Genomic DNA, 54,507 nt, shown 5'->3' with positions numbered 1-54,507 from the left:
CGAAAGGCGCGACGGTGCAGTTCCACAACGACAAGTTCCCGAACCCGGCGGGGCTGGTCGAGTTCCTTCAGGCGCAGCGCGGTCAGGCCCGGATCAACGGCAACAAGGTGGTGATCCAGCGAGAGTGGACCTCGGACAACGACAAGATCAAGGGCACCTTTGCCATCGCCAAGGAACTGGCCGAGAAAGTGGTCGAGGCGAAGAAAGCCGCGAAGGCTTAATCCTCGCGGATCTCGTATTCGCGCGGAATGCCCTTGGTGGCATGGCCCCAGTCGCTGGCGCGCGTGCGCGCCTGATGTGCGTCGAACGCGGCGCGATCAGTGAAGGCCTCTTCGACCATCCAAACAAGCGGATCGTCGGTCTGGGTGACCTGAAAACTCTGGCAACCGGGTTCGAGATGCGTCAGGCGGATATGTTCGGGCAGATGCGCGCGCACGATTTCGGCCTGCTTTGCGTCGGAACAGATCAGACGACCGGAAAGATACAGCGTCATCGGCGCCTCCATAGCAAAAGGCCCGCATCTTGCGACGCGGGCCTGATGGCTTATTCCCACTCGATCGTGCCCGGGGGCTTCGACGTGATATCATAGGTGACCCGGTTGATTCCCTTGACCTCGTTGATGATCCGCGTGGCGGTTTCGCCAAGGAACTCGTGGGTGAAGGGGTAGTAGTCGGCGGTCATGCCATCGACCGAGGTCACGGCGCGCAGTGCGCAGGCGTAGTCATAGGTGCGTCCGTCGCCCATCACGCCCACGGTGCGCACCGGCAGGATCGCGACAAAGGCCTGCCAGATCTCGTCGTAAAGGCCATGCTTGCGGATCTGGTCGATATAGACCGCGTCGGCCTGGCGCAGGATCTCGAGCTTTTCGCGTGTGATCTCGCCGGGGCAGCGGATCGCGAGGCCCGGGCCGGGGAAAGGATGGCGGCCGATGAACTTCTCGGGCAGGCCAAGCTCGCGGCCAAGGGCGCGGACCTCATCCTTGAAAAGTTCGCGCAGCGGCTCGACCAGTTTCAGGCCCATCTTCTCGGGCAGGCCGCCCACATTGTGGTGCGACTTGATGGTGACCGAGGGGCCACCAGAGAAGCTGACCGATTCAATGACGTCGGGGTAGAGCGTGCCTTGGGCCAGGAACTCGGCGCCCTCGATCTCGTCGGCGTATTTCTGGAACACGTCGATGAACAGGCGACCGATGGTCTTGCGCTTGACCTCGGGGTCGGTGACACCCTCGAGCTCGCCCAGGAACAATTCGGACTCGTCGGCGGCGATCAGCGGGATGTTGTAGTTGTCGCGGAACATCGAGACAACCTCGCCCGCCTCGCCCTGACGCATCAGGCCATGGTCAACGAAGACGCAGGTGAGCTGGTCACCGATGGCTTCGTGGATCAGCACCGCCGCGACCGAGCTGTCAACGCCGCCCGAAAGGCCACAGATCACGCGCTTGTCGCCGACCTGCTCGCGGATCTTGGCAATGGCGTCATCCTTGTAGGAGGCCATCGTCCAGTCGCCGGTGAAGCCCGCGAGGCGGATGAAGTTCTCGTAGAGTTTCGCGCCGCGCGGGGTGTGGTGCACCTCGGGGTGGAACTGCACGGCGAAGAAATTGCGCTTGAGGTCCGCAGTGATCGCGAAGGGCGCGCCGGGCGAGGTGCCAAAGACCTCGAAGCCCGGAGCGATGCGCGAGACGTGATCGCCGTGGCTCATCCAGACCTGCTCGCGGCCCTCGGAGAACCAGCCATCCAGAATGGCGAGGTTCGTGCCCGTGGGGGTCACGAAGGCGCGGCCGAACTCGGCGGTGCCATGACCGCTTTCCACGAGGCCGCCCAGTTCCTGCATCATCACCTGCTGGCCGTAGCAGATCCCGAGGATCGGCACGCCAAGTGTGAAGGCGGATTTCGGCGGACGGGGAGAGCCCTCACGGGTGACGCTGTCCGGTCCACCCGAGAAGATGATCGCTTTGGGGGCGAAATCGGCCAGGAACGCGTCGGTCACGTTCTGGTACGGGTGGATTTCGCAATAGACGTTCAACTCGCGCAGGCGGCGCGCAATCAGCTGCGTGACCTGGGAGCCGAAGTCGATGATGAGGAGGCGTTGGTGCTGGGTCATGTGCGGGGAATAGGCGGGGAAAGTTCGGAAAGCAAGAGGCCGGGGGCGCTGCCCCCGGACCCCCGAGGTATTTGGGCCAAGAAGAAAGGAAAGGGGGGCGCGTGGCCCCCCGTTTCGCTCGTTCTTATCGCTCTGGCAGCAGCCCTCGTGGGCTGAAGCGCAGCACGAGGATCAGCACGAGGCCCATGACGATCAGGCGCATATGGGCCGCCGAATCGACGAGGTGCCGTTTGACTGCGCCATCGGAGAGCTGATCGGTGATCATACCCATGAGGTTGGGGCCCCAGACCTCGGCCTTGATCCAGAGATACCAGATCAGCACGCCGCCCAGAACCGAGCCCCAGTTGTTGCCCGAGCCGCCGACAATCACCATCACCCAGATCAGGAAGGTGTAGCGCAGCGGATTGTAGCTGGAGGGTGTCATCTGGCCGTCGAGCGAGATCATCATGGCGCCAGCAAGACCGATCACAGCGGAGCCGATGACGAAGATCTGCAAGTGGCGGCGGGTGACGTTCTTGCCCATGGCGGCGGCCGAGATCTCATTGTCGCGGATGGCGCGCATCATGCGGCCCCAGGGCGAGTTCAGCGCGAGTTGGGCAGCGATCAACAGGAGCGCGAGCACGATCACGAAGAGCCCGGTATAGAGCAGTTTCACGAGGACGGTCGAGCCTGTCACCGGATCGACGCCGAGTGCCGCCATGCGTTCCACGAAAGCAGGGCTTTCCTGAAGGGCGATCTCGTATGGGACGGGCCAGGGGCGAGGGATGCCGTTCACGTTCAGAACACCGCGGGCCAGCCATTCCTCGTTCCGCAGGACCGAGACGATGATCTCCCCGATGCCGAGCGTGGCGATGGCGAGGTAATCCGAGCGCAGACCGAGCGCGGTTTTGCCGATAACCCAGGCCGCGCCCGCAGCAAGAAGCGCGCCGACAGGCCAGGCGAAGAGTGTCGGCAGGCCGAGACCGCCGAGATAGCCAAGCGCCGAGGGGTTGATCGCCTGGACCGCCTCGACCGCCGGGTCGAAGACCGCACGGTAGAGGAAGAAGCCCGCGACTAGAACGGCGATAACGCCAAGCGCGCGCGCCTTGCCCTTGAGGCGGCCATTCAGCCAGATGGTCAGAACGAGGCTCGCGACCGCGATCAGGAGCGCGATCAGAATCTGCCAGCCACCGGCCGAGAAGGCTCCGGGCGTGGGGGGCATGGAGATCAGCACGGGGGCAAGGCCGCCAAGTGCGATGAAGCCGACGACGCCGGTGTTGAACAGGCCCGCGTAGCCCCATTGCATGTTCACGCCAAGCGCGAGGATCGCCGAGATCAGGCCCATGTTGAGAATGCCAAGCGCGCCATTCCAGCCCGAGGTCATCCCCTCAAGCACGATCAGCCCGGCCATGATCAGGAAGAACAGCGGCGCACGCAGCGCGCCACCCTTTGCGGCGGTGGGTTGGTGTTGGCTCATACCGCTTTCCCCTTGAAAAGACCCGTGGGTTTGAACAGCAGGACGATGATCAGGATCGCGAAGCTGACGGCGAATTTATACTCGGTCGAGAGGAGCTGCATCAGGCCCTCGGCCTCGAAGCCGGGGATCGCGTAGGTGGCGACCTTCTTCCAGGCATAGGTCACGGCGACCTCGGAATAGGCGATGATGAAGCCGCCCGCGATGGCGCCAAGCGGGTTGCCAAGGCCGCCCACGATCGCCGAGGCGAAGATCGGCAACAGAAGCTGGAAGTAGTTGAACGCCTTGAAGCTTTTATCAAGGCCGTAAAGCACCCCGGCCGTGGTGGCGAGCGCGGCGGCGATGATCCAGGTCACCGCGACGACATGGTTGGGGTTGATGCCGGACAAAAGCGCCAGATCCTCGTTATCCGAGAAGGCACGCATCGACTTGCCGGTGCGGGTCTTGTTGAGGAACCAAAACAGCGCCCAGACGACCAGCCCCGCCAGGACCACCGTCAGCACCTGCGTGGTGCGGATCGCCAGCGGCTCGGCCAGGCCGGTGGCCTCGCGGAAACCCTTCGCCGAAATGACGAAACGGGCGCCATCGGTGAACTGGATCTCATCCACGCCGATCACGAAGCGGGTGACGCCGTTCATCACGAACATCACACCAACCGAGACCATGACGAGGATCACGGGCGCCGCGCGCACCTTGCGGTAATAGGCATAGACCGCGCGGTCGGTGGCCAGCACGAAAGCCGCCGTGATCGCGATGCCGAAGGGCAGGGCAATCAGGGCCGTCGGCAGCGGGCCGAAGTGCAGGCCCAGCTTTTGCAGCCCCCAGGTGACGAGGATCGTCATCGCGGTGCCGAAGGCCATCGTGTCGCCATGGGCGAAGTTCGAGAATCGCAGGATGCCGTAGATCAGCGTGACGCCAAGCGCGCCAAGCGCCAGCTGTGCGCCATAGGCGGTGGCTGGCACGAAGACATAGTTGAGGATCGCGACGATCGCGTTCAGAAAATCCATCTCAGCCCCCCAGGAAGGTGCGGCGGACTTCGGGATCGGCCATCAGCGCGGCCCCGGTGTCGGTGTATTTGTTCGCGCCCTGGACAAGCACATAGCCCTGGTCCGCGATCTCAAGCGCCTGGCGCGCGTTCTGCTCGACCATCAGGATCGAGATGCCGGTGCGGGCGACCTCGATAATCCGGTCGAAAAGCTCGTCCATCACGATGGGCGACACGCCAGCGGTGGGTTCGTCGAGCATCAGAAGCTTGGGCTGTGTCATCAGCGCGCGGCCCACGGCCACCTGCTGACGCTGGCCGCCCGAGAGCTCCCCCGCGTTCTGATGGCGCTTTTCCTTGAGGATCGGGAAGAGGTCATAGACCTGCTCCATCGTGCCGCGGAAATCGTCGGGGCGGATGAAGGCACCCATCTCCAGGTTTTCCTCGACCGACATGGTCGGGAAGACGTTGTTGACCTGCGGCACGAAACCCATGCCCTTGTGCACGCGCTCTTGCGGCGAGAGGGTGGTGATGTCTTCGCCATCCAGTTTCACATGGCCGCCGCGCAGCTTCAGCATCCCGAAGACGGCCTTCATCGCGGTCGATTTGCCAGCGCCGTTCGGGCCGACGATGACCGCGATCTGGCCTTTCTCGACTTTCAGCGTGCAGCCGTGCAGGATGTCGGCGGCGCCATAGCCGCCCGTCATGTTCTCGGCTTCGAGGAAACTCATGCCTGCGCCTCCTTCTCGGCCTTGACCTTGTTCTTGAGGCCCGTGCCCAGGTAGGCTTCGATCACGGCCTCGTTTTGCATGATGCTGGAGGCCGAGCCCTCGGCCAGAACCTTGCCCTCGGCCATCACGATGACCGGGTCGCAGAGGCGGCCGATGAAATCCATGTCATGCTCGATGACGCAGAAGGTATAGCCACGTTCTTTGTTCAGGCGCACGATCGCATCGCCGATTGTGTTCAGAAGCGTGCGGTTGACGCCTGCACCGACCTCGTCGAGGAAGACGATCTTGGCCTCGACCATCATCGTCCGGCCAAGCTCGAGCAGTTTCTTCTGGCCGCCCGAAAGATTCCCGGCCTTCTCGTTCTTGAGGTGTGAGATGGTCAGGAAATCAAGAACTTCATCGGCTTTCTTCAGAAGCGCTGCTTCCTCTTGCGCGATGCGCCCGCGTTGGAACCAGGCGTTCCACAGCGTCTCGCCCGCCTGGTCGCCCGGCACCATCATCAGGTTCTCGCGCACCGTCATCGACGGGAATTCGTGTGCGATCTGGAAGGTGCGCAGAAGCCCCTTGTGAAACAGTTCGTGCGGCGCGAGGCCAGAGATATCTTCGCCATCCATCGTCACGCGCCCCGAGGTCGGTTTGTGAACCCCGGCGATCACGTTGAAGAGGGTGGATTTGCCAGCTCCGTTCGGGCCGATCAGCCCGGTGATGGAGCCTTTGGCGATCTCGAGCGAAGCGCCATCGACGGCACGGAAGCCGCCAAAGTGCTTGTGCAGGTTTTCAACCCGGATCATGCAGTCCCCTAACTTCATGTTTTACATGAAGAATGCCATTTTAGGCCTTGTTTTCAAAGGAAACAGCCCGGATTGCTCCGGGCTGCCTCGGTTTCAACCGCGCCGCGTCAGCGGTATTTCACGGTCTCGATCTTGCCGTCCTTGACTTCGATCTCGCGGAAGGTGCCAGCGGACTCGCCTGCGCCGATCAGCTCGACCGAGGAAGCGCCCTGATAGTCGATGTCGGTGCCAGCGGCGATCAGCTCAAGCGCCTTGCCCAGCTCGCCCGGCAGAATCGGCTCGCCCGGAGCGTTGGCCACATCCATGACCTTCTCTTTGTAAACGCTCGGATCGGTCGAACCGGCAGCGGCCATCGCCAGCATGATCAGCGCGGCGGCGTCATAGGCCTCACCCGAATAGACCGAGGAGCCATCAAAGCCGGCGACCGAAGCCATTTCGATGAACTTCTCTTTGCCCGCGCCTTCCGACGACGGGATCTGGCCGAACGAACCGGCCAATTCAGCGGCAAAGTTGTTTTGCAGCGTATCGCCGATCATGCCGTCCGGAAGCACGAAGGTCTCGAACGCACCGGTGTCGAGCGAGCCGCGCAGGATGCCCGAACCGCCCTGGTCGATGTAACCCGCGATCACGAGCGCTTCGCCACCAGCCGAGGCCAGCGCGCCGACTTCGGCCGAGTAGTCGGCCTTGCCGTCGTCATGGGCTGCGACGATGGTCACGGTGCCGCCAGCGGCCTTGAAGGCTTCGGCGAAGCTGTCAGCCAGGCCCTTGCCGTAGTCGTTGTTGGTGTAGGTCACGGCGACCGACTTGATGCCGTGCTCCATGATGATCTCGGTCATCACGACGCCCTGACGCGCATCCGACGGGGAGGTGCGGAAGAACAGGCCGTTGTCCTCAAGCGTCGAAAGCGCGGGCGAGGTGGCCGACGGCGAGATCATGACCATGCCGTTCGGGATACCGACGTTTTGCAGCGAGGCGGTGGTTTCGCCCGAGCACATGCCGCCGACAACACCTTTCACGCCTTCGGTGGTGACCAGACGCTCGACGGTGGCGGTTGCCGCAGCCGCGTCAACGCAGGTCGAGTCGCCGCGCACCGGAACGACAGCAGCGCCGCCCATGAATTTGCCCGAATCCGAGACTTCCTTCATCGCCAGCTCGGCACCCTGCGCCATTGCCGGCGACATGGATTCGAGCGGACCGGTGAAGCCCAGCGAGATACCCAGCTTTACATCCTCGGCGAATGCACCACCTGCGGTCAGCGCGGCGGCGGCAGTAGCCAGAAGCAGCTTTTTCATTTGTTCACTCCCATGTTGGAACAGAGCCCCGGCAAAATTAGAGCGAGGGATCACAAAAGAAAATAGGGCTGAGTTGCTTTATGACGCAGGGAATCGACCGGCTGGGCAATTTTCTGCAGATTCATGTGACCGCAACGCAAGAATCTTCGATGCCGCGCCCCGCCGGGTTGGACTATTCGAAATCTTCGTCGTCGAAATCGATCCCGTCGAAGACAGAGTCGCCCTCGATTTCTTCAGCTGCGCCGCCCGAGGTTCCGCGCTCGCGGTAGGGCGTGGTCTGGTAGTGCGCGCGATAGCATTTCGAGAAATGCGACGGCGAGGCAAAGCCACAGGCCAGCGCCACGTTGATCACGCTCATCTCGGTCTGCATCAGCAGGTTGCGCGCCTTCTGCAGCCGGATTTCCATGTAATAGCGCTTGGGCGAGCGGTTGAGGTAGCGTCGGAACAGCCGCTCAAGCTGGCGCGTGGACATGCCGACTTCCTCGGCCAGGCGAGCTGGGCTGATCGGCTCTTCGATATTGGTTTCCATCCGCGCGATGACCTGCGCGAGCTTGGGATGGCGCACGCCGATGCGGGTCGGGATCGACAGGCGCTGGCTGTCCTGATCGGTGCGGATCGAGTTGTAGATCAACTGGTCGGCCACGGTATTGGCCAGCCCCTCGCCGTGATCACGCGCGATCAGCTTGAGCATCAGATCTATCGAGGCGGTGCCGCCCGCCGTCGTCAGCCGGTTGCCGTCGATCACGAAGACCGACTTGGTCAGCTTCACCTCTTCGAAATCCTCCGAGAAGCTGTCCTGGTTCTCCCAATGGATGGTTGCGCGTTTGCCATCCAGCAGCCCGGCTTTCGCCACCGCCCAGGCCCCGGTGCAAAGCCCGCCCACCGCCGCACCTCGGCGCGCCTCTCGGCGCAGCCAGTTCAGGATCGGCTTGGTCGTCGCTTCGGCGACATCGATTCCCCCGCAGACCATCACCGTGTCGTCGCGGGTGATCTCGGTCAGGCCCATATCGACGCGCATTCGCACGCCGTTGGAACAGGTCACGTCCTGGCCATCCTCGGAGGCCAGCTTCCAGTCATAGAGTTTCTGTCCGGACACCTGATTTGCAAGGCGCAAAGGCTCCACTGCGCTGGCGAACGCCATCATCGTGAAGCGGTCGAGAAGCAGAAAAACGTAGCGGCGCGGGCGCGCTAGAGGCGGTAGCCGAACGGTCCCCTGAGAGGGCGCAGGGCGCGTATGGGTGCGGGGGGCCGTCGAGGGGATGCGCATTTGCGACCTGTTCGTTGTCGTTTCAAATGAGAGAAGCAGGGAACGCGAAGTCTCGCAAGAGGGGATCAGATGACGGCACAAACCTGACCCCGGGCGAAAAACAGGTTTGTTCTCGCTAACGGCACGTCATATAAGCGCCAGACAGTTTTTGAATGCTCGGAGGCGAAGATGGGCAAGGGATGGACGAAATCGGACTGGCGCGCGAAACCGCGGGTGCAGATGCCGGACTATCCCGACCAGGCGGCATTGAACGCGGTCGAGGCGCAGTTGGGAAAAATGCCGCCGCTCGTGTTTGCGGGCGAGGCGCGGCGTCTGCGGGCCGATCTGGCCAAGGCCGCGCGGGGCGAGGCGTTCCTGCTGCAAGGCGGTGACTGCGCCGAGAGCTTCTCGGAATTCTCGGCCGACAATATCCGCGACACCTTCAAGGTGATGCTGCAGATGGCGATCGTGCTGACCTGGGGCGCCAAGGTGCCGGTGATCAAGGTCGGCCGCATGGCGGGTCAGTTCGCCAAGCCGCGCTCGGCCCCCACCGAGATGATCGGCGGCGTGGAATACCCGAGCTACCGCGGCGACATCATCAACGGTTTTGATGCCACGATGGAGGCCCGCCTGCCGGATCCGAACCGGATGCTTCAGGCCTACACGCAGGCGGCGGCCTCGCTGAACCTGCTGCGCGCCTTCTCGACCGGTGGCTATGCCGATATCCACCGCGTGCAGTCGTGGATCTCGAACTTCACCGATGAAGACGAGGCCGCGCGCTACCGCAAGGTGGCCCAGCAGATCTCGGACGCGATGGACTTCATGGCGGCGGCGGGCGTGACCTCGGAAACCGCGCATGAGCTTGGCACGGTCGATTTCTACACCAGCCACGAGGCGCTGCTTCTGGAATATGAAGAGGCGCTGTGCCGGATCGACTCGACCACCGGCCTGCCGGTCGCGGGTTCGGGCCACATGATCTGGATCGGTGACCGCACCCGTCAGCCCGACGGCGCGCATGTCGAATTCTGCAGCGGTGTGCAGAACCCGATCGGTCTCAAGTGTGGGCCGACCACGACGGCGGAAGACCTCAAGGTGCTGATGGCCAAGCTGAACCCGCAGAACGAAGCAGGCCGCCTGACGTTGATCGCGCGTTTCGGCGCGGGCAAGGTGGGTGACAACCTGCCGCGCCTGATCCGCACGGTTCAGGAAGAGGGCGCCAATGTGCTCTGGACCTGCGATCCGATGCACGGAAACACGATCAAGTCGGCCTCGGGCTTCAAGACGCGGCCCTTCGACTCGGTCCTGCGCGAGGTGCGCGAGTTCTTCGATATCCACAAGGCCGAGGGCACGATCCCCGGCGGCGTGCATTTCGAGATGACCGGCAAGGACGTGACCGAATGCACCGGCGGCGTGCGCGCCGTCTCGGACGAAGATCTGTCGAGCCGTTACCACACCGCCTGCGACCCGCGCCTGAACGCCTCGCAGTCGCTGGAACTGGCCTTCCTGGTCGCCGAAGAACTGCAAGACCGCCGTGCACTGGCCAAGGCCGCCTCGCTCTGATCGCTACGATCTTCTGAACAACAAGGCCCGGGGCGCAAGCCTCGGGCCTTATTCATTCGCCCGAGGTCACGATGCGGAACTTCGCGCGGCGCATTTCCGGGGTTTCGTCTTGTGCCTCGAACGGGGCAGGCGGTTCGGCAAAGCCTTGCGCGGCGCTTTCCGAGGCCGCCGCAATGCGCGTGACCGAGCTACCCGCCCAGCCAAAGCGCCGGGGAGTCAGGCCGATCTGGTGCCCATCCGTCACAAGGCCGCCAAGCGCGCGGTCGATCATGCCTGAGCCCGAAGACATCGGCAGCAGAAGCATCCGGCCCGTCAGGGCAGGGCGCCCGAGCCCGGTTTGCGCGCGCAGGTCAATTTCGGCCACGGCGGGGGTCGCGAAGACGCGTTCGGTCACCTGCGCCAGAAGGTCGCGCGTCGGCGGCGTGACCAGCGACGACAGCGGCATGCCGCGCACCTCCATGCCCATCAGGCGGGTCAGATGCTGCCCGGCGATGCGAAACCGAGCGATGCCGGGGGCGATGCGTTCCAAAACGAAGGCGAATTCCAACTGCTCCTCGATCCGGCGCGGGTCAATATCGGCGCGCGCGGGGACAACGCGGCCGCAGCGCAATCCCTCCCAATATCCGTGCAGGTCCGCAAGGACACGGTCGGCCGGTTCGGCTGGCCGAGGGGAATTCCAAGGGGTATCGTCATCGCGTGTCATCTGCTCACCAGTCGGTCGGGCCGCGCGGAGCGGCCAAAAAGCTCCATGGACTTCTGCCGACTCGGTCTTACGGTTGACCGCAGGAGCGAAATGCTTACTGAACTCTTAATACCCCGTCTCGGGGCGCTATGGGAAAATAAGTATCCAAATGGTTAAGCCTCGGATGGAAAAGCAGATCGCAACGATTTCAATGACCGGTTTCGCCGCCGGGCAGGGCGGTGCGCAGGGCTACGACTGGAGCTGGGATATCCGCTCGGTCAATGGCAAGGCGCTGGATCTGCGGTTGCGGCTGCCCGATGTCGAGGGGCTGGAGCCGCTGGTGCGCACAGCGGTCGGGCGGTTTGCCGCACGGGGCAATATCTCGGCCAATCTGCGCCTGACGCGCGTTGATGCGGCCGAGGGACTGCGGCTGAGTGCGAGTGGCCTGCGCGCCGCGCTTGCTGCGCTGCGCGAAATCGAAAGCGTGGCCGCCGCCGAGGGAATGGCCCTGGCGCAGACGACTGCCGCTGATGTGCTGACGCTGCGCGGCGTGCTGGAGCAAGGCCCCGTCCAGATGGAAGACCCGGCCGCGCTACGGACCGCGTTGATCGCCTCGCTCGAAGGTGTGCTGACCGAATTTGCTGCGATGCGCGCGGCGGAAGGTGCGCAGATCGGCGCCGTGATATCTGCGCAACTGACCCGGATCGCCGAACTGACCGAAGCCGCCGCCGAGGCCGCCGAGGCCCGCCGCCCCGATTGGGAGGCAGGCATCACCGCAGCCCTTGCCCGCGTAATCGAGGGCGCAGGCGGCGCCGACCCTGACCGTGTGGCTCAGGAACTTGCGCTGATCGCTGTCAAGGGCGACGTGACAGAAGAGATCGACCGCCTGCGCGCCCATATCGCTGCCGCGCGCGATCTGCTGGCCGATCCCAAGCCCGTGGGGCGGCGCTTTGATTTCCTGACGCAGGAATTCGTGCGTGAGGCCAATACCTTGTGCTCGAAATCCGGCTCGTCGCGGCTGACGGCGATCGGGCTTGACCTCAAGCACGTGATCGACCAGATGCGCGAGCAGATCCAGAACGTGGAGTGACCAATGACCGAAATCGCGCGCCGTGGCCTGCTGATCATCCTGTCCTCGCCCTCGGGTGCGGGCAAATCGACGCTGGCAAAGCGCCTGATGGCCTGGGATCCGACGCTGAAATTCTCGGTCTCGGCCACCACGCGGGCGCCGCGCCCCGGCGAGGTGGACGGGCGCGAATATTTCTTCAAGACCAAGCCCGAGTTCGAGACGATGGTCGCCGCAGGCGAGATGCTGGAACATGCCGAGGTCTTCGGAAATCTCTATGGCACGCCAAAAGGACCGGTCGAGACCGCGATGGCTGAGGGGCGCGATACGCTTTTTGACATCGACTGGCAGGGCGGGCAGCAGATTCGCCGCTCGACGCTGGCCAAGGATGTCGTGTCGATCTTCATCCTGCCGCCCTCGATCACCGATCTGGAATCGCGCCTGCGCGGCCGCGCGCAGGACAGCGACGAGGTGATCGCCGGCCGTATGGCAAAAAGCCGCGATGAAATCAGCCACTGGGGCGAATATGACTATGTCATCATCAACCGCGATGTGGATACTGCCGAGGCGGAACTGAAGACCATCCTGACGGCCGAGCGCGCCCGCGCCGACCGTCGCCCCGGTCTGACGGAGTTCGTGCGTGGCCTGAACAAGGAGTTTGAAGCGCGATGATCTATGAACTCGACGGAGTGGTGCCGGTTCTGGGGCAGGGCGCCTGGGTCGCACCCGATGCCAACCTGATCGGCAAGGTGGTGCTGGAAGATGAGGCCTCGGTCTGGTTCGGCTGCACGCTGCGCGGCGATAACGAGGAAATCCGCGTGGGTCGTGGATCGAACGTGCAAGAGAACGTCGTGATCCACACCGATATGGGTTATCCGCTGGTGATTGGCGCGAATTGCACGATCGGGCACAAGGCGATGCTGCATGGCTGTATCATCGGCGAGGGTAGCCTTATCGGCATGGGCGCGACGATCCTGAACGGCGCCAAGATCGGCAAGGGTTGTCTGATCGGTGCGGGTGCGCTGATCACCGAGGGCAAGGAGATCCCGGATGGCAGCCTCGTGATGGGCGCGCCGGGCAAGATCGTGCGGCAACTCGATGCCGAGGCGCAAACGCAACTTCTGAAATCAGCTGAGCATTACCGTGAGAACGCCGCGCGGTACGCTCGTGGCATGAAGGTGGTGAACTGATGCTGCTTGATCCGCAAAGCCCCGCCCTCCGCGCCCTTTGGGTCCGCATCCTGATTGCGGCGGTGCCGCTGCTTGCGGCGGCCGCCTCGTTCCGGACTGGCTATGTCTTCCTCGGAGCGTTTTTCGCGATTGTCAGCGGTTGGGTGTTCCGCCGCCTCTTCCTACCCTGATCCTCAATCCGGGCGGGGATGCACTTCGAGAATGTCGAAGTCTCCCTCTGGCCAGATCTGGCGCACCTCGGTCAGGATCACCCGTGCATTCGGCAGCGGGGCGCAGAAGGCGCGCAGTGCGCCCTTAAAGCCCAGTTCTTCAAGCCGCTTGGCCAGGTCGAGAATGTAGTGATCGCTGGTCATCAGGGGCGACAGAACCACCTCGGGTGCAGTCGTCATCAGCAGGTCTGCCGTTAACGAGGAAAACCGCGCGATCGTAACCGCGCCGCCTGCGAGATTGTTCAGCGTATTGGGAAGATCCCCGCTTGGCTCGACAATCAAAATGCGGCGCCCGCCAAGATCGTCGCGAATTTCAGTACGAATTCTACGAGTGTCCGGCCGGGGCGGATCAATCTTGGCCATCAAGCGTTCCTGAACGAATGCCTTAATTCGACAAACTTAGGCGAGCAGCCTGACACTAATTACACGCTCCGGTTTAAGGCGAATTTTAGGCTATCTCAAGAACAAAGCGTTCAAATGTTTACAAAACCGAGGTTTTGTAGATTCTGCGCGGGCGAGACAAACGGGGGCGCAAATGAGCATGGCAACGATCTTGCCGGTCCTGGAGGCGGTTCCGCTTCCAGTTCTGGTCGTGGATGCGCGCGAAAAGATTGTCGCGACCAACCGGGGCGCGCAGGCTCTGCTTGGACAGGGGCTTGAAGGGCGTCCCTTCGTTACCGTCCTGCGCCAACCCGCGCTGAACGAGGCGCTCGAACGTGCGCTGATCGCGCGGGCCTCGGATCGGGTGCGGCTGCGGCTTTCCAGCCCTGAGCGCGAGATGGTCGCGCTTGTCTCGGTCGCACCGATCGAATTGGACGAGGCGGGGAAGGTCGCCGCGCTTCTGTCCATCGAGGATATCACCGCCACCGAAGAGGCCGAGGCGATGCGGCGCGATTTCGTGGCCAACGTCAGCCACGAGTTGCGCACGCCGCTGACCGCGCTGATCGGCTTTGTCGAGACGCTGCGCGGCGCCGCCAAGGATGATCCGGTCGCGCGCGATCGGTTCCTCACGATCATGGCGCGCGAGGCGGGGCGGATGAACCGCCTTGTCGGCGATCTGCTCTCGCTCAGCCGCGTCGAGGCCGAGGAACGCCGCCGCCCGACCGCGCAGGTTGATCTGGCGAATGTCCTGCGTGGTGCGATCCAGACCCTGCAGCCGGTGGCAGAGACCGCGAAAGTGCAGATCAAACGCGAGGGTGAGCCGGGGCCGCTGCGGGTGACGGGCGATGCCGACCAGCTGACGCAGGTCTTTTCGAACCTCATCGAGAACGCGGTGAAATACGGTGGTGCGGGTGGCGAGGTGCGTGTGGTCGTCGAGAAGATCGCTCATGAACCGGTGCAGCGCGGCCCGGCTTACCGGGTCGACGTGATCGACTCGGGCGAGGGGATCGACCCGATCCATATTCCGCGCCTGACCGAGCGGTTTTACCGCGTCGACACCCACCGCTCACGCGAGCAGGGCGGCACCGGGCTTGGCCTCGCCATCGTCAAGCATATCGTCGCGCGCCATCGCGGGCGTCTGAAGATCGAAAGCGAGAAGGGCAAGGGTTCGCGTTTCAGTGTGATCCTTCCCGCGGCGTGACGCTCAGGCCCGCAGCAATCTTGCCGCGTTTGGGTCAAGCTTTAACGCGCCCTTGCCTGTCTTGGCTGCCAGCACCGGACCAATGGGCGAACCGGCTGGAGCGGGCGGGGTGACGCTGCTAGATCCCAGATTGAAGACACAGGTCAGGCTTTCGGCGCCATGCGTGCGCCGGAAGGCCAAGACCGGCTCGTGCGTCTCCTGTAACTCGGTCTTACCCGAACGCAGCGCGGGCTGAGCGCGGCGGAACGCAAGCATCGCGCGGTAGGAGTGCAGAACGGAACCCGGCGCCCCTTCCTGCGCAGCCACATCAAGTGCGGCCTGTGGGGCCTTCACGGGCAGCAAGGGCTTGGCCGTCGAGTAGCCCGCATGGGCGGAGCCATCCCAGACCATCGGCGTACGGCAACCTCTCGGCCCTTGTTCTCGGGCCAGAAACGTAGCCCGGGCGCGCGATGACATCTGTCGTGCCGAACGCGGACCGCCGCGTCACATGCCGGTTCACACCGTGGTTCGAGAAAGACCCTGACGGCGGCTCGCCGGTTGCGCCGAGATCCTCGACGATGCGGGCCTTGCCCCTTTGACCAGCGCCAACTTCGCGACCGCACACGACGGTTTCACCCTGCAAGAGCTCGTGTCCTTCTCCGAAGAGCACAACGAGGCGAATGGAAAGATGAGCCGGGATGGCCAAAGCGCCAATTCCTCCGAGCCGCAGGCCTTGCGACCTGACACGCCTGTCACTTGCGTTGCGCCTCAATCTGTTCAACTGTTCGCGCGGCCCACCGCCCAACAGGAGCAATCATGACGACCCACCCGACCACGCCGTTCGACGGCCAGAAACCCGGAACCTCGGGCCTGCGCAAGAAAACGGCGGTCTTCATGCAACCTAATTTCGTTGAGAATTTCGTTCAGGCGACTTTCGACGCCATAGGTGGCGTGCGGGGCAAGACCCTGGTTCTGGGCGGTGACGGGCGCTACTTCGGAACTGAAGCAGCGCAGGTCATCCTCAAGATGGCTGCGGCAAGCGGGGCTGCGCGCGTGATCGTCGGGCAGGGCGCATGGCTCTCGACACCGGCGGCCTCGAACCTGATCCGCAAGCGGAGCGCGGATGGCGGCATCATCCTTTCGGCCAGCCACAATCCGGGCGGGCCAAACGAGGATTTCGGCGTGAAATACAACATGGCCAATGGCGGCCCCGCGCCGGAATCGGTGACCGAGGCGATTTTCGCCCGCACCAAGGAGATCACCGAATACGCCAAGCTTGATGCGCCGGATGTGAACCTGACGGCGATCGGTGAAAGCCATCTGGGCGCCATGGTGGTCGAGGTGGTCGATCCGGTCAGTGCTTACGCCGACATGATGGAAGAGATATTCGATTTCAAAGCATTGCGTGGCCTTTTTCATGAAGGTTTCACGATGCGGATGGATTCGATGTGCGCAATCACCGGGCCTTACGCGGTCGAGATTCTCGAAAAACGCCTCGGCGCCGCCAAGGGGACGGTCGTGCATGAAACGCCGCTGCCCGATTTTGGTGGGATGCATCCAGACCCGAACCCGACCTGGGCACATGAGTTGATGGCTGAGATGATGGGCGAGAGCGCCCCGGATTTCGGCGCAGCCTCCGATGGCGATGGCGATCGCAACATGGTGCTTGGGCGCGGGGTTTACGTCTCGCCCTCGGACAGCCTCGCCGTGATTGCCGCGAACGCGCATCTGGTGCCCGGCTATGCGCAGGGGCTAAAGGGCGTGGCCCGCTCGATGCCGACCTCGGCCGCTGTCGATCGCGTGGCTACGGCGCTTGGAATCGATTGTTACGAGACGCCCACCGGCTGGAAATTCTTTGGAAATCTGATGGATGCGGGCCGTGTTTCACTTTGCGGCGAGGAGAGCTTCGGCACCGGGTCGGATCATGTCCGTGAGAAGGACGGTCTTTGGGCGGTGCTGATGTGGCTCAATATCATCGCCGCGCGCGGGCAGGGCGTGGCCGAGATCCTGGCAGAGCATTTCGAGCGCTTCGGGCGCAACTACTACTCGCGCCACGATTACGAGGCCCTGCCAGTCGATCAGGCCAATGCCATGCTGAATGATCTGCGCGACCGGCTGGCCTCGCTGAAGGGCGCGCAAAATCATAGCCTTATCGTCGAGAACGCAGATGAGTTCGCCTACACCGACCCGGTCGATGGTTCGATCTCGGCGCAGCAGGGGTTCCGCATCCTGTTCGAGGGCGGCTCGCGTGTCGTGCTGCGGCTTTCGGGCACCGGAACCGAGGGCGCGACGCTGCGGGTCTACCTTGAGCGCTACGTTCCCGGCCCGGCGGGGTTGAACGAAGACCCGCAAGAGGCGCTTGGCCCGATCATCCGCGCGACCGAGGAGATCGTCGGCATCCGAGCCCGCACCGGCCGCGCGGGGCCTGACGTCATCACCTGAGACTTAGGTCTTATATCCAACGGCAGGCGCGCGGATAGGCTTGGGCCATGTTCGGCGCTTCGCGATGTGTTCACGCCAATCGCGGGGAGGGCGGCATCCCCTTTTGGCGCGGCCGCACAATAGCCCCTTGGGGACATTCCTTTCACTTGGGCGAGCGATCAGAGTCACGGTCATCGCCGACGGTATTCAACGTTGCATTCAGCGCGGGCGTATTCCCGGCGCGGCTCGCGCGGTTCTCTGTCGGCAGCAGCGAAGAACGCACAGGCCGCGAAACGACCGACGGAGAAGACAGATGTTCGCCAAGCACCATAGCCTCGATCCGGTAGAGATCGCACAAGCGGACAAGCGTCACGTCCTGCACCCCTGGTCCGACCTCAAGACCATGCACACCGAAGACCCGCTGGTTCTGGCCGAGGCCAAAGGCATCCATATCAGCGATGCCGAGGGAAACCGTTATATCGACGGGATCGGCGGGATGTGGTGCGTCCAGGTCGGCTATGGCCGCGAGGAACTGATCGAGACGATGACCGAGCAGGCCCGCCGCCTGTGCTACTACACGCCTTTTGGCGCCATGGCGAACGTGCCCGCCGCGCAGCTTGCGCAAGCGCTGGCTGAGCGCGCGCCGGGCGATCTGAATACCGTCAGCTTCGCGACCTCGGGTTCTGGCGCCGTGGACAGCGCGATCCGCTTTGCGCATTTCTACTTCAACTGCCTTGACCAGCCGAGCAAGCGGCAAGTCATCGTACGGATGGACAGCTACCACGGCTCGACCTACCTGACGGCCTCGATGAACGGCAAACGCCGCGACTGGAGCCAGTTCGACTATGCGCGTGAGCTGGTTCACTTCCTGCCCTCGGTCAACGCCTTCCGCCGCCCCAAGGGCCAGTCGCTGGAGGATTTCGCGAACGAAAAGGTCGCCGATCTTGAGGCGATGATCCTCGAACTCGGCCCCGAGAATGTGGCCTGCTTCGTGGCCGAGCCGATCCAGGCCTCGGGTGGGGTCATCGTGCCGCCAGAGATGTATCTGCCGCGCTGCCTTGAGATCTGCCGCAAATACGACGTTCTGTATATCTCGGACGAGGTCGTCACGGCCTTCGGGCGGCTTGGCCATGTCTTCGCGTCACAGGACGTCTTCGGCATCACGCCCGATATCATCACCTGCGCCAAGGGTTTGACCTCGGGCTATATCCCGATGGGCGCCACGATTTATTCGGACCGGCTGATCAAGGCGATCAGTGGCGAGAATGCGGTCGATCACCCCTATTTCACCAACGGGTTCACCTATTCCGGCCATCCGGTCGCGGCGGCGGTGGCGCTGAAGAACCTCGAGATCCTTGAGGGCGACGGCATCCTTGAGCAGGTGCGCGATACCGGGCCCTATTTTCAGGCCGAGCTGCAAAAACTGCGCGATCTGCCCATCGTCGGTGACGTGCGCGGCATGGGGCTAATGGCTTGCGTGGAATGCGTCGTGCGCAAGATCGGCGCCGAACCGGGTGAGGCCGATATGGCGGTTGCCGCGCGTGTCGATGCACATGCGCAGGAGCGGGGGCTAATCCTGCGCCCGTTCGAAAGCCTGTGCATCCTGTCTCCGCCGCTCATCGTGACGAAGGAGGATATCGACCGGATCGTCTCGATCCTGCGCGACAGCCTTATCGCCACGCAAAACGACCTGATCGCCGAGGGCATCTGGTCGCCGCCAGCGCGCGGGTGATGGGAAAGGGGAGAGACTCGACAGGTATTCTGCCGGGTCCTATCCTGCCACACATGCAGTCCGTTTCGATGCTCGAGCGCTGGAATGACGGGGTCGCGGATCTGTTGATCCATCGCGACCGGTCCGACATCGTTGACCGGTTCCTCTCGCACCTGTCGAACTGCGTCGATTTTGACCAGTGGTATGCCGCGCTGTTTCACCGCCATGAGCCTGCCGAGCGGATCGGTTTTCTCGGCATCAAGCAGGGCAGGGACGATTACGAAGATGGGCTCTACCTGCTCGATCCCTTCTACCAGCAGTATCGCCGCAGCCCCGAGCCGAGCGTCCATCGCCTGGGCGACCTCACGCGCCCCGGCGATACGTCCCGTTCTCCCTATTTCGAGCGCTACCTGCGCAAATGGGATACGCGCGACGAAGTCGGCTATCTGGTGCCAATCGGCGGCGGGCGCTGCGTGCATCTGTCGGTGTCGCGCTCGCACGATCTGCCGCCGTTCGAGCGCGATGAGGTGCAGTTCCTTGCCTCGCTGGTCAGCGTCGTCTCCAGTGTCTTCGCACTCTATGAGCGCACCGATGTCGAGGAGCCGCAGGTTCCGGCGATTGACCGCGTGATCGGGCGAAAACTGGCGGGCTTCGGCGCCAACGTCTTGACTGCGCGCGAGAGCGAGATCGTGTTCCTTCTGCTCAAGGGCTACACCGCCGCCGAGATCGCAGGCCTGCTTGAGATCAGCCACGGAACCGCCAAGAACCACATCAAGAGCATCTATCGCAAGCTGAATGTCCGCTCGCAGGTCGAGCTTCTGGTGACGTTCATCGACGATCTTTACGAGTAACTGCCCGGCGCGATCCGCCCAAACGCGCCCAGTAAGGGCAGGGGCCTGCACCCGAGTTTTCCGATGACGGAGAGTGAGATGTCCATGACGCCGATCCCGGACTTGCCCGAGGCCGAAGTGCTGCGTCTGCGCGACGCGCCCGACTGGTTCTACCTGTTGCGCGAGTTCGATGCGCTGTTTCGCCTTGGCTCGGCTGGCGGTAGCGCGCTGATCCGCAGCCACCGGAGCAAGGTGCGCGCGGCGCTATCCGCGACATTCTCATCCAACGCGATCATCCATAGGCGTGCACCTGCAAGCAAACCGGTGACGGCCCATCTGCCGCGCGCGCTTGATCTGGGCGAGCGGGGCGTCATGCAGGGCATGGCCCGCGCGCTGCGCGAGGTGAGGGGGCAACTGACCTGGGAATACGGCTATGAGCGAATGCCCAAGCCGCTGGCCCGCAAGTTCGCCTATTGCGAGGTGCTCGGCCCGCAGGGGCCAGTCCGCAGCAACGACCTGATCCTTGGCTTCGTCCTATTTGCGCCCGCCACGACCTACCCACAGCACAGCCACGCGGGCATCGAAGAAAGCTACATCTCGATCGCCGGTGCCTGGTCTGAGAACGACGCAGCCGTGCACGCGCCCGGTTCGCTCATCCTGAACAAGCCCGGCTTCGAGCACCGCATCACAACCGGCGAAGAAGAGCCCTGCCTGCTGGCCTATGCCTGGATCGGGGCGCAAGATCGGCTGGCCGCGCCGGGCATGAAACTGACCGCCACACGCAAGGCTTCTGGAGCACCAACACCCACCTGAGGGAGGATGCGATCATGCGAAGTGACGTGGAATATCTGCGAATTGCGACCGAGGTCGCCGCGCAAAGCCGAAACGCGGGCAATCATCCCTTTGGCGCCATTCTCGTTGGCCCGGATGGGGAAGTCCTTCTGTCTTCGGGCAACACCTATATGCACGACCGAGGCGTCGGCCATGCCGAGGCAAACGTGGCAAGGGTGGCGGCACAGAACTACGAGCCATCGTTTCTTGAACGATGCACGCTGGTGACCTCGGTCGAACCCTGCTGCATGTGCGCCGGGGCCTGTTATTGGGCTGGCATCGGAACCGTGGTCTATGGCCTTACCGAAAAGCGCCTTGCGGAACTGACCGGCGACAATCCCGAAAACCTGACCCTCGACCTGAGTTGCCACCAGGTCTTTGCCGCCGGACGCCGACAGGTCGCAGTTCGCGGGCCATATCCGGAACTCGAACCGGACATCATCAAGGGGCACGAAGGATTCTGGTAATGGCGGCGCATCATGCGCCGCCGCACAGGGCGAATGGAGGATACGCCATGCCTGCTTATCTTATCGCGGATGAAACGATCACCGACCCGGACACGTTTGAGGAATACAAGCGCGCAGTCCTTCCGCTGATTGAGCAGTTTGGCGGGCGCTTCCTGTCCCGCGGCGGCGCCCTCGACGTTCTCGAAGCCGGGAAAGACTGGGTGCCGGGCCGCATGGTCATCATCGAGTTCCCAGATATGCCGGCACTCAAGAAGTGGTACAACTCCGCAGCATACGCGCCGGTGCGGGAGGTGCGACTCCGATCAGCCAAAAGCACTTTGGTCGCGCTGGATTCTGGTTCGGCAGTCCTTGCCGGGCGAGCACCACATGCGTCTTGATCGCTTCGATCATCGGATGCGATGCGACGAGCGGCGGAGTTTGATTTCGGCTAAACGCTCGTTGCCAATCTGGTCGGAGGTCGGGGGCGCGTCGAGTTCAGTTTTTTCTAAGAGGGGTCTCAGGAAATGCGCTTTTACAACATGCCGGTTAGCATAAGTCAACACCCCATAATCGGTATTATGTAGCTTGGGGCGCCAATCAGATGCGCTACGGAACCAAAACTGTACTCCCGGTCGTCATACGCGCCTCTAGCATCTCATGCGCTCGTGCCACGTCTGACAGGTCAAACGTCTGGCCGATCTCAACCGAGATCGCTCCAATTCCAATCATGGCGAACAAATCTGCGCTTGCACTTTGCAGCCAACCAGGCACCGCCGTGTGATGGAACAACGTCGGCCGCGTGAGCCGCAACGAGCCGCGTGCAAGATCGCCGATCTTGAAATCGGTCGCGGGACCAGAGCTTTGCCCGAAGCACACCAGCGAGCCAAACCTCTGTAAAACCTCCAAGGATTTCATGACCGTATCCGCTCCAACCGAGTCGTAGACAGCAGACACACCAGCGCCATCGGTCAGCTCCATGACCCTCGTGACAAAGTCTTCGCTTCTATAATCGATCACCGCATCGTAACCGTGCCGCAGCGCCAGCGCGCATTTCTCGGGTCCGCCCGCAGTTCCGATCGCACGCACTCCGAGCGCACTGAGCCATTGCCCCGCGATCAAGCCAACACCTCCGGCTGCGGCGTGGAAAAGAACGCTTTCTCCGCGGCTTACGGCATAAGAATGATACAAGAGATAATGCGCTGTGAGCCCTTTGAGCATTGCGGCCGCCGCAATCTCATCCGACACATTGTCTGGAATAACAACCGCTTGCGAGGCACTTATAACGCGGTGGGACGCGTATGCGCCGTTCGGTATGGCATAGCAAACGCGCTGCCCCGGTTTAAGATCCACGCCGACACCGACGGCCTCGATAACGCCCGCAGCCTCCGCGCCAGTCACAAGATCGCGCTCAACCGGCCAAGGATAAGACCCGGTTCGAAAGTAAACATCTATGAAATTCAATCCGATAGCGGTATGTCTTATCAGAATCTCTCCAGGCCCTGGAGCGGGAGGATCAATCTCGATCCGGCGGAATTTCTCCGCGCCGCCCGGGGATGCAATCACCATCGCGTAGGCCATGTTCACTCCTTGCCCATCTGGAATGCCGCATCAACCGGAATGCGTAAAGCATTGAGAAGTTGATTAGTTTTTCCTGCAGAGGAGACGACGCGCAGGAAATCCGTGAACTCTTCGGGGGTCATGCTCTTCGCGCGCGCAGCCGCAAGATGCGAATGCGTGCAGTATTCACAGGAATTCGCAATCGAAACAGCGGCGTAGATCATCTCTTTCACCTTTGGCTCCAGTGCTGATGGCGTGGCCATCACCGCCTTCACCTCGGCCCAGGTCTGCTCGAGAAGCGCGGGATCGAACGCGAGGTAACGCCAGACATTGTTGATGAAATCGCTGCCACGCGTTTGCCGGATATCGTCGAACACCGCCTTGACGCGCGGGTCGGACTCGGGGTCGCTCGGGGGCGTTACGGTCGCCATGTGTACCTCGTCTTTGCCCCGAGAATGGTGCGCGCGCCCTACCCCGTCAATCACGCTTCCGGATTGAAACCGTGGCGGTTTGGCGCGATAGATCGCGTGCCGGAGCTGGACAGGAGGATGGCATGTCACTCGATCTTACGGGGCTTTCGCTTGGCCCGGAGCTGACGGATGTCATGCAGCGCCTGACCCAGGTCGGCGCCGAGTTGCAGCGCCTGATAGCGCGCAACGGGATCGACGGCGATCTTGGCGCCAGCGCCGGAACCAACGCGGGCGGTGACGGCCAAAAGGCGCTCGATGTGCTGGCGGATGAGGCGTTCATGGCGGCGCTTCGGGACTCGGCGGTGGCTTACTATGCCTCGGAAGAACAGGACGACATCCTGACCTTTGGCGACGGCTCTCTGGCGCTGGCTATCGATCCGCTCGACGGCTCTTCAAATATCGACGTAAACGTTTCTATTGGCACGATTTTCTCGATCTACGCCAAGGCGGAAACTGCCGAGGCAAGCTTCCTGCGCCCGGGGTCCGAGCAGCTCGCCGCCGGGTACATGATCTTTGGCCCGCAATGCTCGCTGATCGCGACTTTTGGCCAAGGCGTGCTGCAATGGGTTCTTGATCCGAATACAGGACGTTTCGAGCGGCTTGCGGATCTGCCCCCGATGGCCCCTGAAACCTCGGAATTCGCGATCAATGCCTCGAACAAGCGGCACTGGCCAGCGCCGATCCAGGCCTTTATCGACCACCTGATCGCCGGTGCCGATGGCCCGCGCGGGCGCAACTTTAACATGCGCTGGATCGCCTCTCTGGTGGCCGAGACGCACCGCATCCTCAAGCGCGGTGGCGTTTTTCTCTATCCGGGCGACAGCCGCCGCGGATATGAGCGCGGCCGCCTGCGCCATCTCTACGAATGCGCGCCGATCGCCTTTGTCGTCACGCAGGCGGGCGGCGCGGCAACCGACGGCTATCATCCGATCCTCGATGCGATCCCCGACAGCCTGCATGCCCGCACGCCCTTCGTCTTCGGCACCGCGCCTAAGGTTCGACGCATCGCGCGCTATCACGACCACCCCGAAGAAGCGGCGCTGATCCCCGACGAGGAGCTGCATCGCTGAGCTTGCGTTACCGGGCGCTTTGAGGGAAAAGGCGCCCAGATAACCCCGCCCTGCCCCGAGGATGCCATGACCAGCTTCGATCGCTCTATCAAGATTGCCCCGTCGATCCTGTCCGCCGATTTCGCCGATTTCGGCCGCGAGATTCAGGCCATCGAGGCACAGGGCGCCGACTGGGTCCATGTGGATGTCATGGACGGGCATTTCGTGCCGAACCTGACCTTCGGACCGCCGCTGTGCAAGGCGATCCGCCCGCACATCAAGACGGTGATGGACGTTCATCTGATGATCTCGCCGGTCGATACCTATATCGACGCCTTCGCCGATGCGGGCGCCGACGTTATCACCGCGCATCTTGAGGCCGGTCCGCATATCCACCGCACGCTTCAGGCGATCCGTGGCGCGGGGTGCAAGGCCGGTCTTGCGATCAACCCGGGCACGGGCATCGACGGCATTGAATATCTGCTCGACCAACTCGACCTGATCTGCGTGATGACGGTGAACCCCGGTTTTGGTGGGCAGAAGTTCATCCACTCGCAGATCGACAAGGTGCGCGCGCTGCGCGCGCTGATCGGCGATCGTCCGATCCATATCGAGATCGACGGCGGCATCACGCCAGAAACCGCGCCGCTGATGGCCGCGGCCGGTGCCGATGTGCTGGTGGCGGGCTCGGCCGTTTTCAAGGGCGGTTCGGTCAACAACCCTGCCCCCTATGGCGAGAATATCCGCGCAATCCGGTCCGCCGCCGAGGCTGCGCGCTAAGGCTGCTTGCTCCTCCCGGCAAATGCATTCATATTCGAATGAATGAATGCCAGTAAGGGAGGACTGGAATGCAACTTACGCGCCGCACGATTCTACGCACGGCCCTGGCGGCCGGGGTCAGCGGGCTCTTGCCCGCACGCAGCTTCGCCGCCAGCCAACTGGCATTGGGCACAGCCACGCTCGACACGCTTTCGGACGGGCATCTCGTGCTGCCGATCGGGTTCATTTCGGACAATCCAGGCGCGCCCGAGCTGCTGGCTCGGCACGGGCTGAGCGGCCCGGAGATCGAATCCCCCTGCAATGTCACGCTTTACCGCGACGGCACCAACACGGTTCTCTTTGACGTCGGCTCGGGCCCGGATTTCATGCCCACTGCCGGCAAGCTTGCGGAAGCCTTCGATGTGCTTGGCGTAACTGCCGATGAGGTCACGCATGTCGTCTTCACCCATGCCCATCCCGACCACCTCTGGGGTGTGCTCGACGATTTCGACGAGCCGATCTTTGCGAACGCAACCCATCTGATGGGCCGCGCCGAGTATGATTACTGGGCCGACCCGAACACCGTCAGCACTATCAGCGGTGGGCGTGAGACCTTCGCCGCAGGCGCGATCCGACGCCTGCAGACACTTGAAGATCGCATCGTAACATTCGAGGATGGTGAAGAAATCATCCCTGGTGTCGGCGCGCGTGCAAGCTACGGCCATACGCCGGGCCATATGTCGTTCGAGGTACGCCAGGGCAATACATCTGCACTGATCGTCGGTGATGCCATCGCCAACGCGCATATGGCCTTTGAGGCGCCGTCCTGGGCCTCCGGCTCGGATCAGGACGCAGAGATGGGCGCCAAGACGCGCCTCGATCTGCTTGGGATGCTTGCCGACGGCACCATGCCGATGGTCGGCTTCCACCTGCCCGAAGGCGGCGTCGGGCGCGTCGAACGCGCGGGCGACGCCTTCCGCTTCATCCCCGAAGCCTGACCAAAGGGCGCCGCCAAGGCTTGCCTTGCGCGGCGCTCTGGCTAGGTTGACGATGACACCGGATCAGCCGCACGAAGGAGCACAGCATGGCCGTCACCCCTCCCGTCTGCGATTTCGGCTGGAAAGCGCCCGGCTTCGTGCTGTCCGGCACCGATGGCAAGAACTGGAGCCTCGACGACATCCGCGGCCCGAAGGGCACGCTGATCATGTTCATCTGCAACCATTGTCCCTATGTGCTGGCGATCATGGACCGGTTGCTGCGTGACGCCGCCGCCCTGCAAGCCGCAGGGATCGGGGTGGCCGCGATCAGCGCGAACGATGCCGATGCCTACCCGGACGACAGCTTCATCAATATGCTCCGCATGTCGCGCGAAAAGCACTTCTCCTTCCCCTATCTCTATGACGAAACCCAAGAGGTCGCCCGCGCCTACGGTGCCGCTTGCACACCTGATTTCTTCGGCTTCAACGCACAGGATGAGCTGCAATACCGCGGGCGTCTGGATGCCTCGGGGCGCAACCCCGGCCCCACGGATGCGCGGCGCGAGCTGTTCGAAGCGATGATGCTGGTGGTCGAGACCGGCCAAGGCCCGCGCGAACAGGTCGCCTCGATGGGCTGCTCGATCAAGTGGAAGGTCTGACCATGTCGCTGCCCTCGATCGTCTTCGATCTCGACGGAACGCTGATCGACTCGGCGCCCGACATCCACGCGGCCTCGAACGCCGTTCTGGCCGAGCATGGCTTTGCCCCGCTGACGCTGCCACAGGTGCGCAGCTTCGTGGGCAAGGGCGTGCCGCATCTGGTGCACCGCCTGCTGGAGGCGTCCGAGGCCGACCCGCACGGCCCGCTACATACCCGCATGGTCGCCGATTTCACCGCACGCTACGAAGAGGCCGTGACCCTGACCGCGCTGTATCCCGGCGTGCGCGGGGCGCTTGAGGCGTTGGCACTGGCGGGTCACCCGCTCGGGATTTGCACCAACAAGCCGATTGCGCCCACCATGGCCGTGCTGCGCCATTTCGCGCTCGATACGCTTTTTGATGTCGTGATCGGCGGTGACACCCTTCCGGTGCGCAAACCCGACCCGCAGCCGCTTTTGCAGGCGCATCAGGTGCTTGGGCGGGTGCGGATGCTCTATGTCGGCGACAGCGAGGTCGATGCCGAAACCGCCGCCGCAGCAGGTCAGCCGTTCCTGCTGTACACCGAAGGCTACCGAAAGACCCCGGTCGTCGATCTGCCCCATGCCATCGCCTTTTCGGACTATGCTATGCTGCCCGGCATTGTGTCGCACTTTCCTTGGGTCACCGCCGCAGCCGATTGATCGCGCCCGCGCCGACCCCATATCAAGCGCAGAAATCCGTCCGACCGCAGGAGGAGAAAATGCTCAAACCCGTCGTTCAGGCCTTTTTCGACGAGGCGACCAATACCGTGACCTATGTGGTCAAGGACCCGCAAAGCACCGCCTGCGCGGTGGTCGATAGCGTGCTTGATTTCGACTACGCCTCCGGGCGCACCGATACGCGCTCGGCCGATGCGGTGATCGCCTATATCCGCGAAAGCGGCCTCAGCGTGGCCTGGATCCTCGAAACCCATGTGCACGCCGACCACCTCTCGGCCGCGCCCTATATCCAGGAGCGTCTCGGTGGCAAGATCGGTATCGGTGACCGTATCAAGATCGTGCAGGACACCTTCGGCAAGATCTTCAACGAGGGCACCGAATTCCAGCGCGACGGCTCGCAATTCGACAAGCTCTTCGTCGAGGGCGACCGCTTCGAGATCGGCGGGCTGGTTGGCCACGTCCTGCACACGCCGGGGCACACGCCGGCCTGCCTGACCTATGTGATCGGCGACGCGGCCTTTGTGGGCGATACGCTTTTCATGCCCGATTACGGTACCGCGCGCTGCGATTTCCCCGGTGGATCGGCTGAGGCGCTCTATGTCTCGATCCAGAAAATCCTCGCCCTGCCCGATGCGACGCGCGTTTTCGTGGCGCATGACTACCTGCCCCCGGGGCGCGAGGACTACCAGTGGGAAACCACCGTCGCCGAAGAGCGCGCGCGGAACATTCATATCGGTGGCGGCAAGTCCAAGGACGATTTCGTCAAGATGCGGACCGAGCGCGATGCAACCCTTGCGATGCCGCGCTTGATCATCCCTTCGCTGCAGGTAAACATGCGAGCCGGGCAGATGCCCCCGCCCGAGGATGACGGAAGGACCTATCTCAAGGTTCCGGTCAACGGGCTCTAACGGAACGCGTGGCAGGAGACAGGCATGGAGTTGCGGCAGATTACGCCGGAGTTTGCGGTGGCGCCGCAGATCACCCCCGAGGATGTGGCCGAACTGGCCCGCATGGGGTATCGCACCCTGATCAACAACCGCCCCGATGAAGAGATCGAGGCGCAGCTCGACAGCCACGCCATGGCCGAGGCTGCCGCTGCGGTCGGCATGGTCTATGTTCACCTGCCCTATTACCCGGGCGCGATGACGCCCGATCTGGTCGCCGCCTTCGAGGCCACCATGTCGCAGATCGAGGGGCCGGTGCTTGCCTATTGCCGTTCTGGCACGCGCTCGTCGCACCTCTGGGCGATGTCCGAGGCTGGCGCGCGCCCGATCGACGAGATCGTCTCGCTGGCGGCGAAGGCGGGCTACGACCACTCGGGCCTCGTGCCGCTCTTGGCACAGCACGCCGCCAATCGCTAGAGAAAGGCCGCGCAAGCGCCCATGTTGAAAAGATATTTTCCGATTCTGACATGGGCGCCGAACTACCACCGCGCGACGTTTGAGGCCGATCTGGTCGCGGCCGTGATCGTCACGATCATGCTGATCCCTCAGTCGCTGGCCTATGCCTTGCTGGCCGGGCTGCCCGCACACGTGGGCCTCTACGCCTCTATCGCGCCGCTGCTGCTTTACACGCTCTTAGGCACCTCGCGCGCGCTTGCTGTCGGGCCGGTCGCGGTGGCCTCGCTGATGACCGCCGCCGCGGTGGGCGAGATCGCCGCGAAAGGCACGCCCGAATATCTGGGCGCCGCCATCGCGCTGGCCTTCCTGTCTGGCGCGATGCTGCTGGCCATGGGCTTCCTGCGCCTTGGCTTCATCGCGTCGTTCCTAAGCCACCCGGTCATTTCCGGCTTCATCTCGGCCTCGGGCATCCTGATCGCCGCCAGTCAGATCAAGCACCTTCTGGGCATCTCGGCGAATGGCAAGACATTGCCCGAAATCGTCGGGTCACTGACCGAGCAGTTGGGCGCGACAAACACACCGACACTGATCATCGGCATCGGAGCCGTCGCCTTTCTGTTCTGGGCGCGCAACGGCCTGCGCGGCGCATTGATCGCGCTCGGCCTGCGGGCGCGACTTGCAGGCCTGATGGTGCGGGCGGCTCCGGTCTTCGCGGTCTTCGTAACCATTCTGGCGACATGGGGGCTTAACCTTGAGGCCGAAGGCGTGCGCGTCGTGGGCCGCGTTCCGCAAGGACTACCCACCCCCGCAATGCCGCCGCTCGACCTCGCACTTTGGGCGCAACTGGCAGTGCCAGCCCTGCTGATCTCCATTGTCGGCTATGTCGAGACAATCTCGGTCGCGCAGACACTGGCCGCGAAACGGCGCCAGCGGATCGACCCGGATCAGGAACTGGTGGCGCTTGGGGGGGCAAACCTGGCCTCGGCCTTCTCGGGGGGCTTTCCGGTCACCGGCGGGTTTGCGCGCTCGGTCGTGAATTTCGATGCCGGGGCGGAAACGCCCGCCGCAGGGGCCTTTACTGCGATCGGCATGGGGCTGGCCACGCTGCTGCTGACCCCGGCGCTTTACTACCTTCCGCAAGCGACCCTTGCTGCGACCATCGTTGTTGCGGTGCTCAGCCTCGTCGATCTGGGCGCGATCCGGCGCACCTACAACTATTCGCGCGGCGATGCGCTGGCGATGGTCGCGACGATCCTTGTTACCCTCGGCGTCGGCGTCGAGGCCGGGATCTCCGCCGGCGTTGGTCTCTCCGTGCTCTTGCAACTGTGGCGCAGCTCGCGCCCGCATTATGCTGTTTTGGGCCAGGTTCCGGGGACCGAGCATTTCCGCAACATCAACCGCCATCGCGTCATCACCGCGCCGGATGTGTTGTCTTTGCGCGTCGATGCAAGCCTCTGGTTTCCCAATGCGCGCTTTCTTGAAGACACGATCTATGGCGCCGTCGCCGGCGATCCCGCCATCCGGCACGTGGTTCTGAACTGCCCGGCGGTCAACTTCATCGACTCCTCGGCGCTTGAGGCACTTGAGGCGGTGAACCAGCAACTCAAGGACGCGGGCGTTCTGCTGCATCTGTCCGAGGTCAAGGGGCCGGTGATGGACCGGCTGAAACGCTCCGACCTCATCACGCATCTCGGCGGGCAGGTGTTCCTGACCCATCATGACGCGCTCTGCGCCCTTTCGCCCGACCTGACGATGGGAACCCAAAGTGCCCCACGCTGCGAGACTGCGCGATAGCATATTTCGTTTTCGAGCCGTTTTGATTTGTTTTCTTGCTGCAACTTGCGGCGGACGAATTAGATAGGTTATAGATTCAGCGCAACGCGCACAGTTACCGTTTCCCTTTCTGCAACAATCGCCTCCGCCATGGCCGAGGCGGCTGAGGCTACAATGGATCGCCCTTTGGAGAGCAAATGCTCGAACACCTCGAACAGATTCTGAATTGCGAGGACATCGACTCCATCTGGGCGCTGCATTGCGAGCGCATGGCGCAATACGGATTTGACCGACTTCTCTATGCACTCACCCGTTTTCATACCTCCAACGGCTTTGGGAATCTCGACGACACGCTGATCTTGTCGAACCATGATCCGGCCTATCTGACCGCGTTCCTAGACACTGGCGCGTTCAACGACGGCCCGATGGTCAAATGGGCCGCGCAGAATGTCGGCTATTGCTCGTGGCGCTGGATCGCCGAGCAGATGGAGACAGGCAAGTTTAACGCGGCCGAGATGAAGGTGATCGAACTCAACCTGCGCCACGGCGTGCGCGCGGGCGTGTCGATCAGCTTTCCCGATGTCAATGTGCGCACCAAGGGGGGGATTGGCCTCTGCGCGCGCGAGGATCTGCGCCAGCACGAGGTCGATGCGATCTGGAACGAGTATGGGCGCGAGCTCATGGTGATCAACAATGTCACCCATCTGCGGATTTCGTCCCTGCCCTACAAGACCAAGCGTGGCTCGCTGACCCCTCGGCAGCGCGAGGTGCTCGAATGGGTCGCCGACGGCAAAACGGCGGCCGACATCGCGACGATCATGGGCCTGACGGTCGCGACCGTGGAAAAACACCTGCGCCTGACCCGCGATGCGCTGGATGTCGAGACGACAGCGCAGGCAGTTCTGAAGGCCTCAGTGCAAAAACAGATATTCCTTGCGGGGCCGCCGCCGCAACGCAGCAAAAACTACTGAAAGGACAGGAAAACCGGACTGGCGTTTTTCTGCCGATATGGTTTCCTAGAATGGTTCCGTGAGTGGTGGCTTTGGCCAGGAACAAGGGCTGGAACGAGGTCGATGATTGTTCCGATAGCGGACTAGCTCTCCGGTTTTCCGGACTAGGTCCGGGCGTTCGTATTCTCGGACGTCCGGCCTTTCTCTTTTCTGGGGCTGAGAAACGGACCCAGACAAAGCAAAACGCCGCCCGGTCGGGGCGGCGTTCTGTTTGTGCGAGGCGAAAGATCAGGCGCCAGCCATGGTCTTGGCGACTTCGGCGGCGAAGTCCTCTTCTTTCTTCTCGATGCCTTCGCCAACGGCGACGCGGGCATAACCGGTGATCTCGACGCCGGCCTCTTTGGCGGCCTGCTCGACGGTCAGATCCGGGTTGATGACGAAAGCCTGTCCAAGCAGCGTGTTCTCGGCGAGGAATTTCTTCATCCGGCCCGGGATGATGTTGTTGTGGATCACCTGCTCGGGCTTCGGCTTGGCCGAGGTCGCGTTCTCTTCCAGCGCCTTGGCGGTCTGCACCTGCAGTTCGCGCTCGACAACGGTCGGATCGAGGGTCGCTTCCGAGAGCGAGAGCGGGTTGGTCGCCGCGATGTGCATCGCGAACTGCTTGCCGATCTCTTGCGCCTTGGCCGCATCACCCTTCAGCGCGACGAGCACGCCGATCTTGCCCATGCCTTCGGCAGCGGAGTTGTGAACGTAGGACACAACGCTGTCGCCTTCCAGCATGTGCATGCGGCGGAAGGTCATGTTCTCGCCGATGCGGGCGATGGCGTTGGTCAGAACCTGCTCGACGGTCTCGCCGTTCAGATCGGCGGCCTTGACGACCTCAACCGATTCACCGGTTTCCAGCGCGATCTTGGTGATCTCGCGGACCAGGCTCTGGAAGTCGGCGTTCTTGGCGACGAAGTCGGTTTCCGAGTTGATCTCGATGGCGACGCCACGGCCGGCATCAACAGCCACACCGATCAGGCCTTCGGCGGCCACGCGGTCGGCTTTCTTGGCGGCTTTCGCCAGGCCCTTGGTGCGCAGCCAGTCGATGGCGGCTTCCATGTCGCCATTGGTCTCGGTCAGCGCCTTCTTGGCGTCCATCATGCCTGCGCCCGAAGTTTCGCGCAGCTCTTTCACCATCGCAGCGGTAATCGCCATGGGATCTCTCCTCTGAATTGGGTCTGGGCGGGGTTACCCCCGCCCGATGTCATCCGTGTGACGGACTACGCCTCAGGCCTCGGCAGCTTCCTCGACGGGCGCTTCTTCGAGCGCGCCGAGATCGACGCCGGCAGCGCCCATCTGGGCGGTCATGCCGTCGAGAGCCGCACGGCTCACGAGGTCGCAGTAGAGCGCGATGGCGCGCGCGGCGTCATCGTTGCCCGGGATGATGTAGTCAACGCCCTTGGGCGAGCAGTTGGTGTCAACCACGGCCACAACCGGGATGCCCAGCTTCTGGGCTTCGAGGATGGCGAGGTCTTCCTTGTTCACGTCGATGATGAACAGCAGGTCCGGCAGACCGCCCATCTCGCGGATACCGCCGAGCGAGGCTTGCAGTTTGGTCTGCTCGCGCTCCATCTGGAGGCGCTCTTTCTTGGTCAGACCTTCGGCGCCCGAGGCGAGCACTTCGTCGATCTGCTTCAGACGCTGGATCGACTGCGAAACGGTCTTCCAGTTGGTGAGCGTGCCGCCCAACCAACGGTGGTTCATGTAATACTGGGCGCACTTTTCAGCGGCTTCGGCGACGGCCTTCGAGGCCTGACGCTTGGTGCCGACGAACAGAACGCGGCCGCCCTTGGCGACGGTGTCGCGCACGACTTGCAGAGCAGCGTCCAGCATCGGGACGGTCTGGGTCAGGTCGACGATGTGGATACCGTTGCGGTCGCCGTAGATGAACTCCGCCATACGCGGGTTCCAGCGTTGCGTCTGGTGGCCAAAGTGAACGCCAGCTTCGAGCAGCTGACGCATGGAGAATTCAGGAAGCGCCATGTCCAATTCCTTTTCCGGTTTGCGCCTGAGCGGAGGATCAGGGGGATTACCCCAACCGGTGGACCGAACGGGGATTTCTCCCCCGAAGGCCCGCCTCCGCCTGTGAAGTGCGCGCGATATAGCCCCCATTGATCGCCATGGCAACCCCCTGCCCTCTTGCGTCGGCCAACAATGAGATGCACCAAGAGGCATGACAGACAAACCCGACATCCTTTGCATCGGCTCGGTCCTGTGGGACATCATCGGGCGCGCCTCGGTTCATATGCGCGCGGGTTCGGATGTGCCAGGCCATATCCTGCGCCTGCCGGGCGGTGTGGCGATGAATATTGCCATGACGCTGACACGCTTTGGCCTGCGCCCGGCGATCCTGACCGCCATCGGACGCGATAGCCAGGGCGCCGACCTGATTGCCGAGGCCGAGGTGCAGGGCATCGACTGCCGCTATCTCTACCGTTCGGACGATCTGCCGACCGACCGCTACATGGCAATCGAGGGCGCGAACGGCCTGATTGCCGCCATTGCCGATGCGCATTCACTGGAGCAGGCAGGCGACAAGATCCTGCGCCCGCTGGCCGACGGTCGCCTAGGCAGCGCTGCGGCTCCGTGGTCCGGGCCGATTGCGCTTGATGGCAACCTGACCCAGGCGCTGCTGTCCGAGATCGCGCGTTCGCCCCTCTTCGCCCGCGCAGATCTGCGTGTGGCCCCCGCCAGCCCCGGCAAGGCCGAGCGTCTTGCCCCCCTGCTGCGCCACCCGCGAACGACGCTTTATGTGAACCTCGAAGAGGCCGGCATCCTGTGCCAGCGCGAATTCGACAGCGCCGAGGCTGCAGCGCGCGGTCTGCTGGCGCGCGGGGCGACACGTGCGCTGGTAACCGACGGCGGCAAGGCGGCTGCGGACGGCGCACGGATCGGGGATGAGCAAAGTGTTCTGGTTGCAGACCCGCCCGCCGTCATGGTGACCCGGGTCACCGGCGCGGGTGATACTTTCATGGCGGCGCATCTCGTCGCCGAACGCGACGGTGCACCGCGCGCCGAAGCCCTTGCCTGCGCGCTCAAGGCCGCAGCGCGTTACGTTTCCGGAGAAATGGCCATATGACCGCCCCCCTCACCTTCGCCCCTGAAGTCCGCGCCGCCCTTGATGCGGGTAAACCCGTCGTGGCGCTCGAATCCACGATCATCACGCATGGGATGCCCTATCCGCAGAACCTAAAAACCGCCCGCGCGGTCGAGGCCGAGGTGCGCGCTGCCGGCGCCACCCCCGCGACCATCGCGATCATGGGCGGGCATATCCATATTGGCCTGACGGACGAGGAACTGGAGCGCCTTGCGCAGGCCGAGGATGTGATGAAGCTCAGCCGGGCCGACCTGGCGGTATGCCTTGCCGCGAACGGGACCGGGGCGACGACCGTCGCCGCCACGATGATTTGCGCCGCGCTTGCGGGCATCGCTGTTTTCGCGACGGGCGGCATCGGCGGCGTACATCGCGGGGCCGAGGACAGTTTCGACATCTCGGCCGACCTCGCGGAGCTAGGCCTGACCCCGGTGACGGTCGTCGCCGCGGGCGCCAAGGCGATCCTCGATCTGCCCAAGACGCTGGAGGTTCTGGAAACCAATGGCGTACCGGTGATTGCCTTTGGTCAAGACGAGTTTCCGGCCTTCTGGTCGCGCAACTCGGGGCTCAAGGCACCGCTACGCGCCGATACCGCTGCGCAGATTGCCGAAGCGCATCTGATGCGCGCCCAACTGGGCCTCAACGGTGGACAACTGGTTGCCAACCCGATCCCGCCCGAGGCTGAGATCGCGCGCGAAGAGATCGTTCCGGTGATCGAAACCACGCTGGCCGAGGCTGCCGCACATGGGATTGCCGCGAAGGCTGTGACCCCTTTTCTTCTGCAACGTATCTTTGAGCTGACCGATGGACGCTCGCTTGACTCCAATATCGCCCTCGTTCTGAACAATGCGAGGCTTGCAAGCCGCATAGCTGCCGAAATCTGCGCGCGGCGTTAGCGCGCCCATTGCGCCTTGAATTGGGCATCCCTAACTAACGGGAAACACCCATAGGGATCACCACATGACCACGCCGCCCCCCGAGCCCCACCGCCGCAGAAGCGTTTTCGCGGGGCTGCGGGCCTCATTCCTCACCGGGCTTGTGGTCATTGCACCGATCGGCCTGACGGTCTGGATCATGTGGACCGTCGCCGGATGGGTCGATAGCTGGGTGCTGCCGATGGTGCCGCACCCGTGGCGCCCCGAGCAGTATGTCGGCATCAACCTGCGCGGAATCGGCGTTCTGATCTTCCTGCTTTTCACGATCGTCGTGGGCTGGCTCGCCAAGGGTCTGATCGGTCGATCGCTGCTGCGCGCCGGAGAGCGGCTGGTGGATCGTATGCCGGTCGTGCGCTCGGTCTATAACGGGCTCAAGCAGATCGCCGAAACCGTCCTGTCGCAGGGCGAGGCCAAGTTCGACAAGGCCTGTCTGATCGAATACCCCCGGCCGGGGCTCAAGGCGGTCGCCTTTGTATCGTCGCGCGCGAAGGGTGAGATCGCCAGCAATGCCGATCCGGATGATCCGTTGATCTCGGTATTCTTGCCGACGACGCCGAACCCGACCTCGGGCTTCCTGCTGTTTGTACCGCAGTCGCAGATCACCTACCTCAACATGGGTGTCGAGGATGCCGCGAAGCTGATCATCTCGGCCGGTCTGGTCTATCCAAGCCCGAAATCGCCCGACAAACCCGCCACGAAAGAGCGCGCGCCGCAATAAGGCCCGCCCTCAGCGATCACGGCGCCGAGGCCCTCGCCCCGGCGCCGCTTTCATTAGAGCGCCGTCCAGCCGCCATCGACCGAGATCGTCGTCCCGGTGATCTGCGCTGCCGCATCCGAGCACAGGAAGACAGCAGTGCCGCCCAGTTGCTCGACCGTTGCGAACTCGCGCGAGGGCTGGCGTTCAAGCATCACCTTCTTGATGACCTCTTCGCGGCCCATGTTGTGGGTCTTCATCTGATCGGGGATCTGGGCCTCGACCAGCGGGGTCAGCACGTAGCCCGGGCAGATCGCGTTGCAGGTGATCGGCTCTTCCGCCGTTTCAAGCGCGGTGACCTTTGTCAGCCCGACGACGCCGTGCTTGGCCGCGACATAGGCCGACTTGTAGGGCGAGGCCGTCAGCCCGTGCGCCGATGCGATGTTGACGACGCGGCCCCAACCGGCCTCGCGCATCATCGGCAGCGCCGCAGCCGTGGTGTGGAAGGCCGAGCTGAGGTTGACCGCGATGATCGCGTTCCACTTGTCCACCGGGAAGCTGTCAATCGGCGAGACATACTGGATCCCCGCATTATTCACGAGGATGTCGCAGATACCCGCCTGCTCGACCAACGCGCGGCATTCTTCGGCGCTTGACATATCGGCCTTGATATAGCGTGCGACGACGCCGAATTCCTTGCCAAGATCCTCGGCCAGCTTGTGGTCCTCGGGCCGGTCCGTGAAGGAGTTCAGCACAACATTCGCCCCCGCCCTCGCCAGCTCTCGCGCCACGCCGAGCCCGATGCCCGAATTAGAGCCGGTAATGATGGCGGTCTTTCCCTTGAGCGTCATGGTCATCTCTCTCCTTCCAACGGATTTCCGGCGCGAGATTATCCCACTGCGCGGCAATATCCATGCCGCTTGAACAAAAAACTGTGAAGGGAGGAGCGAGGCAGAAAAAAACGCCCGCACAAGGCGGGCGTTAAGTCATGAGGCAGGTTTCATACAGGCAAGAAACCTATCGAGCAGTGCTTTCTATATACGCCTAACCTCTCGCCTATCCAAGGGAAAAGTTTGCCTAACCCCGCGTCGGCGTTTAGCTTGCAGTTCAAATTCGGACGTTAGACAGGGTGTGTCGCAATGATGAGATCGGTGATTATTCGTGCTCTGCGGGCCGCGTTCTTGGCGCTTAGCCCTGTTTTGCTTGGGGCCACCGCCTGGGCAGAGCCGCAGCACGCGATCGCCATGTACGGTGCCCCCGCCCTGCCCGAGGGTTTCGCACACCTGCCCTATGCCAACCCGGACGCCCCGACGGGCGGCAGAATCCGTATGGGCGAATCGGGCAGCTTCGACAGCCTCAACCCCTGGATCCTCAAGGGGCGCGCCGCGCAGGGGATTTCCGCCTATGTCACCGAATCGCTCATGGGCCGCAGCTATGATGAGCCGTTCACCCTCTACGGGCTGCTCGCCGAAAGCGTCGAGACCGATGAGGCGCGCTCGTGGGTCGAGTTCACCCTGCGCGAAAGCGCGCGCTTTTCAGATGGCTCGCCCGTCACTGTCGAAGACGTGATGTGGTCCTATGAGACCCTCGGCACCGAGGGCCACCCGCGCTACCAGAACGCCTGGCGCAAGGTTGCCAAGATGGAGCAGACCGGGCCGCGCAGCCTGCGCCTCACCTTCTCCGAGCCCGACCGCGAGCTTGCGCTGCTGATGGGGATGCGCCCCGTGCTCAAGAAGGCGCAATGGGACGGAAAGACCTTCGCCGAGGAAACGCTGACCACGCCCGTCGGCTCCGGCCCCTACCTGATCGACCGGGTCGAGCAGGGCAAATACATCAGCCTGCGGCGTAACCCCGACTGGTGGGGTAAAGATCTGGGCTTCAACCGCGGCCAGCACAATTTCGATGAGATCCGTTACGACTATTTCGGCGATGGCGGGGTCGTCTTCGAGGCTTTCAAGGGCGGCGAGATCGACACCTGGCGCGAAACCAACGCCGCGAAATGGGCGCGCGATTTCGACTTTCCGGCGGTTCAGGATGGCCGCGTCGTCAAATCCGAGATCCCGCACCAGCGCCCCTCGGGCATTCAGGGTCTGGTGATGAACACCCGCAAGCCGGTCTTCGCCGACTGGCGTGTGCGTGAGGCGATGATGCTCGCCTTCAACTTCGAGTTCATCAACGCCACGCTGAATGACGGCAGCGAACCGCGCATCGCCTCATTCTTCTCGAACTCGGTTCTGGGGATGCAGCCGGGCGCAGCGCAGGGCAAGGTTGCCGAACTGCTTGCGCCCTTCGCGGCCGATCTGCTGCCCGGCGTCATCGATGGCTACGAACTGCCGTCGTCGGACGGGTCTGAGCTGAACCGTGCAAACACACGCAAGGCCATCAAGCTGCTTGAGGAGGCCGGCTGGCAGGTGGACAAGGACGGCGTGCTGAAGAACGCGGACGGCACTCCCTTCACCTTCGAAATCGTCCTGCAACAGGGCGCCGCCGAGACCTCTTCGGTTGTTGATATCTACGTCGAGGGGCTCTCGCGGCTTGGCATCTTCCCGAAGGTGACCAATATCGACGACGCGCAGTACACTGCGCGCACCAACTCCTATGACTTCGACATGGCCTGGTATGTGCGCGCGCTGTCACTCTCGCCGGGCAATGAGCAGATGCTCTACTGGGGCGCGCGCGGCGTGGCGGAGCCGGGCTCGCGCAACTGGATGGGCATGAATGTGCCCGCCGCCGAGGCCATGGTCACCGCCATGGTCAGCGCGCGCGAGACCGAGGATTTCGTCGCTGCAACCCAGGCGCTCGACCGCATCCTGACCGCCGGGCGCTACGTGATCCCCGGCTGGTATTCGCGCGTGTCGCGGCTGGCACATATTCGTGAACTTCACTTCCCCGAGCGGCTTCCGCTATACGGGGATTGGCCGGGCTTTCAGCCCGATGTCTGGTGGTATGAGGAAGCGCAATGAAGAAACTGATCCTTCTGGCAGCCCTGGCGGGGGCACTGGCTGGCTGTAACACTGTCGCGGGTGTGGGCGATGACGTCTCAAGCGGCGCGCGCACGGTTCAGGGCTGGTTCTGACACCTTCCGCCCGCGCGATTTTCCTTTTCTTTCGAGACGTTGAGGCGCAAACTTTACCAAGGGCGTGCGAGCGAAGGAGTCGCGCCCCGGCAAGGAGTTGTCAATGAAATGGCATCACATACAGGAAAACTGGGCAGCCTTTTACGACGCCATTCTGGATCGCTGGCCTGAGGCCGACGAGGCGGAACTGGAAGAGATCGACGGCGATCAGCGCGCCTTCATCGTCTATATCGCCGAATTGTCAGGCCAGGAACCCGGCGACGCGCGCGAGGAAATCCGCGAATGGATGATGGGAGAGCTACCCTCGGACGTGGTGATGGACCCGCGTCACGACAACCATTCCATCGCCCTCTCGGCCAAATACGTCCCCGAGGGCGAAGATGAGTATGACGACGATTCCCGCTTTGGCGACGACGGGCGCGAGTGATCAGCTAAGCGAGGTTACCCAGAGCACGGTCGCATCCTCGGCGCTGACCGAGATCAGGTTGTGTCCCATCGAGGCGTCGTAATAAGCGCTGTCGCCGCGCTTGAGTTCGACGGGCTCGTAGAACTCGGTGTAAAGCCGCACGACGCCGGTCAGGACATAGAGGAACTCCTCCCCGTCGTGGCGCACCCAGCCGTTGAACTCCTCGACCTTGCGGGCACGGATGCGGGCACGGTAGGGCAGCATCTGCTTGGTGCGCAGCGCGCCCGCCAGCAATTCATGCTCATAGGTCGTGGTGATATGCGCGGCACCTTCGCCCGACTTGGTCACCGCCATCCGCCCCATCACCTGCCCCTTTGAGGGCGGCGTGAACAGCTGTGGAACTGAGATCTCCAGCCCCTCGGCCAGCTTCTTTAGCGCCTCATAGGTCGGCGACATCTGCCCGTTCTCGATTTTTGAGAGCGTCGAACGCGCGAGCCCCACGGCATTCGCCGCCTGCTCCAGCGTCCAGCCACGGGCGCGGCGCAGTTCGCGCACACGCGAAGCCAGATCAATCGGCTCGGGCGAGATTTCCTCGCCGCTCTCGCGCGCGATGCGAATGATTTTAGCCTGCTCGATCTCGCCCATCCTGGCCTCTGACTTGCATCGGAACCGGCTTGGACGTAGCAGACCTATATGATCGCTGTCTATGCCTCGCCCCCGATTGCCCCGCCGCCCGCCGCGTTCAATCTTGCGGCGCGTGTGCTGGCCTGCGCGCCAAGCATGGGCGAACGCAGCGCGATGCAGATCCTGCGCCCCACCGGGGCGGAGCGTTGGTCCTACGCTCGCCTTGAGGCCGCCGTGCGCGGCGCGGGCACCGGCCTTCTGGCCGCGGGCCTCACCCCCGGCGACCGCGTCCTGCTGCGGCTTGGCAATACGCCCGAGTTTCCCGTGGCCTTCCTTGGCGCCATTGCCGTGGGCCTTGTACCGGTGCCAACGTCGTCGCAGCTGACGGTGCCTGAGGTGACACGCATCGCGCAGGAGATCCGCCCCGCCGCGATCATCGCGGGCGAAGGGATCGCCCTGCCCGACTGGCCCGCGCTGATTATCCCCGAGGCGGCGTTGCGCGGGTTCGAGGCTCTGCCCCCCTGCGACTATGCGATGGGCGATCCGAACCGGCTGGCTTACCTGATCTACACCTCGGGCAGCTCGGGGCGGGCGCGCGCCGTGATGCATGCCCATCGCGCAATCTGGGCGCGCCAGATGATGCATCAGGGATGGTATGGCATGACCGGCGCTGACCGCCTGCTGCACGCCGGGGCCTTCAACTGGACCTATACGCTCGGCACCGGTTTGATGGACCCCTGGACGCTTGGCGCGACCGCCCTGATCCCCGGCGCGGGGGTGACACCCGACAAGCTACCGCTGCTGCTTCGTCGCTTTGATGCCACCATTTTCGCTGCTGTTCCCGGTGTTTATCGACAGATCCTCAAGCAACATGCGAAGCTGTCTCTGCCGCGCCTGCGCCATTGCCTGACGGCGGGCGAAGCCATGCCCGCCTCGATCCGTGCGCGCTGGAACGAAGCTACCGGGGCCAAGATTTTCGAGGCACTTGGGATGTCCGAATGCTCGACCTTCATCTCGGCCTCACCCACGCGTCCGGCGCCAGAGGGCGCGATGGGCTACCCGCAGGACGGCCGCAGCATCGCTGTGCTGGACCCAACCGGCGTGCCTGTGGCCCGTGGCGCGGCGGGCATACTGGCGGTGCACCGCACCGACCCCGGCCTGTTTCTTGGCTATTGGGAGCAACCCGGGGAAACGGCCGCGCGCTTCACCCCTGACGGTGAATGGTTTCTGACCGGCGACAGCGCTGCAATGGCCGGGGATGGTGCGATCTCCTACCTTGGGCGCGACGATGACATGATGAACGCGGGTGGCTTCCGGGTCTCGCCGCTTGAGGTCGAGGCCGCGATAGCCGCCTGCCCCGATGCCGGAGAGGTCGCCGCCGTCGAGATCCGCGTCAAGGCCGAGGCCTCGGTGATCGCGCTTGCCTGGACCGGAGCGGCGAGTGAAGCATCCCTGACCGCGCATGCCGCGCAGAACCTTGCGCGCTACAAACAGCCCCGCCTGTGGCGCCACGTCGCCACCCTGCCCCGCAACGCCAATGGCAAGATCGACCGCCGCGCCCTGCGCGCAGGCTGGCCTCTGCCGCCGGAGACCGAACAATGATCCGCCTCGATATCTTTGCCGACCCTGTCTGCCCCTGGTGCCTGATCGGAAAGGCACGGCTTGACCGCGCGCTGGAGGCCCGCCCGAACCATCCCTTCGTCATCGCCTGGCATCCGTTCCAGCTAAACCCCGCGATGCCCGCAGGCGGGATGCCGCGTGCCGCCTACCTTGAGGCCAAGTTCGGCCGCGCCGATGCCGCGCGCTACTATGTGCAAGTCCTAGACGCCGCGAAAGAGTCCGGGATCGAGCTGGACGTCACCTCGATCCAGACCATGCCCAATACCCGCGATGCACATCGCCTGATTCATTGGGCCGGGATCGAGGGGCGCCAGACCCCTGTCTTCGCTGCGCTGATGCGCGCCTATTGGCGCGAGGGGAGCGATATCGGCGACGCCGAAGTGCTGGCCGATATCGGTGCGCAGATGGGAATGGACCGCGACATGGTTACTCGCCTGCTGGCCTCGGACGCCGATCTGGATGTCATCGCCGAGCGCGAAACCCATGCGCGCGAGCGCGGTGTGAACGCCGTGCCCACCTTCGTGATCGCCAATCAATATGTCCTGTCTGGCGCGCAACCGACCGAAACCTGGCTGCAGGTCATCGACGAGTTGCTGGCGCAGGACAGCCCCGCGGACTGAGCATTTCTGCACAGCCCCCTGCGCGGGGCGGAGCGCCGCTGCATATGGCTATTGACGCTGACGGCGCTAAGTTAGCCGCCGTAAAGGATCTATTCTGTGACCCATTCATCGCCTCCGCCCGTCGCGTCGCGGCACCTCAGCCTGCCTGAATTCACCGCTATGCTCGCCACGCTGACGGCAACGGTCGCCTTCTCGATCGACGCCATGCTGCCAGCCTTGCCGCAGATCGCCGCAGCCCTCTCGCCCGAGGATGTGAACAGCGCGCAACTGGTGCTGACCGCCTTCGTACTGGGTCTCGGGGTTGGCACCTTCGTCGTTGGACCGATCTCAGACGCATTCGGACGCAAGCCGACGATTAACGTGGGCATCGTAATCTTTATTGTTGGAGCGATGCTCGCGACACAGGCGGGCAGCCTGGAAACCCTTCTGGCCGCGCGGTTCATCCAAGGCCTTGGTGCCTCCGCGCCGCGGATCGTGTCGATGGCACTGGTGCGCGACATCTACGCCGGCCGCGAGATGGCGCGCGTGACATCGATCATCATGATGATCTTCATCCTTGTGCCCGCGATTGCGCCCTCGATCGGCGCAATGATCATTCATCTGAGCAACTGGCGCGGTGTCTTCTGGGCCTTTGTCGTCTTCGGCATCTTCGGCCTTTCCTGGGTCAATCTCCGCCAGCCAGAGACCCTCCCGCGCGCGGCCCGGCGCTCGCTGCGACCGGCTGCGGTGTTCGCCGGTGTCAAAGAAGTGTTCTCTGATCGTGCAGTGCGCCTTTACGCGGCGGTCTTGACGCTCGGCTTTGGGCAGATGTTCGCGCTTCTGTCCTCGTCGCAGCAGCTTTTTGCGGCCTATGGCGCGGGAGACAGCTTCCCCAAGTGGTTTGCGCTGATGGCATTGCTGGCAGGGACGGGGTCGGTGTTGAACGCCCGCTTCGTCGTGCATGTCGGGATGCGCCCGATCGTAAGCGCAGCCTATCTCATGCAGGTGGTGTCTTCCGCGCTGATGCTCGGTCTGCTCGGCCTTGGCCTGCCGCAAGACGGGTTCGGCTTTGCCGTTGTGTTCGCCTGGTCGGTCAGCGTGTTCTTCATGGCGGGCGTGACCTTCGGCAATCTGAATGCGCTGGCGATGCAGAAGATGGGCCATATCGCGGGCACGGTGGCCTCGGCGGTGACCGCTGTGTCAACCGTGGGCGCAGTGCTGATCGCGGCGCCGGTCGGGTTGCTGTTCAACGGAACCGCCACGCCGATTGTTCTGGCCACGCTGATCTGCTCGGCCGCCGCGGCGCTGCTGATGCGGCGGACGGCAGAGTTCGACTGAAGCGCCGCTCAGCCCTGACGGCTACGCAGCGCGTCATCGAGCACCGATTTCAGCACATCGCGCGGTACGTCCGAGGTGACGAAGGCCTGCCCGATCCCGCGCGCCAGGATGAAGCGCATCTTGCCATCGAGGACTTTCTTGTCCTGCGCCATCAGCTCAATCAGCCCCTCGCTGTCCGGCAGGTCACCTGGAATATCGGCCAGATCCACCCTCATGCCCATAGCGGCCAGATGCGCCCGCACCCGGCTTGGCGCCTCTTGGCTGCACAGGCCGAGGCGCTGCGATAGCTCGAACGCCAGCGCACAGCCGATGGCTACGCCCTCGCCATGCAGCAGGCGGCTCGAATAACCGGTGGCGGCTTCCAGCGCGTGGCAGAAGGTATGCCCAAGGTTCAAAAGCGCGCGGTCGCCTTCTTCGGTCTCGTCGCGTGCGACGATCTCGGCCTTCATCTCGACCGAGCGCGTCACCGCGCGCAGCCGCGCGGCCTTGTCGCCCGCCGCAAGCAGCGGGCCGTTCGTCTCCAGCCAGTCGAAGAAGGCTGCATCACCCAAAAGGCCGTATTTCACCACCTCGCCATAGCCGGCCAGGAAGTCGCGCTTAGGCAGACTGTCGAGCAGGTCAATATCGGCCAGCACCAGCGAGGGCTGGTGGAAGGCGCCAATCAGGTTTTTGCCCTGCGGAGCGTTGATCCCGGTCTTGCCGCCGACCGAGCTATCCACCTGCGCCAAGAGCGTGGTCGGGATCTGAACAAAGCGCACGCCGCGCCGCAACACGGCCGCCGCGAAACCGACGAGATCGCCGATCACCCCACCGCCGAAAGCAACAACGATATCCTTGCGCTCGACCTTTTGTTCCAACAGCCATTCGCACGCGCGGGCAAAATGTGGCCAGCTTTTGGTGGACTCGCCCGCCGGCAGCGCAAGGCTGACCATCTCGACATCGCCAAGACCGTCGCGCAGGGCCTCAAGATGCAGAGCGCCAACGGTCTCGTCGGTGATCACCGCCACGCGCGGACGGCGCAGCAACGGGGCGATCTCGGCCCCGGCATTTGCAACCAGCCCCGAGCCGATCCGCACCTCATAGGCGCGCTCGCCCAACTCAACCCGCACCGTTTCGCGCATCTTATTCCTCCTCGAACAGGCCGCCCTGGGCCTGCAAAGCATCTGCAACCTTCTGCGCCATCGCCTCGATCGGCAGGGCAGGCTCGGCCTCGACAGCGACCTGAGCCAGCGCGTAAACCGGCTCGCGCTGCGCCAGCAGGTTGGTCAGCGTCGCTTTCGGATCGGCCGTACGCAAAAGCGGGCGCGTGTTCTTGTGTTTCACCCGGTTCCACAGCAGGTCAAGATCGGCCTTCAGCCACACCGAAACCCCAAGCCGCGCGATCATTTCGCGATTGCGTTCGGACATGAACGCCCCGCCGCCGGTCGAGACCACGGCAGGCGGCCCCGAAAGCAGACGCTCGATCACCTCCGATTCGCGGGCGCGGAAGAAGGGCTCACCGTCGCGCTCGAAAATCTCGGCCACCGGCATTTGCGCGGCCTTCACGATCTCTTCGTCGCTGTCCAGGAATGGCACCCCAAGCAGTCGCGCCAAAGCCGTGCCCACCGCCGTCTTGCCGGACCCCATCATCCCCACGAGGACAACCGTCTTGCGCAGGGCTTGCGGTCTGGAACTCGTCTTGGGCACGTTGGGTCTCCGTCTGGCTTGCGCAAAATCGCGCCAATCGGCGGTCCCTTGCGCAATCGTGATCGTCTGCGCCTTGAATGGCGTGAACTTCCAAGAAATGCCATATATAATCGCATCGGATATGGGCTTTCCGGCCCCCATCGGGCAAAACGAACCGCATCGAACCAAAAGAAGAAACGAAAGGCAGACCATGGGGCGCATCTTCAAGGCCATTCTCACGCTGGTAGTTCTGGGCGCGCTGGCCGTCGTGGGCTTCGCCTATTTCGGCGACATGTCCCCGGAAAGCTCCGAGCAGACCGTCGAGATCTCCCTCCCGGGGGGCACGAGTGGCAACTGAGCGCAAAGCTCTGATTCCCATTCTTTTCGGGGCGTTTCTTGCCTCGTCCGCTTCGGCCGAAACAGAGCCGATGTCGGCCATTGATTGGCTGTCGCGCTCGGTCGTGACCCCTGCGGTGATGGCGCCAGGAACGTCGGCGGCATCGCGTCAACCACTGAGCGAACCGCCCGTGACCGAAGGTGTCGGCACCGAGGATGTCGCGATCAGCTCGCTCGATCGGCCCTCTGCAAACGGTCTGGGATTGCTGCCGCCATCGCAGACCGGGCTTCCGCCTGGCCTTTGGGGGAACACGCCAGAAACCGATCTGGCGGAGGCGCTGCGCAAGGAACGCCTGGACACCCTGCCCGCAATCCAGTCGCTGCTGATCGAGCTATTGCTGGCCGAGTTGCAGCCCCCCCGCCTACGCGCGCCTGATGGACGCAACGTGCTGTTTCTGGCGCGTATCGACCGGCTGCTGGATCTGGGCGCGCTGGAACCCGCGCTGGCGATGCTCGAACAGTCCGACCCAACCGACCCCGAGATTTTCCGCCGCCATTTCGACGTCGCGCTCTTGCTGGGCGAGGAAGACGCAGCTTGCGAGATCATGGAGCGCACGCCCTCGGTCGCCCCCTCCTATTCGGCGCGCATTTTCTGCCTTGCGCGTCAGGGCAACTGGGATACCGCGGTGCTGACCCTCGGCACCGGTCGCGCGCTTGGCAAGATCGACGATGAGGTCGCAGCACTGCTGGAGCGTTTTCTGGAACCCGAACTGGCGGATGACACAGAGGATCTGCCGCCGCCAAGCCGCCCCTCGCCGCTGGTCTTCCGGATGATGGAGGCCATCGGTCAGCCGATGCCGACCGGCCCGCTACCGGTCGCCTTCGCGCAATCGGACCTGCGCGCGAACACCGGCTGGAAAGCCCGCATTGAGGCCGCCGAGCGGCTGACGCGGATGGGCGCGCTCGACCCCAACCAGCTTCTGGGCCTTTACACCGAGCGGCGCGCGGCCGCTTCGGGCGGGGTCTGGGATCGCGTGCGGATCATCGGCGATCTCGACACCGCGCTTGAACGCGAAGACACCGACGCGCTGTCCGAAGTGCTGCCCGCCGCCTACGAGGCGATGCAGGCGCTAGAGCTGGAGCCCGCGCTGGCGGCGCTTTACGGGACGCGCGTTGCGCAGGCGGGCCTTGAAGGCGATGCAGGCGCGCTGGCTTTCCGGCTCGGCCTCCTGACCGACCATTATCAGGATATCGCTGCGGCGCGCAGCCCGGCCAATCTCGACGAGCGGCTGCTGATCGGCATTGCGCGCGGCGGCACAACGGGCATTCCCGTGCAGGACCAGCTTGGCCTTGCGTTGAAGCAGGTCTTCGACATCACGCCTGGCCAGGTACCTGCGCCCTATGCCCATCTGGTGCCGGGCAAGCTGGGCGAAGCCCTGCTTAACGCCATTGATGACATCACCGAGGGCGCCAAGGGCGACTACCGCCGCCTTGTCGCGGGGCTGTCACTGATGCGCTACGTGGGGCTCGACGATGTGGCCCGCCGCACGGGCCTGCAACTGATCATCCTGGAGCGCCGCGGATGAGCGCGCCGCCAGATCCGCGCTGGATCCCCGCGTTCCTCGAAGCGCAAGCAGCCGAGGCCGGTGCCGCGCGCAACACGCTTTTGGGATATGGTCGTGATCTCAGCTACTTCGCTGACTATGCTCATGCTAAATCGTTAAGCTTCGAGACGCTTTCACAGTCCGATATCGAGCAGTACCTGATCCGCTGCGAGGCAGAGGGCCTTGCGCAATCGACCCGCGCGAGGCGCCTGTCAGCGATCCGACAGCTGTTTCGCTTCGCATATGAGGAAGGCTGGCGCGCCGACAACCCCTCCATCCGCCTGCGCGGACCGGGCAAGGCCAAGCGCCTGCCCAAGACGCTGACCGTGGCCGAGGTTGACGCCCTTCTGGAAGCCGCGCGCGATCAGGGCCGCAGCCTGCCCGAGCAGATCCGCAACCGCTGCCTGATGGAGATGCTCTACGCCACCGGAATGCGCGTGACCGAGCTGGTCTCGCTGCCCGTCTCAGCCGCGCGAGGCGATCCGGCAGTGCTGCTGATCCGCGGCAAGGGCGGCAAGGAACGCATGGTGCCCCTGTCCACACCTGCCCGAGAGGCGCTTGGCGACTGGCTCAAGTTACGCGATGCAGCCGAGGAAGAGGCCCGCATCAGCCGGCGTACGCCACCCTCGCGCTTCCTGTTCCCCTCGACCAGCAAAGAGGGGCACATGACGCGGCAAGGGTTCCACGGGCTGCTCAAAGATATCGCCGTCTCGGCCGGTATCTCGCCCGCGCGGGTCACGCCCCACGTGTTGCGCCACGCCTTCGCCACGCATCTGCTGCAAGGCGGTGCGGACCTGCGCGCGATCCAGACCTTGCTGGGTCATGCCGATCTTTCGACGACCGAAATCTATACCCATGTGCTCGACGAACATCTCAAGGAACTGGTGCTGCGCCACCATCCCTTGTCGCGCCCGACGGATGGCACTTGATCCTGACCCTTCCTCATCCTTAATTGGCAGTCATGCAGACCCCTATTCTCGACACCGCCTTCTGGCTGACCGCCGCCGCCATTATTGGCCTGTTGCTGATGTCCGGCTTCTTCTCGGGATCCGAGACGGCGCTGACCGCGGCGAGCCGCGCCAAGCTGCGCAACCGCGCCGACAAGGGCGAAAAGGGCGCCGAGGCCGCACTGAACGTAACCGAGGATAGCGAACGTCTGATCGGCGCGATCCTCTTGGGCAACAACGTAGTGAACATCCTCTCGGCCTCGCTCGCGACGGCGCTGTTCACCCGACTCTTCGGCGATTCCGGCGTTGCGCTGGCCACGCTGGTGATGACTACGCTTGTGCTGATCTTCTCTGAGGTTCTGCCCAAGACCTACGCGATCTCGAACCCCGAGACGGTGGCCTCGCGGGTCGCTCGCCCGATCCGCTTCCTGATCGTCTTGCTTGCCCCGATCGTGACGATCGTGCGCACCATCGTGCGCGGCATCCTGTTCCTGTTCGGCTACCGCACCGATGCCGATCAACACATGTTCTCGATCCATGAAGAGATCGCCGGGGCGCTGGCGATCGGGACCTCAGAGGGCACGGTGGACAAGGAAGACCGCGACCGCTTGCTAGGGGCGCTCGATCTGGGCAACCGCACGGTGGAAGAGATCATGCGCCACCGCAGCCAGATCGAGATGATCGACGCCGAAGCCGACCCGAGCGAACTTCTGGCTCAGGTTCTGGCCTCGCCCCACACCCGTCTGCCGCTTTACAAGGGCGAGCGCGAGAATGTCGTGGGTGTTATCCACGCCAAGGATTTGTTGCGCGCGGTCGAACGGTTCCTGCGCACGGGCGACGGTAAGCTTGACAGCGTGTCGGACCTTGACGTGATGAAGGTCGCGATGAAGCCCTATTTCGTCCCGGAGACCACGCCGCTAGATGAGCAGATGCGCGAATTCCTCAAGCGGCGCACGCACTTCGCGCTTGTCGTTGATGAATACGGCGATCTGAAAGGGCTGCTTACGCTTGAGGATATTCTTGAGGAGATCGTCGGCGAGATCACTGACGAATTTGACCCCAAGGCCGAGCGTCAGCTCAAGCCCACCGAGTCGGGCGACTACATCGTGGACGGCGCTATGACGATCCGCGACCTGAATCGCGAAACCGACTGGAGCCTGCCCGACGACGAAGCCAACACCGTCGCCGGCCTAGTCATCCACGAGGCCCAGACCATCCCCGACGCGGGACAGGTCTTTTCATTCCACGGGTTCCGCTTCGAGGTCATCGAGCGCAAGGACAACCGCATCACCAAGATAAAGATCCGCCCGCTTCTGGCGCTGTTGGGATGAACCGGCCGCTGTGGACAGCGCGGCGCGAAACAAGCTAAGCAGGGCCGCGCATTCTTCCGGGCGATTGCCTGACGCGCCAGGACCTACTCGCCCCGGATCGCATCGGCCCGTGCGATCCCCCAAAGCGGCCAAGCGGGCATGAGGTGTAAAGAGTGGCGACGTCCAGCCGTACAGAGTACCAGATCGCGATGCTGTGGATGGAGGGACCGCTGAGCTTCCTTGAACAGCTTTGCATCGCATCCTTCCGCGATGCGGGCCATCACGTTCGCCTTTACACCTACGGCACGGTCACTGGCATCCCCGAGGGTATCGAGGTCGCCTCAGCCGACGAGATCCTGCCGCGTACGAAGTTCATTGATCACGAGCGGACGGGCAGCCCCGCGCCGATGGCGGACAAGTTTCGCTACAACATGCTTGCGCAATGTGATCGGACGATTTGGGCGGATACGGACGCATACTGCATTCGAACGTTCGAAACCAACAATGGTCATTTCCATGGCTGGGAATCCGAAACCCATATCAACAACGGAGTCCTGGGACTTCCTCAGGATAGTGAAGCGCTGGCGGCACTGGTTGATTTCACCTCCGACCCATTCTCTATTCCGGTCTGGTATGGAGAAAAATACGCCGCGGAGCTTGAGGCGGCGCGAGACAAAGGCACGCCCCTTCACCCTGGTCAAATGCCCTGGGGCGTCTGGGGGCCGCATGCCCTGACGCATTTCCTGCACAAGACCGGCGAGGTGCAGCATTCCTTCGCCCAACACATGCTCTATCCGTTCACCTTCAAACAGCGGCGCATGATGCTGAAACCCGGCCTCGACACTTCGCCCTATATCCGGCCCAACAGCTACTCGGTGCATTTCTACGGGCGCCGGATGCGCAAGCGTCTGGTCGAGAAAGAGAACGGCCTGCCCCATCCCGACAGCCTGATCGGGCGGCTGTTGGCCAAGCATGGCATTGACCCGCGTGAGGCGCCCCTGCCCGCCCCGGCACAGCCTCAAGCCGACACCCCGAAGACCCATTTGCCGATGGTAAAGACAATCAGCACGGACGGTGTGAACCTGAGTGATCTTGCGGAGAAATACGGCTCGGACAAGGGGCCGGCGAAGCATCGCTATACCGAGCTTTACAACATGCTGTTCCATCCCTACCGGGATCAGCCGATCCGTTTTCTTGAAATGGGTCTGTTCATCGGTGGCCCGGAACATGGCATCAGCGCCGATCGGGAAACGACCGATCTGCCCTCGGTTCGGATGTGGCTTGAGTTCTTCTCGCAGGCGCAAATCCATGGCCTCGATGTTTCCGATTTTTCCTGGTTTGAGCATCCACGTTTCAGCTTCACCCGCTGCGACATGGACCGGCGCGAAAACATCCGCGATGCATTCAAGGATGCACCCCCCTTCGACATCATCATCGACGATGCCTCGCACGCGTCGCACCATCAGCAATTCGCGCTGCTTGAACTGTTCCCCAAGCTGAAGCCGGGCGGGCTTTACATCATCGAAGACCTGCGCTGGCAACCGCAGACCTATGAGCGCGCGGGGATCACCAAGACAGCGGATCTGTTCCAGTCCTACCTGCACCACGGGAGTTTCCGTCACTCTGACCCTGCACTGGCCGCCGAATTCGACGCCCTCCGCCCCGAGATTTCAGGCGCATTCCTGCATCAGGTGCGTTACCTGAAGGAAAAGAGGGATCAGGTTCTGGTCATTCACAAGCGTTAGGGGCCCACGATGGCACTGCACACCATCGGCATGCTTTGGATCGGGGGGCCGCTGAGCTACCTTGAACTGCTTTGCATTCAGTCGTTTCTGGATGTCGGCCATCCAGTCAGGTTCTATACTTATGGAGACGTTCCCAACGTTCCCGAAGGCGTCGAGATTGCCGATGCAGCGGCTATTCTTCCCGGCCCGCCGTTCCTGCGCCATACGCGCAGTGGGTCGCTCTCGCTTCATGCGGATTTGTTCAGGTTGCGCATGTTGGCGCAGGACGACGGGATCATCTGGGCCGATACGGATGCCTATTGCTTAGCGCCTTGGCGCCCCCGCGCGGGTCACTATTACGCCTTTCAGGACGAGCAGAGCGTTGCGAGCGGTGTTCTCGCTCTTCCGCACTCCAGCCTCACACTCTCCGAATTACTTGCCAGCACCCAAGACCCCACCGCCATCCCCGAGTGGTTCCCGAAACGACAGCGCATTGCGTTGGAAGCTGCCCGTGCCTCCGGCAGCCCTGTGCATGTCTCTGACATGCCTTGGGGTGTCTGGGGGCCGACGGCGGTAACGCATTTCCTGCGCAAGACCGGTGAGATCGACAATGCGCTCCCACCAGAGGTGCTTTATCCGGTCTCGTTTCAGGATCGCGGCAAGATGCTGCGGCCCGACCTTATCTCGCTCGAAGACTTTGGTGCACGCACGACTTCGGTTCACTTTTATGGCAGTCGGATGCGGCGCATGTTGCAACGTCGCCACGCAGGCGTACCACCCAACGGTTGCCTGATCGACCAGCTTTTGAAGAGACATAGCATAACCCCATCACAAGCGCCGCTTCCTGCGGAACGCAAGGCCGAGACCGTCCTGCACTCGGCGACCACGGCAACCAAGTCCCGCAAGCGCGAAACCTTCCTTGCCGTGACTTGCATGAAGGACGAAGGCGCCTTCATCCCCGAATGGATCGCCTTTCATCAGGCCGCAGGGTTCGATCACTTTCTGATCTTCACGAACGACTGTTCCGACGGCACCGATCTGATGGTTCGACGTCTGGAGGAGTTGGGCATCGCCACCCATCGCGACAACACGCGCGGCCCAAACCAGCGCGCAAGCTATCAGATCCGTGCCTTTCGCAAGACATTGAACGAGCCAGTCTACCGATCTCACGATTGGGCCATGATCTTAGATGCTGACGAGTACCTGAACGTTCACTGCGGCGCCCGAACCGTACAGGATCTTGTCGCGGCTTCCCCCGAAGCGGACACGTTCTCGCTCACCTGGCGCGTCTTCGGCAACGGGGGCATCAAGCACTACGCGCGCGAATTCCTGACCGAACAGTTCCATCGCGCAGCACCGCTCGATTGTCCGCGTCCGGCGCAGGCCTGGGGACTGAAAAGCCTTTTTCGAACCAAAGCTTACGAACGGTTGGGCACCCATCGCCCGCTCGTTCCGAATGGTGGCGATTGGGATAGTGTCAACTGGGTGAACGGCTCGGGCAAGCCGATGCCCGAACGATACCGTGAGTTGACCAGGGGAAACTGGCGTAGCGGCCCCGATAGTGTTGGCTATGAACTCGCACAAGTGAACCACTACGCACTGCGCTCGCGCCAGTCCTTCCTGCTCAAATCGCTCAAGGGCACCGTACATGGTGGCATCGACCGCAACGCTGACTACTGGCGAAGGATGAACAGAAACGAGCAGGAGGATCGGAGCATTTCCGCCCTGCTTCCGAAGATGCGCGAGTACTACGCAAATCTCATGGCCGATCCGGTCTTCTCGAAGCTTTTTGATAGCGCCTGCGAGTGGCACGAGCAGCGCATCCGCGACGCGCTCGCCATCGGGCCGATCGCCGAACTATATGAGGCGCTTGGCACATGACCGCACGCGACATCCCTTCAAACCCGGACCTGTCTGGCCATAGCCGCGAGGCTTGGCGGCGCGAGTTGATCCGTATCGGTGATGAGGGCGGGTTCTTCCGCGAGTTGGGCGAGCAGCACACAGCGCTGCATGTTCGGGCGGGGGATACGCTGGTTGTCACCTTCGAAAACCTCGATCACGTCTTTGAACTCAATGGAAACCGCCTGCCCTGGGGATTCGATTTCATTCGTTCGCACGGCTGGTCGATCCTGGGACTAATGGCGCATGACTGGACCTGGTACCGAGACCCGGCCGTCTATGACTTTTTCGACACCCTGCGCCACGAAGGGTTCTTTGAGCAGTTCTCGCAAGTTGTCTTTTATGGCGCTTCGATGGGCGGGTATGCGGCGGCGGCATTCTCCGCAGCCGCGCCAGGCGCAACCGTTATCACCATCAGCCCCCAAGCGAGCCTCGACAAGGCGCTTGTGCCGTGGGAGACGCGGTACTCAAAAGCGTGGGATCGCGATTTCTCCGATCGCTATGGCTACGCGCCCGACAGCCTGCGCGCGGCCGACAGCGTCTATCTTCTGTTCGATCCGCTGGCGGAGTTGGATGCCAATCATGCGGCACTGTTCCAAGGCGACAATATTACCAGGTTACACTGCCGAATGATGGGGCATCGGATCGCCTCTGCAATGCAGGGGATGGGCATACTGAAACCTGTTATCGAAAGCGCAATCGACAGCGGCCTGACCGAACTCGACTTCTATCAGGCTTTGCGCAGGAGGCGGGATTTCACTCGTTATCTCAAGGAGTTGTTGGTTCGCCTTGAGCAACGCGGCAATCCTTGGCTCATGTCGCTGTTCTGCCAGCACTACCTCGCAACGCGGCGCGGCCCGATGTTCCGCAAGCACCTGAACGCTGCGAATGAAGAATTGTCCAGACAGGGGCGCGAGATTCCGGGGCGTACTTCCCGCTCATAGTGCTTGATCTGACAACGGGCACCAAATACCCCTTTCATGATGACAGACCTGAATACATTGAACCGGCACTACGCGAAGCTACTCCGAGTGGTAGATATCGGTCGGCATTTCAGAACGCCTCTGCCGCAGGCGCTTTCAGGTGATTACGAGATTGCGCCCGATGTGCTGTGACCCCCGACATTCATCCAGCTGATGCCGGAGTCCGCGGTTGAGTTTGGCGCGGTTGCGCCGCGGGAGCAATGGGCGAGCGGTGGAACGTTTCCGTTTCGTGTAGCCGATCGCCCATTGCGGTGAGTTGGGTCGCGAAAGCGGC

The 54,507-nt window shown here is 63.2% G+C and carries 57 protein-coding genes (1 of these 57 only partly in view); 38 read left to right on the top strand and 19 right to left on the bottom strand.

Translation table 11 applies throughout. The features are described from left to right. Positions 1-221: the 3' end of a transcription-repair coupling factor gene (mfd, locus tag KTQ37_RS03360; RefSeq protein WP_218629067.1), read on the top strand. It extends 3,217 nt beyond the left edge of the window; 221 of the gene's 3,438 nt are visible here — the last part of the coding sequence; its start codon lies off the left edge, out of view; its stop codon occupies positions 219-221. On the opposite strand, the gene KTQ37_RS03355 is transcribed toward mfd, so the two are convergent. From KTQ37_RS03355 to KTQ37_RS03320, 8 genes are all read right to left on the bottom strand, one after another. Then, complete coding sequence (locus KTQ37_RS03355) at positions 218-493, bottom strand: putative quinol monooxygenase (protein WP_218629066.1); 276 nt, start codon at positions 491-493, stop codon at positions 218-220. The two genes, mfd and KTQ37_RS03355, sit on opposite strands and share 4 nt — an antisense overlap. A gap of 50 nt (positions 494-543) precedes the next feature. Next, complete coding sequence (guaA, locus tag KTQ37_RS03350; protein ID WP_218629065.1) at positions 544-2,100, bottom strand: glutamine-hydrolyzing GMP synthase; 1,557 nt, start codon at positions 2,098-2,100, stop codon at positions 544-546. A 124-nt stretch (positions 2,101-2,224) separates the two neighbouring features. Continuing rightward, positions 2,225-3,556, bottom strand: a complete 1,332-nt coding sequence (locus tag KTQ37_RS03345) for a branched-chain amino acid ABC transporter permease (RefSeq protein WP_218629064.1) — start codon at positions 3,554-3,556, stop codon at positions 2,225-2,227. After that, positions 3,553-4,560 (bottom strand): branched-chain amino acid ABC transporter permease, encoded by a 1,008-nt coding sequence (locus KTQ37_RS03340; RefSeq protein WP_218629063.1) that lies wholly within the window; start codon positions 4,558-4,560, stop codon positions 3,553-3,555. The genes KTQ37_RS03345 and KTQ37_RS03340 overlap by 4 nt, the downstream gene beginning before the upstream one ends. A 1-nt stretch (position 4,561) precedes the next feature. Next, positions 4,562-5,266 carry an ABC transporter ATP-binding protein gene (locus KTQ37_RS03335; protein ID WP_218629062.1) on the bottom strand — a complete coding sequence of 235 codons (705 nt, stop codon included), beginning with the start codon at positions 5,264-5,266 and terminating at the stop codon, positions 4,562-4,564. Beyond that, positions 5,263-6,057: an ABC transporter ATP-binding protein gene (locus KTQ37_RS03330; RefSeq protein ID WP_218629061.1), complete on the bottom strand. Its 795-nt coding sequence runs from the start codon at positions 6,055-6,057 to the stop codon at positions 5,263-5,265. Before KTQ37_RS03330 ends, KTQ37_RS03335 begins: the two co-directional genes overlap by 4 nt. A gap of 107 nt (positions 6,058-6,164) precedes the next feature. Then, a complete protein-coding gene (locus KTQ37_RS03325; RefSeq protein ID WP_218629060.1) occupies positions 6,165-7,349 on the bottom strand; it encodes an ABC transporter substrate-binding protein in 1,185 nt (394 codons plus the stop codon). 172 nt (positions 7,350-7,521) lie between these two features. Beyond that, positions 7,522-8,616, bottom strand: coding sequence for a GlxA family transcriptional regulator (locus tag KTQ37_RS03320; protein WP_218629059.1), 1,095 nt, complete (start codon positions 8,614-8,616; stop codon positions 7,522-7,524). A gap of 168 nt (positions 8,617-8,784) precedes the next feature. Here KTQ37_RS03320 and KTQ37_RS03315 point away from each other — a divergent pair, with 168 nt between their 5' ends. Then, a complete protein-coding gene (locus tag KTQ37_RS03315) occupies positions 8,785-10,155 on the top strand; it encodes a class II 3-deoxy-7-phosphoheptulonate synthase (protein WP_218629058.1) in 1,371 nt (456 codons plus the stop codon). A gap of 52 nt (positions 10,156-10,207) precedes the next feature. Here the strand turns inward: KTQ37_RS03315 and KTQ37_RS03310 are convergent, their stop codons facing one another. Beyond that, positions 10,208-10,858, bottom strand: a complete 651-nt coding sequence (locus KTQ37_RS03310) for a PAS domain-containing protein (RefSeq protein WP_218629057.1) — start codon at positions 10,856-10,858, stop codon at positions 10,208-10,210. 163 nt (positions 10,859-11,021) lie between these two features. Between KTQ37_RS03310 and KTQ37_RS03305 the strand changes: the two genes are divergently transcribed. From KTQ37_RS03305 to KTQ37_RS03290, 4 genes are read left to right on the top strand one after another with little or no spacing between them, the layout of a single operon-like run. Then, positions 11,022-11,927 (top strand): YicC/YloC family endoribonuclease, encoded by a 906-nt coding sequence (locus KTQ37_RS03305; protein WP_236021055.1) that lies wholly within the window; start codon positions 11,022-11,024, stop codon positions 11,925-11,927. Between the two features lie 12 nt (positions 11,928-11,939). After that, positions 11,940-12,575 (top strand): guanylate kinase, encoded by a 636-nt coding sequence (gene gmk, locus KTQ37_RS03300; RefSeq protein ID WP_218629419.1) that lies wholly within the window; start codon positions 11,940-11,942, stop codon positions 12,573-12,575. Next, positions 12,572-13,093 carry a gamma carbonic anhydrase family protein gene (locus KTQ37_RS03295; RefSeq protein ID WP_218629056.1) on the top strand — a complete coding sequence of 174 codons (522 nt, stop codon included), beginning with the start codon at positions 12,572-12,574 and terminating at the stop codon, positions 13,091-13,093. Before gmk ends, KTQ37_RS03295 begins: the two co-directional genes overlap by 4 nt. Next, complete coding sequence (locus tag KTQ37_RS03290) at positions 13,093-13,263, top strand: hypothetical protein (RefSeq protein WP_218629055.1); 171 nt, start codon at positions 13,093-13,095, stop codon at positions 13,261-13,263. Before KTQ37_RS03295 ends, KTQ37_RS03290 begins: the two co-directional genes overlap by 1 nt. Before the next feature lie 3 nt (positions 13,264-13,266). Here KTQ37_RS03290 and KTQ37_RS03285 read toward each other — a convergent pair whose 3' ends face one another. Continuing rightward, positions 13,267-13,665: a hypothetical protein gene (locus KTQ37_RS03285; protein ID WP_218629054.1), complete on the bottom strand. Its 399-nt coding sequence runs from the start codon at positions 13,663-13,665 to the stop codon at positions 13,267-13,269. Between the two features lie 172 nt (positions 13,666-13,837). Between KTQ37_RS03285 and KTQ37_RS03280 the strand changes: the two genes are divergently transcribed. Further along, positions 13,838-14,884, top strand: a complete 1,047-nt coding sequence (locus KTQ37_RS03280; protein ID WP_218629053.1) for an ATP-binding protein — start codon at positions 13,838-13,840, stop codon at positions 14,882-14,884. A 3-nt stretch (positions 14,885-14,887) separates the two neighbouring features. Here KTQ37_RS03280 and KTQ37_RS03275 read toward each other — a convergent pair whose 3' ends face one another. Continuing rightward, the gene (locus KTQ37_RS03275; RefSeq protein WP_218629052.1) at positions 14,888-15,274 is read right to left on the bottom strand and encodes a DUF3459 domain-containing protein; all 387 of its coding nucleotides are present in this window, start codon (positions 15,272-15,274) and stop codon (positions 14,888-14,890) included. A 405-nt stretch (positions 15,275-15,679) separates the two neighbouring features. On the opposite strand from KTQ37_RS03275, the gene KTQ37_RS03270 reads away from it, so the two are divergent. The 6 genes from KTQ37_RS03270 (at position 15,680) to KTQ37_RS03245 (ending at position 21,500) form a co-directional block, all read left to right on the top strand. Continuing rightward, a complete protein-coding gene (locus tag KTQ37_RS03270; protein ID WP_218629051.1) occupies positions 15,680-17,305 on the top strand; it encodes an alpha-D-glucose phosphate-specific phosphoglucomutase in 1,626 nt (541 codons plus the stop codon). Between the two features lie 292 nt (positions 17,306-17,597). Beyond that, a complete protein-coding gene (locus KTQ37_RS03265; RefSeq protein ID WP_218629050.1) occupies positions 17,598-19,016 on the top strand; it encodes an aminotransferase in 1,419 nt (472 codons plus the stop codon). Positions 19,017-19,069: 53 nt separating this feature from the next. Next, positions 19,070-19,846, top strand: coding sequence for a helix-turn-helix transcriptional regulator (locus tag KTQ37_RS03260; RefSeq protein ID WP_218629049.1), 777 nt, complete (start codon positions 19,070-19,072; stop codon positions 19,844-19,846). 78 nt (positions 19,847-19,924) lie between these two features. Beyond that, positions 19,925-20,638, top strand: coding sequence for a dimethylsulfonioproprionate lyase family protein (locus KTQ37_RS03255; RefSeq protein WP_236021053.1), 714 nt, complete (start codon positions 19,925-19,927; stop codon positions 20,636-20,638). Positions 20,639-20,652: 14 nt separating this feature from the next. Next, on the top strand, positions 20,653-21,123 hold the full coding sequence (locus KTQ37_RS03250) for a nucleoside deaminase (protein ID WP_218629048.1): 471 nt from the start codon (positions 20,653-20,655) through the stop codon (positions 21,121-21,123). Between the two features lie 47 nt (positions 21,124-21,170). Beyond that, on the top strand, positions 21,171-21,500 hold the full coding sequence (locus KTQ37_RS03245) for a DUF1330 domain-containing protein (protein ID WP_218629047.1): 330 nt from the start codon (positions 21,171-21,173) through the stop codon (positions 21,498-21,500). A gap of 208 nt (positions 21,501-21,708) precedes the next feature. Here the strand turns inward: KTQ37_RS03245 and KTQ37_RS03240 are convergent, their stop codons facing one another. Beyond that, a complete protein-coding gene (locus tag KTQ37_RS03240) occupies positions 21,709-22,680 on the bottom strand; it encodes a quinone oxidoreductase family protein (protein ID WP_218629046.1) in 972 nt (323 codons plus the stop codon). Between the two features lie 2 nt (positions 22,681-22,682). Further along, the gene (locus tag KTQ37_RS03235; RefSeq protein ID WP_218629045.1) at positions 22,683-23,090 is read right to left on the bottom strand and encodes a carboxymuconolactone decarboxylase family protein; all 408 of its coding nucleotides are present in this window, start codon (positions 23,088-23,090) and stop codon (positions 22,683-22,685) included. Positions 23,091-23,212: 122 nt separating this feature from the next. Here KTQ37_RS03235 and KTQ37_RS03230 point away from each other — a divergent pair, with 122 nt between their 5' ends. From KTQ37_RS03230 to KTQ37_RS03190, 9 genes are all read left to right on the top strand, one after another. Continuing rightward, entirely contained in the window at positions 23,213-24,199 is a 987-nt protein-coding gene (locus tag KTQ37_RS03230; RefSeq protein WP_218629044.1) for a class 1 fructose-bisphosphatase, read from the top strand. 66 nt (positions 24,200-24,265) lie between these two features. Next, positions 24,266-24,958, top strand: coding sequence for a ribulose-phosphate 3-epimerase (gene rpe, locus KTQ37_RS03225; protein ID WP_218629043.1), 693 nt, complete (start codon positions 24,266-24,268; stop codon positions 24,956-24,958). A gap of 68 nt (positions 24,959-25,026) precedes the next feature. After that, complete coding sequence (locus KTQ37_RS03220; RefSeq protein WP_218629042.1) at positions 25,027-25,935, top strand: MBL fold metallo-hydrolase; 909 nt, start codon at positions 25,027-25,029, stop codon at positions 25,933-25,935. Positions 25,936-26,021: 86 nt separating this feature from the next. Continuing rightward, a complete protein-coding gene (locus tag KTQ37_RS03215; protein WP_218629041.1) occupies positions 26,022-26,573 on the top strand; it encodes a thioredoxin family protein in 552 nt (183 codons plus the stop codon). A 2-nt stretch (positions 26,574-26,575) separates the two neighbouring features. Further along, a complete protein-coding gene (gene gph, locus KTQ37_RS03210) occupies positions 26,576-27,253 on the top strand; it encodes a phosphoglycolate phosphatase (protein WP_218629040.1) in 678 nt (225 codons plus the stop codon). A 59-nt stretch (positions 27,254-27,312) separates the two neighbouring features. After that, entirely contained in the window at positions 27,313-28,179 is an 867-nt protein-coding gene (locus KTQ37_RS03205; protein ID WP_218629039.1) for an MBL fold metallo-hydrolase, read from the top strand. 24 nt (positions 28,180-28,203) lie between these two features. Continuing rightward, on the top strand, positions 28,204-28,632 hold the full coding sequence (locus KTQ37_RS03200; RefSeq protein WP_218629038.1) for a TIGR01244 family sulfur transferase: 429 nt from the start codon (positions 28,204-28,206) through the stop codon (positions 28,630-28,632). A gap of 21 nt (positions 28,633-28,653) precedes the next feature. Further along, complete coding sequence (locus tag KTQ37_RS03195) at positions 28,654-30,405, top strand: SulP family inorganic anion transporter (RefSeq protein ID WP_218629037.1); 1,752 nt, start codon at positions 28,654-28,656, stop codon at positions 30,403-30,405. 176 nt (positions 30,406-30,581) lie between these two features. Beyond that, positions 30,582-31,355, top strand: a complete 774-nt coding sequence (locus KTQ37_RS03190; protein ID WP_218629036.1) for a LuxR family transcriptional regulator — start codon at positions 30,582-30,584, stop codon at positions 31,353-31,355. Positions 31,356-31,622: 267 nt separating this feature from the next. Here KTQ37_RS03190 and tsf read toward each other — a convergent pair whose 3' ends face one another. Continuing rightward, a complete protein-coding gene (gene tsf / locus KTQ37_RS03185) occupies positions 31,623-32,534 on the bottom strand; it encodes a translation elongation factor Ts (protein ID WP_218629035.1) in 912 nt (303 codons plus the stop codon). 72 nt (positions 32,535-32,606) lie between these two features. Next, complete coding sequence (gene rpsB, locus KTQ37_RS03180; RefSeq protein WP_218629034.1) at positions 32,607-33,362, bottom strand: 30S ribosomal protein S2; 756 nt, start codon at positions 33,360-33,362, stop codon at positions 32,607-32,609. A 190-nt stretch (positions 33,363-33,552) separates the two neighbouring features. Here rpsB and KTQ37_RS03175 point away from each other — a divergent pair, with 190 nt between their 5' ends. From KTQ37_RS03175 to KTQ37_RS03165, 3 genes are all read left to right on the top strand, one after another. Next, entirely contained in the window at positions 33,553-34,458 is a 906-nt protein-coding gene (locus KTQ37_RS03175) for a PfkB family carbohydrate kinase (protein WP_218629033.1), read from the top strand. Further along, entirely contained in the window at positions 34,455-35,369 is a 915-nt protein-coding gene (locus tag KTQ37_RS03170) for a pseudouridine-5'-phosphate glycosidase (protein WP_218629032.1), read from the top strand. Before KTQ37_RS03175 ends, KTQ37_RS03170 begins: the two co-directional genes overlap by 4 nt. Before the next feature lie 64 nt (positions 35,370-35,433). Then, positions 35,434-36,126, top strand: coding sequence for a DUF502 domain-containing protein (locus tag KTQ37_RS03165; protein WP_218629031.1), 693 nt, complete (start codon positions 35,434-35,436; stop codon positions 36,124-36,126). A gap of 53 nt (positions 36,127-36,179) precedes the next feature. On the opposite strand, the gene KTQ37_RS03160 is transcribed toward KTQ37_RS03165, so the two are convergent. After that, on the bottom strand, positions 36,180-36,953 hold the full coding sequence (locus tag KTQ37_RS03160) for a 3-hydroxybutyrate dehydrogenase (protein ID WP_218629030.1): 774 nt from the start codon (positions 36,951-36,953) through the stop codon (positions 36,180-36,182). A 291-nt stretch (positions 36,954-37,244) separates the two neighbouring features. On the opposite strand from KTQ37_RS03160, the gene KTQ37_RS03155 reads away from it, so the two are divergent. From KTQ37_RS03155 to KTQ37_RS03145, 3 genes are all read left to right on the top strand, one after another. Continuing rightward, on the top strand, positions 37,245-39,065 hold the full coding sequence (locus KTQ37_RS03155; RefSeq protein WP_218629417.1) for an extracellular solute-binding protein: 1,821 nt from the start codon (positions 37,245-37,247) through the stop codon (positions 39,063-39,065). Next, positions 39,062-39,178, top strand: coding sequence for an entericidin EcnA/B family protein (locus KTQ37_RS03150; protein ID WP_218629029.1), 117 nt, complete (start codon positions 39,062-39,064; stop codon positions 39,176-39,178). The genes KTQ37_RS03155 and KTQ37_RS03150 overlap by 4 nt, the downstream gene beginning before the upstream one ends. A 103-nt stretch (positions 39,179-39,281) precedes the next feature. After that, complete coding sequence (locus KTQ37_RS03145) at positions 39,282-39,605, top strand: hypothetical protein (RefSeq protein ID WP_218629028.1); 324 nt, start codon at positions 39,282-39,284, stop codon at positions 39,603-39,605. On the opposite strand, the gene KTQ37_RS03140 is transcribed toward KTQ37_RS03145, so the two are convergent. Then, complete coding sequence (locus tag KTQ37_RS03140) at positions 39,606-40,229, bottom strand: helix-turn-helix domain-containing protein (protein WP_218629027.1); 624 nt, start codon at positions 40,227-40,229, stop codon at positions 39,606-39,608. It lies immediately after the preceding gene. A gap of 48 nt (positions 40,230-40,277) precedes the next feature. Here KTQ37_RS03140 and KTQ37_RS03135 point away from each other — a divergent pair, with 48 nt between their 5' ends. From KTQ37_RS03135 to KTQ37_RS03125, 3 genes are all read left to right on the top strand, one after another. Then, a complete protein-coding gene (locus KTQ37_RS03135) occupies positions 40,278-41,810 on the top strand; it encodes a class I adenylate-forming enzyme family protein (RefSeq protein WP_218629026.1) in 1,533 nt (510 codons plus the stop codon). Beyond that, on the top strand, positions 41,807-42,448 hold the full coding sequence (locus KTQ37_RS03130) for a DsbA family oxidoreductase (protein WP_218629025.1): 642 nt from the start codon (positions 41,807-41,809) through the stop codon (positions 42,446-42,448). Before KTQ37_RS03135 ends, KTQ37_RS03130 begins: the two co-directional genes overlap by 4 nt. Before the next feature lie 159 nt (positions 42,449-42,607). Then, positions 42,608-43,765, top strand: a complete 1,158-nt coding sequence (locus KTQ37_RS03125; RefSeq protein WP_218629024.1) for a multidrug effflux MFS transporter — start codon at positions 42,608-42,610, stop codon at positions 43,763-43,765. Positions 43,766-43,773: 8 nt separating this feature from the next. Here the strand turns inward: KTQ37_RS03125 and aroB are convergent, their stop codons facing one another. Next, positions 43,774-44,886, bottom strand: a complete 1,113-nt coding sequence (gene aroB / locus KTQ37_RS03120; protein WP_218629023.1) for a 3-dehydroquinate synthase — start codon at positions 44,884-44,886, stop codon at positions 43,774-43,776. A gap of 1 nt (position 44,887) precedes the next feature. Beyond that, positions 44,888-45,451 (bottom strand): shikimate kinase, encoded by a 564-nt coding sequence (locus KTQ37_RS03115; RefSeq protein WP_328799684.1) that lies wholly within the window; start codon positions 45,449-45,451, stop codon positions 44,888-44,890. A 190-nt stretch (positions 45,452-45,641) separates the two neighbouring features. On the opposite strand from KTQ37_RS03115, the gene KTQ37_RS03110 reads away from it, so the two are divergent. The 7 genes from KTQ37_RS03110 to KTQ37_RS03080 all read left to right on the top strand — a co-directional run bounded on the left by KTQ37_RS03110 (position 45,642) and on the right by KTQ37_RS03080 (position 54,194). Further along, on the top strand, positions 45,642-45,788 hold the full coding sequence (locus KTQ37_RS03110) for a hypothetical protein (RefSeq protein ID WP_218629021.1): 147 nt from the start codon (positions 45,642-45,644) through the stop codon (positions 45,786-45,788). Positions 45,789-45,858: 70 nt separating this feature from the next. Then, positions 45,859-47,352 carry a hypothetical protein gene (locus tag KTQ37_RS03105; RefSeq protein WP_218629020.1) on the top strand — a complete coding sequence of 498 codons (1,494 nt, stop codon included), beginning with the start codon at positions 45,859-45,861 and terminating at the stop codon, positions 47,350-47,352. Next, on the top strand, positions 47,349-48,299 hold the full coding sequence (locus KTQ37_RS03100) for a site-specific tyrosine recombinase XerD (RefSeq protein WP_218629019.1): 951 nt from the start codon (positions 47,349-47,351) through the stop codon (positions 48,297-48,299). The genes KTQ37_RS03105 and KTQ37_RS03100 overlap by 4 nt, the downstream gene beginning before the upstream one ends. Positions 48,300-48,331: 32 nt before the next feature. Continuing rightward, positions 48,332-49,648 carry an HlyC/CorC family transporter gene (locus KTQ37_RS03095; protein WP_218629018.1) on the top strand — a complete coding sequence of 439 codons (1,317 nt, stop codon included), beginning with the start codon at positions 48,332-48,334 and terminating at the stop codon, positions 49,646-49,648. A 152-nt stretch (positions 49,649-49,800) separates the two neighbouring features. Then, the gene (locus KTQ37_RS16705; RefSeq protein ID WP_236021052.1) at positions 49,801-51,372 is read left to right on the top strand and encodes a class I SAM-dependent methyltransferase; all 1,572 of its coding nucleotides are present in this window, start codon (positions 49,801-49,803) and stop codon (positions 51,370-51,372) included. A gap of 9 nt (positions 51,373-51,381) precedes the next feature. Then, positions 51,382-53,232 carry a glycosyltransferase family 2 protein gene (locus KTQ37_RS03085; protein WP_218629017.1) on the top strand — a complete coding sequence of 617 codons (1,851 nt, stop codon included), beginning with the start codon at positions 51,382-51,384 and terminating at the stop codon, positions 53,230-53,232. Then, complete coding sequence (locus tag KTQ37_RS03080) at positions 53,229-54,194, top strand: phosphoadenosine phosphosulfate reductase (RefSeq protein ID WP_218629016.1); 966 nt, start codon at positions 53,229-53,231, stop codon at positions 54,192-54,194. Before KTQ37_RS03085 ends, KTQ37_RS03080 begins: the two co-directional genes overlap by 4 nt. Positions 54,195-54,507 lie beyond the last annotated feature (313 nt).

The organism is Sedimentimonas flavescens, assembly GCF_019264375.1.
GTDB classification, from domain to species: Bacteria; Pseudomonadota; Alphaproteobacteria; order Rhodobacterales; family Rhodobacteraceae; genus Rhodobacter; species Rhodobacter flavescens.
This window is presented reverse-complemented; position numbering and strand designations above follow the sequence as displayed.

Excerpts from the sequence above, each read along its gene's own strand:
- KTQ37_RS03235 (WP_218629045.1), bottom strand. The coding sequence starts at position 23,090 with ATGGCGACCGTAACGCCCCCGAGCGACCCCGAGTCCGACCCGCGCGTC.
- KTQ37_RS03260 (WP_218629049.1), top strand. The coding sequence starts at position 19,070 with ATGCAGTCCGTTTCGATGCTCGAGCGCTGGAATGACGGGGTCGCGGAT.
- KTQ37_RS03255 (WP_236021053.1), top strand. The coding sequence starts at position 19,925 with ATGTCCATGACGCCGATCCCGGACTTGCCCGAGGCCGAAGTGCTGCGT.
- KTQ37_RS03165 (WP_218629031.1), top strand. The coding sequence starts at position 35,434 with ATGACCACGCCGCCCCCCGAGCCCCACCGCCGCAGAAGCGTTTTCGCG.
- KTQ37_RS03345 (WP_218629064.1), bottom strand. The coding sequence starts at position 3,556 with ATGAGCCAACACCAACCCACCGCCGCAAAGGGTGGCGCGCTGCGTGCG.
- KTQ37_RS03305 (WP_236021055.1), top strand. The coding sequence starts at position 11,022 with ATGGAAAAGCAGATCGCAACGATTTCAATGACCGGTTTCGCCGCCGGG.
- KTQ37_RS03270 (WP_218629051.1), top strand. The coding sequence starts at position 15,680 with ATGACGACCCACCCGACCACGCCGTTCGACGGCCAGAAACCCGGAACC.
- KTQ37_RS03175 (WP_218629033.1), top strand. The coding sequence starts at position 33,553 with ATGACAGACAAACCCGACATCCTTTGCATCGGCTCGGTCCTGTGGGAC.
- KTQ37_RS03280 (WP_218629053.1), top strand. The coding sequence starts at position 13,838 with ATGAGCATGGCAACGATCTTGCCGGTCCTGGAGGCGGTTCCGCTTCCA.
- KTQ37_RS03315 (WP_218629058.1), top strand. The coding sequence starts at position 8,785 with ATGGGCAAGGGATGGACGAAATCGGACTGGCGCGCGAAACCGCGGGTG.
- KTQ37_RS03250 (WP_218629048.1), top strand. The coding sequence starts at position 20,653 with ATGCGAAGTGACGTGGAATATCTGCGAATTGCGACCGAGGTCGCCGCG.
- KTQ37_RS03340 (WP_218629063.1), bottom strand. The coding sequence starts at position 4,560 with ATGGATTTTCTGAACGCGATCGTCGCGATCCTCAACTATGTCTTCGTG.
- rpsB (WP_218629034.1), bottom strand. The coding sequence starts at position 33,362 with ATGGCGCTTCCTGAATTCTCCATGCGTCAGCTGCTCGAAGCTGGCGTT.
- KTQ37_RS03245 (WP_218629047.1), top strand. The coding sequence starts at position 21,171 with ATGCCTGCTTATCTTATCGCGGATGAAACGATCACCGACCCGGACACG.
- KTQ37_RS03265 (WP_218629050.1), top strand. The coding sequence starts at position 17,598 with ATGTTCGCCAAGCACCATAGCCTCGATCCGGTAGAGATCGCACAAGCG.
- KTQ37_RS03095 (WP_218629018.1), top strand. The coding sequence starts at position 48,332 with ATGCAGACCCCTATTCTCGACACCGCCTTCTGGCTGACCGCCGCCGCC.
- KTQ37_RS03160 (WP_218629030.1), bottom strand. The coding sequence starts at position 36,953 with ATGACGCTCAAGGGAAAGACCGCCATCATTACCGGCTCTAATTCGGGC.
- KTQ37_RS03215 (WP_218629041.1), top strand. The coding sequence starts at position 26,022 with ATGGCCGTCACCCCTCCCGTCTGCGATTTCGGCTGGAAAGCGCCCGGC.
- KTQ37_RS03275 (WP_218629052.1), bottom strand. The coding sequence starts at position 15,274 with ATGGTCTGGGATGGCTCCGCCCATGCGGGCTACTCGACGGCCAAGCCC.
- guaA (WP_218629065.1), bottom strand. The coding sequence starts at position 2,100 with ATGACCCAGCACCAACGCCTCCTCATCATCGACTTCGGCTCCCAGGTC.
- KTQ37_RS03320 (WP_218629059.1), bottom strand. The coding sequence starts at position 8,616 with ATGCGCATCCCCTCGACGGCCCCCCGCACCCATACGCGCCCTGCGCCC.
- aroB (WP_218629023.1), bottom strand. The coding sequence starts at position 44,886 with ATGCGCGAAACGGTGCGGGTTGAGTTGGGCGAGCGCGCCTATGAGGTG.
- KTQ37_RS03325 (WP_218629060.1), bottom strand. The coding sequence starts at position 7,349 with ATGAAAAAGCTGCTTCTGGCTACTGCCGCCGCCGCGCTGACCGCAGGT.
- KTQ37_RS03150 (WP_218629029.1), top strand. The coding sequence starts at position 39,062 with ATGAAGAAACTGATCCTTCTGGCAGCCCTGGCGGGGGCACTGGCTGGC.
- KTQ37_RS03220 (WP_218629042.1), top strand. The coding sequence starts at position 25,027 with ATGCAACTTACGCGCCGCACGATTCTACGCACGGCCCTGGCGGCCGGG.
- KTQ37_RS03240 (WP_218629046.1), bottom strand. The coding sequence starts at position 22,680 with ATGGCCTACGCGATGGTGATTGCATCCCCGGGCGGCGCGGAGAAATTC.
- KTQ37_RS03330 (WP_218629061.1), bottom strand. The coding sequence starts at position 6,057 with ATGATCCGGGTTGAAAACCTGCACAAGCACTTTGGCGGCTTCCGTGCC.
- tsf (WP_218629035.1), bottom strand. The coding sequence starts at position 32,534 with ATGGCGATTACCGCTGCGATGGTGAAAGAGCTGCGCGAAACTTCGGGC.
- KTQ37_RS03310 (WP_218629057.1), bottom strand. The coding sequence starts at position 10,858 with ATGACACGCGATGACGATACCCCTTGGAATTCCCCTCGGCCAGCCGAA.
- KTQ37_RS03190 (WP_218629036.1), top strand. The coding sequence starts at position 30,582 with ATGCTCGAACACCTCGAACAGATTCTGAATTGCGAGGACATCGACTCC.
- KTQ37_RS03110 (WP_218629021.1), top strand. The coding sequence starts at position 45,642 with ATGGGGCGCATCTTCAAGGCCATTCTCACGCTGGTAGTTCTGGGCGCG.
- gph (WP_218629040.1), top strand. The coding sequence starts at position 26,576 with ATGTCGCTGCCCTCGATCGTCTTCGATCTCGACGGAACGCTGATCGAC.
- KTQ37_RS03140 (WP_218629027.1), bottom strand. The coding sequence starts at position 40,229 with ATGGGCGAGATCGAGCAGGCTAAAATCATTCGCATCGCGCGCGAGAGC.
- KTQ37_RS03125 (WP_218629024.1), top strand. The coding sequence starts at position 42,608 with ATGCTCGCCACGCTGACGGCAACGGTCGCCTTCTCGATCGACGCCATG.
- KTQ37_RS03230 (WP_218629044.1), top strand. The coding sequence starts at position 23,213 with ATGTCACTCGATCTTACGGGGCTTTCGCTTGGCCCGGAGCTGACGGAT.
- KTQ37_RS03205 (WP_218629039.1), top strand. The coding sequence starts at position 27,313 with ATGCTCAAACCCGTCGTTCAGGCCTTTTTCGACGAGGCGACCAATACC.
- KTQ37_RS03135 (WP_218629026.1), top strand. The coding sequence starts at position 40,278 with ATGATCGCTGTCTATGCCTCGCCCCCGATTGCCCCGCCGCCCGCCGCG.
- KTQ37_RS03355 (WP_218629066.1), bottom strand. The coding sequence starts at position 493 with ATGACGCTGTATCTTTCCGGTCGTCTGATCTGTTCCGACGCAAAGCAG.
- KTQ37_RS03295 (WP_218629056.1), top strand. The coding sequence starts at position 12,572 with ATGATCTATGAACTCGACGGAGTGGTGCCGGTTCTGGGGCAGGGCGCC.
- KTQ37_RS03200 (WP_218629038.1), top strand. The coding sequence starts at position 28,204 with ATGGAGTTGCGGCAGATTACGCCGGAGTTTGCGGTGGCGCCGCAGATC.
- KTQ37_RS03100 (WP_218629019.1), top strand. The coding sequence starts at position 47,349 with ATGAGCGCGCCGCCAGATCCGCGCTGGATCCCCGCGTTCCTCGAAGCG.
- KTQ37_RS03130 (WP_218629025.1), top strand. The coding sequence starts at position 41,807 with ATGATCCGCCTCGATATCTTTGCCGACCCTGTCTGCCCCTGGTGCCTG.
- KTQ37_RS03195 (WP_218629037.1), top strand. The coding sequence starts at position 28,654 with ATGTTGAAAAGATATTTTCCGATTCTGACATGGGCGCCGAACTACCAC.
- KTQ37_RS03290 (WP_218629055.1), top strand. The coding sequence starts at position 13,093 with ATGCTGCTTGATCCGCAAAGCCCCGCCCTCCGCGCCCTTTGGGTCCGC.
- KTQ37_RS03145 (WP_218629028.1), top strand. The coding sequence starts at position 39,282 with ATGAAATGGCATCACATACAGGAAAACTGGGCAGCCTTTTACGACGCC.
- KTQ37_RS03170 (WP_218629032.1), top strand. The coding sequence starts at position 34,455 with ATGACCGCCCCCCTCACCTTCGCCCCTGAAGTCCGCGCCGCCCTTGAT.
- KTQ37_RS03155 (WP_218629417.1), top strand. The coding sequence starts at position 37,245 with ATGAGATCGGTGATTATTCGTGCTCTGCGGGCCGCGTTCTTGGCGCTT.
- KTQ37_RS03335 (WP_218629062.1), bottom strand. The coding sequence starts at position 5,266 with ATGAGTTTCCTCGAAGCCGAGAACATGACGGGCGGCTATGGCGCCGCC.
- KTQ37_RS03285 (WP_218629054.1), bottom strand. The coding sequence starts at position 13,665 with ATGGCCAAGATTGATCCGCCCCGGCCGGACACTCGTAGAATTCGTACT.
- KTQ37_RS03105 (WP_218629020.1), top strand. The coding sequence starts at position 45,859 with ATGTCGGCCATTGATTGGCTGTCGCGCTCGGTCGTGACCCCTGCGGTG.
- KTQ37_RS03080 (WP_218629016.1), top strand. The coding sequence starts at position 53,229 with ATGACCGCACGCGACATCCCTTCAAACCCGGACCTGTCTGGCCATAGC.
- rpe (WP_218629043.1), top strand. The coding sequence starts at position 24,266 with ATGACCAGCTTCGATCGCTCTATCAAGATTGCCCCGTCGATCCTGTCC.
- KTQ37_RS03085 (WP_218629017.1), top strand. The coding sequence starts at position 51,382 with ATGGCACTGCACACCATCGGCATGCTTTGGATCGGGGGGCCGCTGAGC.